The sequence below is a fragment of the Pirellulales bacterium genome (genome assembly GCA_019694435.1).
Lineage (GTDB): Bacteria > Planctomycetota > Planctomycetia > Pirellulales > JAEUIK01 > JAIBBZ01.
The window spans coordinates 1-47,159 of the sequence record JAIBBZ010000038.1; the positions used below are offsets into that span (position 1 = coordinate 1).

A 47,159-nucleotide genomic window follows, 5' to 3' on the forward strand; every position below is an offset into this window, starting at 1 on the left:
CGCGCACCGCATCGAGGCGCCGCGCAGGTTCCAAATCGCGATTCATCGCCAGGTCGCCGGCGATCGACCAACCGCGAAGTTGCAGTTGGCCGCCATGCTCGCCGAGCAGCACCCGCGCAATCAGCTCGGCCAGCGCCGCTTGGGGCTGCTGATCATTGCGCAGCACGTCGAAGAGCGCCTGGTGCAATTGATCGGGATGACGACGGAGATAACCGTATGCCGCGCGGCGAACGCCATCGGCCGGCGAGAGCAGCGCATCGGGCCTGGACATCGCGTCGGCAATCGACGTGTCGGCAAGCGTCTCCCACGCCACGGCCTGGACGAGCGCGTGCTGATCGCGCGTCGCGTCACGCAAGGCATTCGCAACGGCCCCGTCCTCGGCCGCATCGTGTGTCGACAGGTAGGCCCCCAACGACCAGGCCACCCGGGCACGGACCACGGGCGGCGCCTGGGACAATTGCCTAAGTTCATCGGTGCGCAATCCACCGAACAGCTCGGTGACGATCTCGATGGCGCGCACGCGCTGCGGTTCGTCGCGCTGGGAGTCGAATGCGGCGGCGACAAACGCCTCGCGCCCGAGCCGGCGCGCGGCAGGCAGCCATTGGGCCCGCGACCAGGCCGTCAACGGCTGAGGCGAACTCAGCACGCGGTCGAGATCGAGCTGTGCGGGCTGCCCGGCAGGCGCGATGCCGGCCTCGTGACGAACTCGGTACACTCCACCCTGCGTCTGCCGGCCGCCGATCGCCGCGAGCAGGTCGCCCGCCGGCGAAACGGCCAGATCGACCGGGGCAAAGCCGTCGTTGCCGGTGGGAGCAAGAAACTCTTCGACACGGCCCGAAAGTGCGACACCATCGGCGCCGGTCGACAGCTCAACGAAATACACGCGCCCAAATGTCCAGCATGCCGAGAACACGCCGCCGCGATAGCGCGGGGGAAATTGCGTGTGGCGGTAGACCTCGAGGCCCGTGGGCGAACCGCGGCCGAATTCGGCGACCCGCGGCACGCTGTCGAACCAAGAGGCCGGCCGGTTCCAGCTCGACTGGTAGCCGGCCAGCAGCCAGCCGTGGCCGTGCTTGGGGTGCACTTCGAGCAAGCGCGTCGGCGCGTACCAGGGCAAATAGTGCGACCGCTCGTTGTCCGAATCAACCGTCAACAGCCGGCCTTCCCGCGTAAATGCCAGGTCGTAGGGATTGCGAAAGCCCCAGGCAAAGTTGTCGATCCGCCCCGATCGCGGATCAATGCGCAGCACCCGCCCCGCGACCGGCGGCTCGGCCAGCGCCGATTCTCGCATGACTCCCTTGCCCGGGTCCGCGTCGTTGCCACAGACCAGGTACAGGCATCCATCGGGCCCCGGCACGATGGCGTGCGGTCCGTGCTCGCCGCTCGACCGGAATTGCAGGTTGATCGCGGGCTGCGCATCGCCTTGCTGCGATTCACGTAGCGTCCCCAAGCGCCCCGGCCCGACGTGGTAGAGAACTCCGTCGAAGTAACAGAGTCCCTGCGGGCCACCTTTGTCGAACGTGGCCAGCTGGGTTGCAAGATCGGAGACGCCGTCACCATCGGCGTCCTCGAGTCGGCGGATATAGCCGGGACCGCCGACGACGATTCGGCCCCGCTCGTCGAGCGTCAGGCACCAGATGTCGTGGGCCAGATCGTCGCCGGCCACGCGCGTCACCGTGAATCCGTCGGGAACGTGGAGCGGTAGTTCATCGGCGCAGGCCGGCCCGCCGCGCAGCAGGTGGCCGTTGCCTGCACTCAAGCAGCATGCGAGCAGTAGCGCAATGGACAAGACGCGAGGTTGCACGCGGTCATGCTACTCGGCCGCGCACCGTGCAACAAATCTGCCCCGCTGTGCCTAGAAGCGATCGCTCGAGATCGACACACCCCAGCCCACGCGGGGACCGAAGTGCGGATGGTAACAGTGATAGGGCGGGCCCCACCAACCCGGCGGTGGAGGCGGAGCATAGTAGTTTTCGTACACCACCGGAGGCGGCGGTACCTGGCCGACCATGACCGGCGCCGGTCCACCAACCGGGGTGTTTTGCATGGCCTGAATCACGGCGCTGCTTACGCCCTGCTGCTGCAGGTAAATCACGTCGGCGGCACGCAACGGCGCTGCAACGCCGTTGGCGCGAATGTGATTGACGATCAAGTCGTCAGACACACGAGCCTGGCTCATCGCAATGACATCGGCCGTGGTCGCGGCACCCTGCGCCACGGGACGGCCCAGCGTCTGGGCGATCATCGCGCGGTTTCGGGCCTCGACCTCGTCGAGCCCATTCCCGACGGCGGCGCCGGTCAGCGCACCGACGCCCGCGCCAATGGCCGCGCCACCCAGCGTGCTTCCCAATTGATTCCCCACGATCGCGCCGACTCCAGCGCCGGTGAGGCCGCCGAACATCGCGCCCTGATCGGAGTAGTAAGGCGATCGGCAGCCGGCGCAGAGCGCGACGAGCGCCAATCCCCATTGCAACGCGCGACATCCGCGGTGCCGGCGATCCATGCCAGGGCTCCTGAGTTTTATGGTAGGTCCGAGCGATCGGGGCGCAGACTTCGCAGGGATGAGCCCCGGCGCGGCGGGGATTATTCCGTCGCCGTTCGAGCCGGGTCAAGGCGAGTGCCAAAGGCACGATCGGCCAACGGGTGGGTCAGCCACCACGCCCGGCGCCAGCATTGACATCATCCGTTTGGGCGGCCTGAATCTCGGCCGCGTGCTCGCGTGACCAATCGGCCCACTTCTGCTGCGCTCGCGCGCGAGCCTCTTCGTCGGGAAAACCGACCGAAGCGGTTTCGAAGCCCAACTGGGGGTGCTCGACCACTTTGGCCAGGCCGTACTCGGCATATTTCTGCCCCGACAACTTCACCAGCACGGCCAGGGCAATGTCGCGGACCTCGGTCGTGCCCTGGGTAGATTGCACGCGGTAGTTTACGCCATTGACGTCCTGTAATAAGGGTTCGACCGCCGGCACTTGGGCCAGGGTGCCGAACCGTGCCACCAGCAGCAGTGCCTGCACGCGCAGCATCGGTACCCCTTGCTGCTGCGCAATCACTTTCAGCGCGGTCGGCAGTGCCTCGGGAATTTGATGCCGGAACGCGAGCTTCATGGTCTCCAGCGGCGGGAGCTCGTCGCGGCGGAGCCAGGCCGCCAACAAGCGATGCGTCGGTTCCGCCTTCGGGCCGGCCATGATGGCCTGCTGAAACGCCGGGGAATAAACATGCTCCTTCACTTGGTTCAGCACCGGCTCGGGCAGCAGTACCTTCTCATCCGCCAAGACGAACAGAAAGGTAGCGATGCTTCCCAGGCCGACGTCGCGCGATTGCGCGCTGCCGGCCATGCTCGAGCGGCGAGCTTGCACCTGCCGCAATCGCATCGTCAACAGCTCTGGCAAACGCTCGGCGTCGCTGGCGAGCGTCTCGAGCAACTCGGGTTCGGCGCCGAGCATCTCGACATACAGGTCGCGCGCCGATTTGCCATCGCCAACGATCTGATGAAAGCTCTTCCAGCCGGGCACATCGCCGTCGCTGACTTCGTCCGTCGCCTCGGCAAAGCGACGCACGCGCTGGCGGAAGTCGAGTTCCAAAACGTCGGCCAGGATCCGTTGGCAGCGGCGCCGCACCTCGGCATCCGGAGAATCCAGTCCTTGGATCAGCGCGGCTTTGGCCTCAAGGCCAAGCCGGGCCAGACGCAGCGTGGCCGCCTCGCGGCGCTGAAAGCTCTCGTCGCCCAGTTGTCTCACCAGACCGGCCGGGTCGTCGGCCGGACCGCCCCTGATCGGATCCTCTGCCGCAAGCCGCGGCAGGGCCGGCCCGCCGCCGATCACGGCCGCGGCCAGTCCCCAGACAAACCACCGAATTCGACGCGGCCCGGACATGCAGCGGGTGGGCCCGTGGGCGGAGACAGGGTGATTAAACAGGCCGAGCTGAAGGCTCGACGCCCGGCTCGATTCTATCGCCACCCGCGAAAAGGCGTCCAGCAAATCCCCTGGCTTGCCGGATGCCCTGGAGTGGATTAAGATGCCGTCACTGGGATTTGCGGCCGCTTGCAGCCTCACTGCTAAAGTGCCATTGCTTGGGACCCACCTGGAACGGTTTGCCGCCTGAAGGCGGGGCAGTTCCGTAGCTCTGGTGGGTTGTACCGCGCAATCGAACTTTGATCAGACCAAGCCGCGACCGCACTTCGCTGCGCCGCGGTTTTTTTGTTGCCCGCGGCGAGTGCCCTGCCCTGCCAGCCGACGGGAATGTCGCATGAAAGTAGCCACCGAAACCGCCGCGGCCCGCGAGCCCGGCTTGTCGACCGTCGCCGTGCATGCCGGCGAAGCACGGCAAAAGCCCGGCGACGCGATGACGGACCCGATCTTCGTCACGGCGACGTACACCTTCGCCGATACGAAATCGATCGTCGATTTCATCGAGCAGAAGCAGCCGCGCGAAGAATACGGCCGCTACGGCAACCCCAGCGAAAAAGTCGTCGAACGCAAGCTCGCCGCGATCGAAGGCGGCGAGCTCGCACTGCTCTATTCGAGTGGCATGGCGGCCCTGGTCGGCCTGTTGATGGCCAAGTTGAACGCCGGCGACGAAATCATCTTTTTTGACGAATGTTATCACCGCAGCCGCGAGTTCTGCCTCAAGCACCTGGCGCGCTTCGGCGTGAAGACCCTTCAGGTGCGCACGGGCGATTACGACGCGATGGCGGCCGCGATCACGCCGCAGACCCGGCTGCTCGTCAGCGAATCGCCCACGAATCCGCACCTGAGCGTCGTCGACGTCGAGCGGTTTGCCGAACTGGGCCGGCGCCACGGCGTCGAGACACTGATCGACGCCACACTGGCGACGCCGTACAACCTGCGCCCGCTGGCGGCCGGCGTGGACTACGTCCTGCACTCGGCCACGAAGTACCTCGGCGGACACAACGACCTGCTGGCCGGGGCCATCATCGGCAGCGCCGAAAAGCTCGAAGACGTGCGGAAGTTGCGCGGCATCATGGGCGCCGTCAATTCGCCGCACAACATCTACCTGCTCGAACGTGGGTTGAAGACGTTCGAGCTGCGGATGCTGCGCCACAACGAAAACGGCCTGGCCGTGGCTCGCTTCTTGGCCGAACATCCGCGTGTCGAGCGCGTCTACTACCCAGGGCTGCCGTCGCATCCCGATCATGAAGTGGCGGTCCGCACCATGCGCGGCTTCGGCGGGCTTGTGACCTTCGAGGTCCGCGACGCCGATTGGCGCGCGACGGCCGCGGTGGTCGACGCCGTGCGAATTCCGCGGATTGGCCCCAGCCTGGGCGGCGTCGAATCGCTGATCGAACAGCCGCTCGTGATGAGCTATTTCGAGTGCACGCCCGAACAGCGCCGCCAGTACGGCATCTCCGACAACATGATCCGCCTGGCTTTGGGCATCGAGAACGCCGAGGATCTCGTGGCCGACCTGGCACAGGCTCTCGATCGCAGCTAGACCCGCATGCAATTCCGTACCCGCGCGATCCACGTCGGCCAGTCTCGCGATCCCGCGACAGGCGCGGTCGTGCCGCCGGTCTATCTGGCGACGACGTACGTGCAGCACGCGGCCGGAGAGTGGCGCGAATTCGACTATGCCCGTAGCGGTAATCCCACGCGCAAGGCCTTCGAAACGACGCTCGCCGATCTCGAAGGCGGCGTCGGAGGGCTGGCGATGGCCTCCGGCATGGCCGCGACGCACGCCGTGACGATGTTGCTGGAGCGCGGCGATCACATCGTGGCCGCCAGCGACATCTACGGCGGTACCTATCGGCTGCTGCACAAGATCGTCAACCGTGCCGGGATCGACGTCACGCTCGCCCCGGCCACCGATCTTGACGCGCTGCGCCGGGCATTTACGCCGCGGACCAAGTTGTTATGGGTGGAAACGCCCGGCAACCCACTTCTGTCGATCTGCGATCTCGCGGCCTGTGCCGACATCGCGCACCGCGCGGGGGCGATCTTGGCCGCCGACAACACGTTCGCGTCACCGGCCCTGACGCGCCCGCTCGAATCGGGTGCCGACATCGTGATGCACTCGGCCACGAAATATATCGGTGGTCATAGCGACGTGCTGGGCGGCGCTTTGGTCGTGCGCGATCCACAACTCTACGACCGCCTGTACTTCATCCAGAACGCGACCGGGGCGGTACTGTCGCCGCTCGACAGCTACCTGATGTCGCGCGGTTTGAAGACGCTCGAGCTGCGGATGCGTGAGCATTGCCGCTCGGCCGGGCGAATCGCCGAACACCTGGCGGCTCACCCGCTCGTTCGCCGCGTTTACTACCCGGGCCTAGCCAGCCATCCAGGACACGAGCTGGCTGCTCGGCAGATGCATGGCGGATTCGGCGCCATGCTTTCGTTCGAAGTGGCCGGCGATTTTGCCGCCGCCAAGCGCGTCTGTGAATCAACCCGACTGTTCCAGCTAGCGGTGAGCCTGGGAGCGGTCGAATCGCTGATCGAACAGCCGGCGGCGATGTCGCATGCCAGCTATGACCCCGCCGACCGCCTGGCCCACGGCATTCGCGACGAGCTGGTGCGGCTAAGCATCGGCCTCGAAGCCCCTGAAGATCTGATCGCCGATCTCGACCAGGCGCTCGCCCAGATTCGCTAGCGCCGATACTGCATCCGTCATCGGCATCGCCATCAGATGCTTCGCCAGCGGTGCCAGCGTGCAAGCGCGAATCTCGGTAGACTTTTCGGGTCGTTCAAAGTTTGACGAAAGTAACGCGCACGCAGACGTCGATACCTGGGCCGACCACTCATTCGCGATTCCGAGTTTCTCGGAATGGTCGACTTCCACGAGGTGTCCGTCATGCACCGTGCCTTACCGATTCGCCCCCTGTTGATCGCCGCGACGCTGGCGGTCGTGGGCCTTGCGAGCTTCGAACAAGCCCTGGCCCAGCATCCCCTGCCGGGCATGCCCGCCCCGCGGGTGCGAGGCCGCTATGTGCCTCGACCGCAGCGGTCCGATCCGCCGCCGCAGTACGGTGCACGGCAGCCGATGCCCCGTTCGCAAGCGACCTCGGCACCGAGCGGGCCGCCCAACCGGCCGACCCCGGCTGCGGCTGCCACGGGACCAACCGGCGGCGTCGAGCGGGCTTCGTATCAAACGATCAATCGCGGAACGGTAAATCGCGCAGAAAACCGCGTCGCCGCGAACGAGCGCGAGATATTCTACGACGATCCACAAGCGCCCCACGAGCAATTGCCTGCGCCGACAGCTCCCCAAGGCCAAGGGCCGCCGCAGGGTCCCATGCCGCAGGGCAACATGCAGTACGACATGCCTTACGATGGCGGCCCGTACCAGGGCGACTACATGCCTGAGGGTCCGGGCTGCGGTCCCAACGGCTGCGGCGGCGGTTACGACGACGGCTACGGGCCGGGCCCCGGCTGCGGCCCCGGTGGTTGCGGGGTCAACGTGCACGGCGGCTTTCAGTTCGGTCCGTGGTGGCAGCATGGCCCGGTGTTTGAGAATCTCACGCTCTATGCCGGCACCGAGGCCTTCAAGGCTCCGCCGGACAATGGCGCCAACGGCAACTTCGGCTTCCAGGAAGGGATCAACTACGGCGGCTGCGTGAGCAGCTTCATGGATTGGGGTTACCAGATCGGTGCCCAAGCCGTGCAGACCGACCTGTCGGGATACAACACCTTCGGCGTCAACACGTCGAGCGCCCGCAGCCAGGTGTTTGTCACGGCCGGCCTGTTTCGCCGCTTCCGCGGACCGGTCGGGTTCCAATGGGGTGTCGTCTACGACTACCTAAGCGACGATTACTACGTGCACGCCAACCTCGGCCAGATTCGCGGCGAGATCAGCTTCCGCGGCGGCTGGGGCAACGAGATCGGCTTCTGGTTCACAACCGGCGTGACCGACGACGACCAGCCTTTCTCGCAGGGAGCCTCGACGACCAGTGTGCTCGAGCACTGGGAAACCACTGACCTGTACGCCATTTTCTGGCGCCGCCAGTTCTGCTCCGGTGCAACTGCCCGAATCTGGGGTGGTGCGACGGGCAATTCCGACGGCTTGATCGGCGGCGAATTTGAAGTGCCCTTGTCGTGCAAGTGGTCGGTGTCGGCGATTGCCAACTACAAGATTCCCGGCAGCGACGAGAGCGCCAACGACGGGACCTTCGATTACCAGCACGAGGCGTGGGGCGTCGGCATGAACCTGATCTGGTACATCGGCGGCTCGGCGCAGTGCTCGCAGTGCAACCCGTTCAAGCCGCTGTTCAACGTGGCCAACAACGCCACGATGATGGTCGACCGCGAACGGTTCGACAACAACGATTAGTCGCGTGGGTGCGGTGGAAGCACACAGGCCCCATGAGTTCATGCGACTCATGAGGCCTGTGGTGTTTTACGAACCAGAGCCGGGCCACGCAGGTGGCCGGCGGCGATTTAGACGTCGAGCGTCCAGCCCGAGCGATAGACCGGCTTGATCAGCGGCTCAAGCTCGGGGCAGTTCGGCGACTTCATGTTCTGGGCGTCCCATTCGACCTTCTTGCCGGCCCACAGGGCCAGATTGCCGAGCAGGATCGTCTCGGTCAGACCGCCCGAGTACTCGGGGAAGTTCGACATGGCCGCCGGGCCGCCCTTGATCGCTTCGACCCACTCGGTGAAGTGGCCGGGCGACTGGGTGAACTCGACTTCGGGCTTGTTCACATCGCCGAGCAAGTCCCAGCCGGCGCCGTAATCGCCGGGCGAATACAGCTTGCCCTTGGTGCCGACGATCAGCGAGCCCGCCTGATCAAGCTTGGCGTCGCCGAACAGTTCCTTCGGCGGGCGCTTACCGCCGTCGTACCAATACATCGTCAGCGCTTTGCGCTTGTCGGTGGCCGGGAACTCGAACTTGATGATCGACCACTTCGGGTAGCTCTCCTGGTTGTGGCCCGAGTGTTCGGCCTCGACCGAGACCGGCCCGTGCAGATCGAGCGCCGCATAGGGCAGGTTGACCGTGTGGCAGGCCATGTCGCCCAAAGCGCCGGTGCCGAAGTCCCACCAGCCGCGCCACGCGAACGGGTGATAGCCCTTGGCATAGGGCCGCGATGCCGCGGGGCCGAGCCACAGATCCCATTTTACATGGGCGGGGCATTCGCTCGGTTCGGGGCGCGGGCCACCTTGCGGCCAGATCGGCCGGTTGGTCCAAACGTGCACTTCCGACACGTCGCCTAGGACGCCGGTCTTCACCGTGGCCGCCGCCTTGCGCAGGCCCGATTCGGACGTGCCTTGATTGCCCATTTGCGTGGCGACGCCCTTTTCGCGCGCCACCTGCGCCATGAGGCGGGCCTCGTAGATCGAGTGCGTCATCGGCTTCTGGCAGTACACCGCCTTGCCGAGCCGCATGGCCATCAGGGCCGCGGGCGCGTGCGTGTGATCGGGCGTACTGACGGTCACCGCATCGATGCTGTCGCGCATCTCTTCGAGCATCTGGCGGAAGTCGACGAATTTCTTGGCGTCTTTGAACGAGGCCGCGGCCTTGTCCAGACGCTGCTCGTCGATATCGCAAATCGCAACGACGTCGCCGTGCTTACCGGCATCGGCCGAATCGCTGTCGCCTTTGCCGCCGACGCCGATGCAAGCGAAGCGCACCTTTTCATTCGGCGAGTCGCTATCAGCGGCGCGGAGACTGTTGGCAACAAAGAAACCACCGGCCGCGACGGCCGACGTCTGCAGGAAGGTACGACGGGAGCTACGTGACATGCGAAATTGACTCCGACGGGGTGGGGGCGTGATGCGCTTGTGGCGGGATGCAGCAGGCCATCCGATGACCGACCGATAGGATAACTTGCCACCCCCCTGCTCGCAAACTTCCCGCGCGCATCGCAGTCGGGCACCCAAGCGGCTACACTGTCAGGCTTTCGGACCATTGGCCCTCGACCCCCTTTGTGCAGGGAACTTAAGAGCGATGCGGTACCTGGCGGTGATCTTAATCCTGGTCGTCTTGGCACTGGTTGCCGTTCCTGTCCTCCGTTCGGCCCGCCAGCAGCACGCCCCCCCGGCGCCCGCGCCCGCGACCGCGGATGCCGCCCCCGCATCGCCGACGCAGCCGGTCGATCCGGCCGAGCAGCAGGCGGCCGAGCAGTTCGCCGCGCTGGGCGCCAAGGTCGAGCGCGACGCGGCCGGGCTCGTCACGTCGATCGACGCCTCGGGACAAGAAGTCACCGACGAGCAATTGGCCGCCCTGCCCGCGTGCAAGCATCTCGTGCAGCTCTCGCTCGAAGGTCCCAGCATCACCGATGCAGGCATCGCGAATCTGGCAACCCTGACGGGGCTCACGAATCTGGCCCTGGAGAATACAGGACTGACCGACGCCGGCATGGCGCACCTGGCCGGCCTGACCAACCTGCGCATCTTGCGGCTCCAGCGAGTCGACATCACCGACGCCGGGCTCGAACAGCTCAAAGGGCTCGTGAACCTCGAGCAACTGCTGCTGCCCTACAACAACGTCACCGACACGGGGCTGGCCGTGACGCACACGATGCCCAAGCTCAAGGTCGTCGATCTGCGCGGCTGCTTTCAGGTTACCGACGCCGTGATCGAGCAGTTCGTCGGCTCGAAGTCGATCGTCAATCTCAAGTTTCGCAGCCCGCAAGTCTACGACGCCGGCCTGAAACACCTGGAAAGCCTCCCCCAGATGCGTGGCCTGACGCTCGAAGATACGAGCATCACCAATGACGGCCTCGAGCCGATCGGCAAGCTCACCAACCTCGAAGAGCTCAACCTGATGCGGGCCGCCGTCACGGATCCGGGCATGCAGTTCCTGCCCGGGCTCACCAAGCTGCGGCGCCTGGCCCTGCGTGGCACCGGAGTGACCGACGCCGGCTTCGCCAACTTCAAGAACATGTCGCGGCTCGTCCTGTTGGACATCAGCGAAACACCGATCGGCGACGCCGGCCTGGAATTGGTGCGCGGCATGCCCGAGCTGACCTCGCTCGACCTCTGGCACACGAGCATTACCGACGCGGGGCTGGCCGCGCTGGCGGGCCTGAAGAAGCTGCAGGAATTGTCGCTCGAAGACACCGCGATCGGCGATGCCGGGCTGGCCCAACTCGCCCCGTTGACGACGCTCACGACGCTCAATCTCAAGCAGACCAAGATTACCGACGCGAGCGTCGAAACGATCGCCAAGTTCGCACAGCTCAAGTTGCTCGACTTGCGGCAGACGGCGCTTTCCAAGGACGCGATCGCGAAGATTCGCGGGGCCCTTCCGGCCGCCAAGCTGCTCGCCGATTGACCGCTGCTCGACGGCGAAAGCCCGACGCTATTGCGGGTCGGCGATCTTCACGATCTGCTTGCCGAGGTTCTTCCCCTCGAACAGCCGCAGCAATGCCGCGGGGGCGTTCTCGAACCCCTCGACGATGTCCTCTTCGTAGCGCAACTTGCCCTCGGCGATCCAGCCGGCCATCTCGGCCAGGGCTTGCGGGAACTGGTCGGCGTAGTCGAAGACGACGAAGCCCTCCATCCGCGCCCTCGATACGAGCAGGTTCATATAGTTGCGCGGACCGATCGGCCCCGCTTCGGCGTTGTAGCGCGAGATGGCGCCGCAAATCACCACCCGGGCCTTCAGCGCCAGGCGGTCCATGGCCGCCTCGAGAATCTCGCCGCCGACGTTGTCGAAGTAGACGTTGATCCGGTCGGGGCAAAGCTCCTTGAGCCGCGCGCGGACGTTTTCGTGCTTGTAGTCGATGCAGGCGTCGAACTGGCCTTGTTCGACGCACCAGCGGCACTTTTCCGGCCCGCCGGCGATGCCGATGACGCGGCAGCCCTTCAGCTTTGCGATCTGCCCGGCGATCGAACCCACGGCCCCCGCCGCGCCAGAGACGACGACCGTCTGGCCGGCCTGCGGCTCGCCCAAGTCGAGCAACCCGAAGTAGGCGGTCAATCCGGTGATGCCCAGCACGCCGAGCGTCGCCGCCAGCGGCACGCCCGGCGGAATCTTGACCATCGGCAGCGGCCCGCCTCCCGAGCTGGCGGCATATTCCTGCCAGCCGAACACGCCGACGACGAAATCGCCCGGCGCGTAGCCCGGCTTCTTCGATTCGATGACCTGGGCCACGGCCGACCCGCGCATGACTTCGCCCACCTGCAGCGGCGCGATATAGGTCTCGCGCTCCCACATCCAGGCCCGCATCGCCGGGTCCATCGACAGGTACAGACTGCGCACCAGCACCTGACCGTCTTTCACCTCGGGCAGCGGCGCCTCGTGCAGCTTGAAATTGGCGGTCGACACCATGCCCACGGGCCGCGACGCGAATAACCACTGTCGATTAATGCCCGGACTCATCCAGAACTCCTCGCAAGAAGATAAGCGGTGCGTCACTAAGCGTCGCGGAGCACGACGGCCGGGTCTTGCAGTACGGCCACCAGCGTCGGCAAATAGCTCGCGACAGCGCACAACAGCGGCGCCCCAACGATGGCCCAAGGCAGCAGTTCGACGGGCACCGCAAATTCGCTGGCCGCGACACTGAGCGCGGAAACCAACAGCCAACGCGCCAGCCCCGCCCCCGCGGCGAAGCCCAGCACAGCGCCCAAGGCCCCCAACAGCACAGCCTTGCCCATGAATAGCGAAGCGATGCGCAGCGAGCCCTGTCCAAGGGCGCGTAGCAAACCGATCTCGACTTGCCGCTGCCGCACGTTGGCCAGTGCGAGCAGTCCAACCCAGATGCCGCAGCCGAGCACGCCGACGGGCGCCAAGACCCCGGCAAAGTTTTCCATTTGCCGCTGCCGCTCGTCGCGATGCGTGGCCAGCTCTTCGACGACCGTCTTGCGTTCGGCCGCCACCAGGTCACGCTGTTCGGCCCGGGCCACGGCGATCGAATTAAACTCGGTGATCTTGGTTTCCGGCAAGACTTCGGCCAGTTGCGCCCGGATCTTCGGCAGCCGCTCGCCGGCACACTGGCAGCCGATGGCGAGCATTTGATTGATCCGCCCTGGCCGGTTCGTGAGCGCCTGTGCATCGCTCAGGTGCAAGGCCAACGTGATGTCCTCTTTGCTGCCTTTTTCGGGCAGAATCGCTGCGATGCGAAAGCTGCGGCCCTGAATCTCGAGCGAGTCGCCCGGCTTCAGCCCGACGCCCAACTCGTGGCCGACATAGACCGTGCCGGGCTCAATGTTCAGGCCCATCGGCTTCTTCGTCTCGTGCGGTCGCGGCGTCTCGGGCAGATAGCCGACCAGCAGCACCTTGCGCTGGTTCCATTCGATCCGCTGTTGCAACGTGGCCACGAGATGGGTCACGAGCGTGAGGCTCTCGGATTGCGCCAGGCGGTCGACATACTCTTGCGGCATGTCGACCGTGCTGAAATCGGCCGACCAGAAATCGTTCATATCAGTTTCGCGGTGGACGATCAGCAGGTTGAAGCCCATTTTGAGCATCAACTTGCGCGTTTCGTCCTCCATCTTTGCCAGTTCCGCGTCGGTCGATTCTTCCAGCGCGACGATCTGCTGGCAGGTCTCACGGTGATAGCCGTCGATCAACGCCGTGGCGCTGGTGATCAGGCCGACGGCGATCGTCACGGCGAGCACACTCAGGCCGAAATTCAGCTTGCGATAGCGAATCTCGTCCCACATCAACTTCCAGGTCGACATACTCAGGCCCTGCGTCTGGCGCTCCACTCTTATTTCTGCGCGGCGACTTCCGCGCGGGCGCGCGGCGAAAAGCCGATCGAAACTTCCATCCACGAGCCGCAGCTACAGCCGCCGCCCGCCTCGGGCGAAAGCAGTAAACCACAGGCCGGCACCGAACTGAGCCAGCAGTCGGGCCTCAACCGTGACCAGCCCGTCTGCTCGCCGGTCTCGTTGTTCCACACCGTCACCGTGCCCGAGCGGAACACCAGCGCGCCCTTCGTGCAGGCATAGGTGCCGCAGCCGCCGCCGGGCATTTCCAAGGCCAGCTTCTCGCCGGTCATCAGATCAAACACCCGCGGCCGCACATACACGTGGCCGCCCACGATGGCCGGACGGGCCATGTGTCCACCGTGGTTGTCCCGCTGCCAGTCGAAGTGCTGTTCCCAGACGATCTTGCCCGTGTTGCGATCGATTCCGTAGACGTGATACTGCTTGGCGCCCGACGCGACGAGGACCAGCCGCTCGTCGCTGGCGGCGAGATAAAACGTCACCTCGCCGTCCACCGTGTCGAGCGGCATTTCGAAGGTCTTGGCCCCGGTATTCAGATCGAGCGCCACCAGGTACTGCTGTTGCCAGATCTGTTCCTCGTAGAATCGGGCCGTCGCGTGCGACACCACGTCCGGGTGCCTGCATTCGACGAAGTAGGCCTTCCCGCCGGCGAGCGAGATCGTCGAATTGATGATGGCCCCGCCACGATAAGTCCAACGGCGCGCTTCGCTGTCGAGTTCGCGGGCGAACAGCGATTCGCTGCAGACCTTGGCCGTCGCCGGGCCCGACGTCGCGTCGTACCAGCCTTCGTCGGCGCCGCCCCAGAAGCTGGTGAAGATCGATTCGGGCTTGACGGCGCTGCCAATCAGCAATCGCTCGGTACGAGCCACGTAACCCCAATCGGCAACGGCCGATTCGCCGGCGGCGACGGTGCTGTCTTCGGGCAGCTCGTGAACGCGGACCAATTGTCCCGTGGCCGCGTCGATCTGCCAGCAATGTTCGCGGTGCGCCAGGTAGACGAAGTCGTCGTCGCAGCACCAATTGCTGCAGTCGCGCGGCAAGTTGAAACGCGCCAGCCCCGGGATTTCGAGTGCCCAGAGGATCGTTCCGTTGTGCGCGCACAAAGCCGCGATGCGCTCTTGCCCTTGCATGAACAATCGGCCGTTGGCCGCGAGCGGCGCGGGCTTGCGTCCGTTGCGATCGGGCTGGAAGCGCGGCCCCGGACGGCCGAGCCATTGAATCTCCATTTGCCCGGCTGCGCCGATGCCGGCTAGTTCCTCACCGCCGTAGGCCGCGTTGTCCGGCAGTCCGTACTGATGCGACCACACCCCCGCGCCCGGCTTCGGGCCGCGACGGGTGACCTTCCAGCCCTGCGGCGCGCCTGCGCCGCGAGCCACGATGGCGCCGCCGTCGGGCCGCACGAGTCGCGCGGCCTCGGCCGCCGACTTTGGATCCAGCACGATCACCAGATCGATCGAATCGCCCACCAGCGGCACGGCGTCGAGACTTTCGACCTGGCGAACCGCAACTTGCGCTCCATAGACGCCGGCGGCGTGCAGCAGTTTGCGCAATTCCGCGACGCGCTCGCTCGACGTGTCGACCAACAGCCACCGGAAGGCACCGGTCGCGGCCAGGGTCTCGACCAGCGCCGGTTCCGCTGCGCCGAGCACCAGCGCCAATCCCCGGTCGAGCCCTGTCGCCGCGATTTGCTTCGCGAGCGCGTTTGCTTCAGGCGAGGCGCTGCCGCCGGTCGTGGCCGAGCCGCGCGGGGTCGTGAAGTTGAAGGCCGTGTCGCATTCGATGCCGTCCAGTGCTGCAACGCCATCGTCGTTGCGGGCCAAGATGGTCAGGTCATAGACGGCCTCTGGCTCCAGGTCGTCGATGGTGAGGCGATGGACCAGCCGGGGGTTTTCGTCGTGCAGGAATTCCGCGCGATGCCCCGACGAAAGCCGCAACAGCGTCATCCCCGGTTGCGTGGTTCGCCAATGCACGTCGGCCGTCGTGGGCGAAGTGAATTGAATATAGGGGCCCACCGCCAGCTTGAGCGGCGGCAGGTCGCGCGGCAGATCTTCGCGCAGGGCGTCGTGCTCGGCCTTGATCTCTGCGCCGTTCAGGGCCCGCGTAAAGAGCTTGATTTCGTGCAGGCCGCAGGCGAGCCGACGATACTCGTCGCGGTCGTGCAAGGCGCCGATTTCAAAGAACGCCGCAGGGGGATACTGGATCGCGCCCTGCTGAGCCGGGCTCTCGGCAACCTGCTGGCCGTCGACGAACAGGCGCATCGTGCTGCCGTCGAAGGTGCCCACGAGGTGGGTCCAATGTCCCACTTCGATTTCGCCGCCGACCAGGCGCGTCAGCTTGCGTTCGCCCTGGGTCCCCTTGAGCGTCCAGACGAATTGCGAGGCATTGGCCCCCAAGGACCAACCCCGGCCGCCCGCATTGCTGTCTTGCACCACGCCGATCACCACGCCGCGATCGTGTGGGCGATCGATGCGCACCCAGGCCGAAGCCGTGATCTCGCGCTGCGGCAGCCGATCGACCGTGGCTTGTGGTTCGACGAGCACGCTATTCGTGCGGCCATCGAGCTGCAAATAGTCGAATGTCGAATCGGCGAACATCGTCTCCTGTCGCCAGGCCACGGGCCCGAGGATCAGCCCCGGCCGCTTGCCTGCTCGATCGTCCACGCGGCTTTGCGCCGCCGTGGAGACACGCTCCGTCGCGTCGGGCGCCGCGAAACTCCAATGATGTAGTAGCCCTTCGGCCGCCTCCGCGGTTTCTGCGGCAACCTCAGCGGTCGGCTCCGATTCTCTCGGGCTTCCGGCCCCCGGCCGGAAGCAGTGCACGGCGCCAAGGTCGGTCGACGCGATCAAGCTGCCGCCAGCGACTGCCAGGCCGTAGGCGCGGCCAGCGACGTCGCCGCGCCACACTTCCGTGCCATCGTCGGCGCGCAAGGCCGCAATTTCATCCTTGCCGCCGACGTACAGCATGTCACCCGCGAGAATCATGGCATACGGACAATTGCAGGGCACCTGCCATTGCTGTTTCTTGTCGGAGCGGCGCAGCGCGGTCAATGAGTAGTCGGTCAGCAAGTACGACATTCCGCCCGCGACGACGATGGCATTGCCGTCGTTGAACGTCGTCACCCGTGCGCGCGACGAGGCATCGCTGTCGACGATCCAGCCCGTCAGGTTGCCGGGACCGTGCAGCAGGTGATCGTCCTCGGTCAACAAGGCAAAACAGCCGCCGCCGCCTTTGAGCGCGCCCAGGCTCGCACCGGTCCTGCGTTCGAAAACCAGCGGCACTTCGCGGCCCTGCGGACAAAACAATTGCGCCGCCGAGGCGAGCAAGTTGCCTTCGAGCGTGACATCCTTCAGCTCCTGGACATACCGGCCCTCGCCCTCGGCGCGTCCGGTCGCGGCATCCAGGGCGCACAGATAGCTGGGCTGCCAGGGAACGAGGCTGCAAGCGAAATAGGCCGTCCCGTCGGCAACGGTCACGCCCGTGCGGCACGGCCACTGCGAAATCCAGCGGCCGTCGTTGACGATTGCCTGGCCGCCCGGCTTGGGGCTGAACTTCCAAACGAGTTCTCCCGTCGTCGCGTCGATGCAATAGGCGTAGCCGTCGTCGGAGCCGAAATACAGCCGCCCCTCGTGGGCAAAGGGAGCAATGCGTACCGGGGCATCGGTCGTGAAGTTCCACAGGGGACTTCCGTCGCCCAGGGCGACACAATGCACGGCGTCGTCGCTCGTCGATGCAAAGTAGACCCGTTCACCCACGATCACGGGGTGATAAACCGGGTCGTAATTCCGCATCGAGCGGAGGTTGTAGATGTTCTTGTAGGCATCCCACTTGGCGGGCCCCGGCCATGCCGGCTGGGGTAGATTGGCGCTTTCCCAACTCCAGGCCAGGCCGAGCTGCGACGCGTCGAGCTGCTCGGCGGTCACGGCACTGCGCCGCAGGTCATGTTGATAGGTCGGCCAGTCGGCCGCCCAACCAGCGTTCGCGGCGCCGCACAACCAGCAAGCCGCGAGCAACAGGCTCCCGTAGTTCCGCATCCGTTCGCACCCTCGACGATTGGGCCAAGACAGGGTCGCGCCGCACGCGACCATGCCACATGATAGAACGAGCTCTCTGCGACCAACAATACGCCGGCCCCAAGCGGCAAAAACTCCCCGTAAACGGGGTCGCCTAGCGCCCGGTTCACGCGGCGCAAACCGGCAGCAAACCTGCCGTCCCGGCGCTATTTCGGCAGTACGACGCGATTGATTCGGTCGCCGGTGAGTGTGCCCAGGTAGATGGCCCCGTCGCGTTCGTTGACCGAGGTGACCTGCCACACCTGTTCGCCGGTTGGATCTTGCAAGGTGCGCACAAGTTGGCCCTGCTCGTCCAGGGCCACGACCAGCCCATAGCGCTCGGGCTGCGGCCAGAGCGCCGACGGCAGCTTGACCAGCGCGTTCTTCAATCCCGCCTGGCGATGGAGCCAGTCGGCCATGTCGTTGCGCACGGTGAACATCGCCACCCAGAACGTGCCTTGGCCGTTCGACCAGACGCCATCGGGAAAGCCAGGCAGGTTCTCGGCAAACACGTCGTCGGTGCCAACCTGAGGGCCCTTGAGCCAGTAGCGTCGAATCGCGTAGCGATACGTCTCATTGACCAGGACAAAGTCTTCCTGCTGCGAGAGGGCCACGCCGTTGGCGAAATACAGCGAGTCGAGCAGAACCGTCGTCAGCTTCGTGGCTGGGTCGTACTTCAACAGCCGCCCCCAGGGCCGCGCCTCGAGCATATCGAACAAGTATTCCTGCGACCCATATTTCGAGCTCGCGTCGGAAAAATAAATGGCCCCGTCGCGGGCGACCGCCACGTCATCGGCAAAGCCCAACGGGACCCCGGCGGCCTCGGTCGCGAGCACGGTCAACTTGCCTTGGGGGTCGATCGACAACAGTCCCTTGATCGCGTCGCAGACAATCAGATTGCCGGCGGCGTCCATGTCGATTCCGAGCGGCCGTCCGCCCGTTTCGGCGAGCGTTTCGACGGGCCCCCGGCCGAAGTCGGCCATGCGCACGACCCGCCCGTCGATCGTCCCGGCATAGAGGTTGCCCTGACTGTCGATATGCAGATCTTCGGGCCCCTGAAGCTCGCCAGGGTGGATGGCCACCGCCGCCTGGAGCAGGTCGTTGGGGGCGAGCACCCCGGTCATCGCGGGCTTGGGCGGAGGGTCGTATGCCACTGCATCAATCGGCGACGGCGCAAAGACGAGATAGGCGACGAGCGTCAGCACCAAGGCCAGCAGGGCTCCTAAAACTCGCCAACCCCAGCGCGGCTTGCGGCCTTCCGTTGTGGGCGCAGCAGTCGCATCGGGCTCGGTGGCGTCACTCATGACTTCGCTCTCGCTGCGGCGTCGGCGGCAGCCCTGGCCGCATGGCGCAAGGCCTTTTCATCGAGCACGGCCGTATAGTTTTGCCAGGCTTCTTGCCCTGCCGCGTCGGTCTTCCAGAGCGTGAAGTGGCAGCAATCGGCCCCGGCCGGAATGGTCGAGTCGAAGCGCACCTGAAAGCCGTGCCCTACGCCGAACTCCTCGAGCGCCTCGAGCATACCCTGAACGAAGTAGCGCTGCACCCGGCAGTCGAACGCCTGGTAATGGTCCTGGTGGGGACACCAGAGGATGTCGAAGCTCACCTGCTGGTCGCTGTCGATCTGGGGCGCCTCGAGCGACGCGTAGACGATCCGGTTGATCACGGTCGCGTAGTAACTGACAAACTCCGCTTCGCTCATGTCGTCGGGCTTGGTCTTGCCCGCCAGGATCTGCCGCCCGATATCGAGTCCCACGCGGCGCAGTGCATCAGCGACGACTTGCTGCCCATCGCGTCCGAAGGCGGCCTCGCAGGCCTTGAGTACCTCGATGATGGCCATCGCTTGCATCGTGCCCCACTGCCAGAGGGTCGCCGGATCGAAATCGGTCTTGGCGAGCACCTCGTCGCGCAGCCGCGCGAGACCCTTGGCATAGGGCTGGTTGAACTCGAACTGCGACCAGGAACCTTCGGGGCGATGTTGCCAATGAGCCATGAGCGGACGATCTCCGGCGGCGAACGGCTAATGCAGTCACGGCCCCAATATACGCGGGGCAGGCGGCCAAGTGATCCTATTTGACCTCCAGCGGGGTGGTCGTACCACTGCGTGTTCGTGCCGAACAGCCCAAGTGTTCGACCGGTCGAGTCGCGAGAGCGTTCGTCGCCAGATCGCGTGGGATTCCGCGTCCGGCGCCAAATGCCGCGGAAGCGCGCGGGGTTCGTCCGCGCCGGCACCGCGCCTTTGGCGCCGGGAACTTGTCGCGGATGTGAATCTTCAGCAACCGGATGCGTAGTTCGTGGCCGAGGCCTCCGAACCTACGGTTCTGCCCAAGGCAGCTTCACGCATCATCGCAACGACGCCGAAATTGCGCCGTGATGCCGAGCGGTCAGCTCGCCGCGCCGGCCTGGCCCGATCGCGGCGCGGCCACGGTGCTCGCCGCCGAAACCCGGTCACGCTGCGGAAACATCGGCGAGTGAATCAGGCCCCATTTCGAAAAGCGGTAGCCCAGCCCGGTGCGCAAGCAGCCGAAGCCGTAGGTCACGCTGCGCCGGAAATTGATCGATGACGCCTCGGCGAAATACTTCGTGGGGCACGAGACCTCGGCAATCTGATAGCCGAACCAGAAGATCTGGGCCAGCATCTGGTTGTCGAAGACAAAGTCGTCGGAGTTTTCCTCGAGCGGCAGTTGCTCGAGGAGCTGTCGCGAGAATGCCCGGTAGCCGGTGTGATATTCCGACAGCTTGGCACCCAGCAGCACATTCTCCGAGAACGTGAGAAAGCGGTTGGCCACGTATTTCCAGGCGGGCATGCCACCGGCCATGGCGTGGCCGCCGAGAATGCGCGAACCGAGCACGCAGTGATACAGGCCGTTGCCGATCAGGCAGGCCATGGCCGGGATCAACAGCGGCGTGTACTGGTAGTCGGGGTGGACCATAATGACGATGTCCGCCCCTTCCTCGAGCGCCAAGCGGTAGCAGCTCTTTTGGTTACCGCCATAGCCGCGGTTCTGCGGATGCTTGTGGACGCGCACATTGGGCAGCGTCTTGGCAATTTCGGTGGTCTCATCGCGGCTGGCGTCGTCGACGACGATCACGCGGTCGACCACGCCCTGCGCCATGACTTCGTCGTAGGTGGTCTTCAGCGTCTTGGCCGCGTTGTACGCCGGCATGACGACTACGACTTTCTTGCCTGCAAACATCGTCGCCTCGAAATCGAATGAATCGCTCGTTGTCCGCGCCACGGCCCTGAGTGCCGTGCAGGTTCCCTCAAGGATGTACTGCGCAGAAGCCGCGCCCGGCCGGAAATCTCGCCCACCCTGCACCTGGAGAAACGGCCCGTGGCCCGCGGATTTCCTCGATCGTACGGGTTGTAGCAATCGTCGCAAGCCTTCGCGTTGCGCCTGCCTGCGCGACCAAGGCGTCGATTGGCCAAGCCCCTTGGCCTGCCGGGACAACGGGATTGACGTAAATTTCCGCGTGCGCAACGCTGGCCCGCGCCGGCATTGCGACTCTGCTTCCCGCGTAGAAGACCGTTGAAGAGCGGACCGAACATGCGACGAGAATGGGCCCTGGTGTTGATCCTGCTGGCGGCCATTGCAGCCATCCGCGCGCTTGAACTGCGCCCGGGCCATGAATGGGGCTGCGATTTCGCGATGTACATCATGCACGCGGAGAATCTCGTCGAGGGGGTCCCCTACGCCGAGACGGGCTACATCTACAACCCCAGCTACGGCTCGTTGGGACCGAAGACCTATCCGCCGGGTACGGCCATGTTCCTGGCCCCGCTCTATGCGGCATTCGGCCTGAATCTTTGGGCGTTCAAACTGGAAATGATGGCCTGCTTGCTGGGCTCGCTGGCGTTGATCTATTTGAACTTCCGCCGGATCGTCGGCCCCTGGCCGGCGGCCGCCATCGTGGCCACGTTTGGCCTGAACCATTACATGTACGATTGGGTCAACTCGGTCGGGTCCGACTTGCCGTTCATTCTGCTGGTCTATGCCTGGTTTCTGGCCGTGGCCTGGGCCTATCGCGTGCCGCGCGGCGCTCCGCCGCACGTGGGGCTGCTCGCGCTGTCGGGCCTGCTCGCGGCCGCGGCCTATTCGACCCGGTCGCTGGGCCTGGTGCTTGTGCCAATGTTGCTGGTCTACGACTTCGGCCGTAACGGCTGGAAGCCCGGTTGGCGCTCGCTGGTGGCGCTGGCCATTTTCTGCTGCCTGGCCCTGCTGCAAACGCTGTTCTTGCACAGCGACAACGCCTACATCTCGTTCTTCCAATTCAAGCCCGACGTCATCGTCTATCACCTGTTCGAGTACACCAAGCGGTTCATCGTCTTTTGGAACAACGGCTATGTTCCCGCTTTGACCATTCTGGTGTTCTTGATCATGCTCCCGGCGGCGCTGGTGGGCTTCTTGGCGCGGCTGGTGCGCGGGCCCACCGTGTATGAACTGGTGCCGATGTGCTACATGCTGCTGGTCATCGTGTTCCCGTTCTACCAGGGAGCACGCTATATCGTGCCGCTCTTGCCGCTGTACCTGCTGTACATCGTCGTGGGCTGGCAAATTCTGCTCGAATCGCTGCCCGAGACGTTTCGGCGCCGCGTCGTGGCGGTGCTGGTGCTATTCGTGGCGGGCAGCTACGCCGCGCGGCTGACGACGCTCGACTTGGGCCCGATGCGCGAAGGTATCGGCAAACCCGAGACCGTGGCACTCTTCGACGAGGTGCGGGGGCATACGCCGGCCGACGCCGTGGTGGTATTTCTCAAACCCCGAGCGATGGCGCTATTCACCGGGCGCAAATCGACGGTTTGGAATTTTGCCGAACACGATCAGCAGCTTTGGGACTACTGGAAGTCGATTCACGCCACGCACGTAGTCGTGGCCGAGCGCGACGAGCCGTTCTTGCTGCTCGAAGACCCCAAGCTGATCGCCCTGACGCGCGAGTTCGTCGCGCGCCAGCCCGAGCGTTTCGAGCGTCAGTTTGGCAATGGCGACTTCACGCTGTACCGGATTCGCTGACGCCTGCCGTGCCCTTCGCCTGGCCCCACTCGGCGGCGATCAGTCGTCGTTGACGTCGCGTGGCTGTGCCCCCCAGTCGAGCAGTGCTTCGATGCCTGGCATCGCCGGCACCTGCTCCGGACGCCGGGCCGTTTGAACGACGTGATCGGCCAAGCGCTGCAACAAATCGGCAATCAGCGGCTGCTGCTCGGCCGCGGCAGCCAGGTCGCGCTGTTCGTCGGGGTCGCTTTCCAGATCAAACAGCCGAATTCTCCTGCCAGGCAACGGACGTTCGGTGTCGTAGCCGTCGGTCCGCCGCCGCACGCCCCGCTCGTAGATCAACTTCATCGCGCCGCGAAGAATCATCAGCTCGTCGTTGGGAGCATATTCGACGATAACATCTTCGCGGCCGGCAAACTCCTCGCCACGCAGCGCCGGAACTAGCGACTGGCCCTGCATCCGCTCACCTCGAGGCAGGCCACACAGCTCGAGCAGCGTCGGAGCCAGGTCGATCAACTCGACCGGTGCTTCGCAGACCGCGCCTGCGCGCTCGTTATGCGGCACACGAATCACGAGCGGCGCCTGGACCGCGGGCTCATACATGCAGTGCTTCTCGAAGCGTCCGTGTTGCCCGAGCATGTAGCCGTGGTCGCTGAGGTAAACAACGATCGTCGATTCGTCCAGCCCTGCCTGCGACAGCGACGCCAGGACCCGGCCGACATTGCGGTCGACGAACTCGACCGACGTGTAATACGCAGCCTGGATGCCTTGCTTTTGCTCGTCACTCAGCTCTCGAAAGATCGCGGGCGCGTCGTTCATTTCGCCGGGATCGCACGGCGGTGCGATGAACAGCTCGGGCCGATAGCTGCCCGCCATCTCGATCGGAAACCGAAACGGCGAATGCGGCTCGTAGAAGCTGACCATCAAAAAGAACGGCTGCCGCGCCTCGGCGCTCGTCAAGAACTCTTCCGCGCAGCGGGCAAAGTAGCTGCCCTGCATTTCGTCGTCGCGCGCGCCGTACGGCAGCGCCGCGGCGTTCAGCCAGACCGCGGCCGGATCGCGAAACGGCTTCCAAGCCGGCTGCACTTCCAGTCCCACGGGCAGCGGACGCAAGGGATGCTCTCGCAAGTGAGCCCGGTAGCTCGGATCGTCGATGCGCTCAGCAAACCCGTGCTTCAGGTCGCTGTTGAAGTGCATCTTGCCGATGGCCGCCGTGCGATAGCCCGCTGCCGAAAACAACTCGGCCAGCGTTGTTTCGCTTTCGGGCAGCGGCGTTTCGAGCCGGGTAACGCCGATGGTGCGCGGGTACCTCCCGGTGAGGAACGATTGACGCGAAGCAGTGCATACCGGCGAGTTGCAATAGGCCCGCGCAAAGCGCAAGCCGCCGGCCGCCAGGCGATCGATCGCCGGCGTGCGGGCCAGGCGATTGCCGTATGCGCCGCACACGTACGCCGCATGATCGTCGGCACAGACGACGACCACGTTCGGCCGCGTGGGCGCGGCAACGTCTTCGGCCAACAACGACGCGCCAGGCGCCAAAGCCCAACCGTATGCGAGCAAGACCGAGTAGCAGCAAGTACGCAGCGACATAGGCCGCATGCTAATCCGGACGCCCGATCAGCACAAAGCTGCCCCAGAAGAAGGGATGAAACCGCGACTGGTTGCGCAGCCCCTCGCGAAAGAAATCGCGCTGGGCGTCGCACAGTGCGTCGAGCTTCGGCTTGCCGTCGCGAAGTCCCTGGTAAAAGCGCGTCATCAGTGCCTGCGTCGAGGCCGACGGCACGCGGAACAGGCTGGTCATCATCGACTCGGCCCCCGCATACAGGAACGCGCTGCGCAACCCGGCCACGCCGCGCCCCACGGCCACGTCGCCCAATCCTGTTTCACAGGCACTCAGCACCACGAGCTCGGTCCCGCGCAAATCGAGCAACGCGACCTCCTGCGCCGTGACCCAACCGTCGTCCACCGACGCGCCGTTCTGTTGCGGGCGGACATTCGCGCCGGCCAGGACGAACCCCGAGCGCAGCAGCGGGTTGTCGGCCGCGCGCAGCTTTCGCTTGATTGCCGCCGCCGTACCGCCGCGAGTTGTCTCGTTCAAGGCCAGGTCTCCCAGGTCGGACGGCTGCTGCCGCTCGATCGGGATGTAGTAGCCGTGCGTGGCCAGGTGCAAGACGCGCGGCGCCGCCAGCTCCTTCAACTGTTCCTCTGTTGCGGCCGCATCCTGATACGTGCGGATCGGGCCATAGTCGCTGCCCGACAGCAGTTTGCTGATCTCGCGACCCTCGACCGCCGTATCTTTCAGTCGGTCCCACGAAAGCCCGCGCAACTCGTCGAGACTGCGCACGGCGTTTGGATCGTCGACGCCGGCCAGGTCCGCCGCTGGCGCGGTTTCTTGGTGCGGTGCCAGGTTGAAATCCGGATCGGCCAGCAGCACCGTGCCCGTGGCCGGCTTGGAGCGTTCGCGGAGCAAGTCGCGTCCGCTGGCGAGGTAAGCGACGCGATGGTCTTCAATCAAATAATTGCCTTGTTGGTCGACCAGCGTGTGGAGCGGCACGCGGCTGAGCGTGCCGTCGCAGGCAAACAGCAGCGTCTTCGCGCCGGAAAGTCGATCTTCAAGGGGATCGAGAATCTTGGCGGCGAGCTGTCGGGCCAGCCCCCGATATTCCTGCACTAATTGGTCTTCACCAGTCAGTGCCAGCGAACGATTGACGCGCTCGACGTGCGAACGCAATTCGTTCACGATCAAGTCGATCTCACTCGCCAGACCCAGGTCGACCAGTACGACTTCTTTCGAGCCCGCCGTGGTGACGAAGGCCACATAACGCGTATCCAGCCAGCTCGAATTGACCTGCGGCGCATGGTCGAAGTCGTAGTCGTCGTAGCGGAAATACTCGACCAGGGCCGTCCCCGGCGCGAGCTGAGCTTGCGTCTGGCTCACCTCGACCTGCCCCGCGACGAGCTGAGTCATGCGGCCCGCCAGGCGGCGGTTGCGTTCCGTCTCGGCCTGCGCGATCCGGCGATTCAGCTCTTTGGATTGGCTGGCCTGGGCTTCGGCCGTCAGCTCCTCGTCGTCCGAGCCGATGGCCAAATCGGCCAATTGCTGGCGCATCTGCAAGATCTCGGCGTTCAGCCGCTTGATCTCGGGGTCGGCCTGCTCCGCCCGGCGCGCCTGCTCCAACCGAGCCAGCGAGTCGACGATCAGCGTCTTGCGATTCAGCACCCACTTGTAGGCTACCGTTGCAGCTTCGCGATCCCCCGCCGCCTGGGCGCGCTCGCACAAGTCGACCAGCATGTTGGCGCCCGAATAGAGTTCCTTCTGGAAGAACTCGATCATCGTCTCTTCGGTCGCCACGGCGAAGAGGTTTTCCAGCGGCTGTTGATCGATCTCCATCGACCGCGACAAGGCGCGAATCGCGTCGCCCGTTCGTCCCAGACGCTGATATACCGTTGCCAGGTGCCAATTGACGGTACCCAGCGCGGGCACACCGTCGGGGTATTGTTCATTTGGGAACAGGCGTTCCAGCATGGCCAGCGCTGCTTCCTCGGTCGTGGCAGCCGCCGCAAATTCGCCCTTCATCGCCTGAATCCAGCCCAGGTTGTCCAACATGGCCGCAATGTCGGGATCACCGTTCGGGAAGTCCTTTTCCGGGCGCAATCCTCGCAAGATGGCGAGCGATTCCTGCGACAGCGCGAGCGCCTCGTCGAACTGACCTAGATAGGTCTTTACCAACGCCAAACGTCGCATGCTGAAGGCGATGTTGACGTGGCCCCGTGGATAGAGGTTGGCCGGGTAGAGCTCGCGATCGAGTTCCAGCGATTCGGCGGCATAAGTGGCGGCAGTCGCGTAGTCGCCCTTGGCCGTCATCAGATTGGAGAGACTGAATACTACATTGGAAATACGCAGTGGATACGTAATTTCGCCGGGCCGGTTTGCCGCCAGTCGGCGCAGCATGGCCAGCGATTCTTGCAGGGCCGTATGGGCCTGCTCGCGATACCCCAAGCCCATTTGCAGTTCGCCGAGCGTCGTCAAACCGCTGGCAAGGGCTTCGTGTCCCTGGGGGTATTCGGACTCTGGGTACAATCTGCGCAGCATGTCCACCATGCTTTCGCAATAGCGCTGCGCATCGCCGAAAAGGTCTGCGGCCAGGGCCGTGCGTGTGAGGCTCCGCAAGCCGTAGACCAGCTTCATGTGCCCGCGCGGGTATTGGTCCGGCGGATACAGCCGCTGCAAGATGGTGTATTCCTCTTCTACCAAGGCACGCGACTCGGCAAATCGTCCCAGGGCGCGATACGCGGATGCCAGATCGTCGATTTGCGTCGTGAGGAAATAGAGATCGCCGGTGAATTCTCGCTTCGCGTAGTACGCCCGGTATGCGCCCACGCATTGCTCCAACAGCGGCATTGCCTCGGCAAAGCGACCAACATCGTCGAGAAACCTGGCGTAATCGCTTTGTGCATCTGCCAGGGTCAGATCTTCGCTCGACTCGGGCATCTGAGCATGCAGGCGCTCGAGCATCACGATTGAGTCGCGGTAACCCTTGTCGGCCTCTTCCAAGCGCCCCACCGCCGCGTACGCATCGGCTACACGCCGAAGATACTTGGCGATGTCAACTTGCCCTCGCTGATCCTGGGGTGCGCGATGCACCGAACGGCACATCGCTAAAGCGTTTTCCAGGTACTGAATCGCGAGGTCAAACTTGCGCTGCGACTTGTAGGCACCGCCGACTCGCCCGAGATCGAAGACGATGTCTGCGTGGCCCTCCGGGTAGGTCGCAAGGTTGTAGCGCAAGCGATGGAGTTCGAGCGCTTGCAAAAAGTATTCAGTCCCTCCCGCCAAACGTTGTTGAGCTTCGCAGATTGATCCGAGCGACAAGGCCGAGTCAGCCGCGGAGTTCAAGAAGTTACCGCGCCCTGATACATCCCCGTAGTCTGCCAGGCTGAGATACTGCGCCAGCGACTGCTCGTGGTGTCTGAATGCCTCGTCATAGTGCTCAAGACGCTCCTCGATCGCCGCCAACCGCGAAAGCGATTGTGCCAGGTGCTCCTCGCCATGGGGAAATCGCTCCGGCGCATACAGCCGCCGGCACATCGCGACTTGTTCCCGGGCAGTCTCCAAGGCTCGCGCGGATTCGGCACATTCGCGGGCAATGTGCGACAACACATCCAGCGCTTTGACGATCTCCTCATGCCCCTGGGGCCAGGCCTCGGGCGGATACAGGCGTCGCACCAGCGCCAGACGCTTCTCAGCGACGGCCAACGACGCCCGGTCATCGTCGCTGCGCCAAAGCTGGAAGCCGATGTCGTTGTACGCCAAGACGAGATCGATGGACCCGGCGTGCAACTCTTCGGCCGGGTAGAGCGACTCGAACATGGCAGCACCGCGTTGCAACTTGGCCAGGAACTCCGGCTCATCGAGTCGCTGTTGCAGCAGCCCGCAACGGATCAGGATGTGCGCCGTTGCCGGGTGGCCCACCGGAAAGCTGGCCGGAGGAAAAGCCTCGTCTAGCCGCTCGATTGCAGTCAAGGCATAACGCACGCTTTCCTCTTTGGGAGCGTACGCACCCTCACTGTAGTAAACCGTAGCGGCCCAGCATTCCGCTTCGGCGATCGAGCCCTGTCCCAACAGCTCGCGGTACGAGTCGGCTGCGCGCGCGGCGTATTCGGCCGCGTAGTCATCGTCGTACGTTTGCGAGATTGTGAAGGCCGCCTTGCGCTGGGAGTCGGCGGCCGCAAGTTGCTTTTGTTGCTCGTTCGACAGCAATACACACCGCCGTGCCTCGGCGATCCGAGATTTCAAGTCGACGACGCGCCAATCCTGCTCGTCGACAAGCTTCCGCAACTGGTTCAGCAGCCCCTCATAGGCCTTGATGCGCGCCGCCAACGGCATCATCGCGATGGGCTCGATCAGCCAGTCGCGCAGTTGTTCGGCAGCCGTGAGCTTCGTGACGCCTCGCGACTGCAGGTCGTACTCCGTCAGCGCTGCGGCCCGATCGAGGAAGGCGGGCACGTCTTCGGCGCCTCGGGCCCGGAAAAACTCGACCCACAACTCATCGCGCAGGCGATTGACCCAGGCGTCGTCTGGCTTTTCCTGGGCCGCCGGCGGAACTTCTTGCGCGAAGAGGCCTGATGAACTTGCCCCGATACCAATTACGCAGGCGAACAGCAGCCAACAGCGTCGCATGTCCAGTACCCTGAAAACTATCCGCGTGCTCAGACCGCCTGATTTCAAGATACACCCTGCAATCAGGGGGTTCCATGCAAACCGGCGGTTCTGGCCAAGTCACTCTTTGTCAGCTCTCCGGCTCGAGCAACAAAAAAAAACGCGTGGCCCCCGGCGGCGTCCGCATCATCGCCGGGGAACCACGCGTCTTGTCACACGGCCGACTTCGTCGAATCCTCGCCGCAGCCGGCCGTGCCTTGCCCCCCGACTTGGTCGGGGCGATGGCCTTGGCCTAGCGGGCGTTGGCCGCCTCCTGGCTCGTCTCTTCGAGCAGGCCCTTGATCTCCTTAGCAAGCTTCAGGCCGTCGTAGTGGAGGAAGTACAGGTTGTCGGCAAAGTTCTGCGCGGTGCAGCTGCTCAGCCACAGGAAGTTCGAGTTATAGACGCCGTACTGGTTGATGATGACCGAGCCCACGTACGCCTTGTCGTTCCAGTTGTTGACGTACTTGACCAGGGCCATCGACGGCTCGGTACCCTCGGCCAGGTCGGCCAACCAGCGGTACATATAGATGATCTTCACTTCGACGCCGTCGTTGGTGGTGTAGGCAACACCTTCGTAGCAGACGATGGCAGTAACCTCACCATTGCCTTCGACCATCACGCGGTATTTCCCGCCGTCGAGCTTCTTGTACATGAACCCGCCAGCGTCGAGCAGTTGTTCGAGCGTCTGGGCCTGGGCGGTCGGCTGCTCGTTGGCCGGGGCATCGGGGTTGGACGGCGAATCGGCATAGGCCAGCGTGGCACAAGCGCTGAGCAGACTGGCCAACAAGACACGGCGAATCAGGGAAATCATCGAGCGGAACATGGCAACTCTCCTTGGGAGCTGAGGGCCCGGCGAGACGGACCCGGCGGTGGGACAAACCTTGCGAAGTCACGACGCGTGATCGTTCGCAGATCGCGGCGGCAGCTTGGTGTTTCTTGGTGGTTGTTGCTTGCTCGTCGCGTTCGGAGATTGGAGGCGCCGAGTTGTCGATTCGTTCCGTGCAACGCAACTTTTTTGCGACATTCCCACAAGTCAATTAGTCACAACGACTTCGAACAGCCAGGCCGTCGTATCCTTATCGCGACACTAGGACCTGAGCCGCGATTTTCTCAGCCCAAAGCCGACTTGACAGACGTCATACTGCGCTCAATAATTTTTTTGATTACTCAAAATCTTGAGGCATGCGAGTGACCCAAGCTACTTGGCTGTGTTCGCGCAGCGCTTTGCCCGCGACAATCGACAATCGCCTGGCGTCGAGTGAATTGGGCGGCGCCGGCCACCTTGGACTGTGGCTCGGCGTACTCCTGCTTGCGGCAGTCGCCGCGCCCGGCTGCCGCGACGACGGAACCGCCAGCGATGCGCCGTCGTCCCGTCGCCATCCACTGCGCATCACCACGACTTGTGGCATGGTCACCGATATTGTGCGTATCATCGCCGGGCCGCGAGCCAACGTGACGGGCCTGATGGGCGAAGGCGTCGACCCGCACCTCTACAAGCCGACGCGGAACGACGTCAAGCGGCTCATGGAAGCCGACATCGTGTTCTATTCCGGGCTGCTGCTTGAAGGGCGGATGACCGACACGCTCACCAAGGTTGCGACCGCGGGCCGTCCGGTGATCGCCGTGACCGCCGCGCTCGACGAGCAGTATCTCCGCGAGCCGCCCGAGTTCGCCGGGCACCCGGACCCGCACGTGTGGATGGACGTCGCCGCGTGGAGTCAATGCGTGGCCCATGTCGGTGAGAGCCTGGCCGCCTTCGATCCGGAGTTCGCCGAAGAGTACCGCGTGCGCGCGGCCGAATATCGCCAAGAGTTGGGCGCCCTCGAACAATATGCTCGTGACGTCATCGCGACGGTGCCCGAATCGCAGCGCGCGCTGGTCACGGCACACGACGCCTTCGGCTACTTCTCGCGGGCCTATGCGATTCCCGTGCGCAGCGTGCAAGGATTGAGCACCGAATCGGAGGCCGGCGTCGACGACATCAACCGGCTGGTCGATTTCCTGGTGACCCAGCGCATTCCCGCGATTTTCGTCGAATCGAGCGTCTCGGAAAAGAACATCCGCGCCGTGATCGAAGGCGCAGCCAGCCGGGGTGCGAAAGTCGCCATCGGGGGCCAATTGTATTCCGATGCCATGGGTGCTCCCGGTACTTATGAAGGGACCTATCTCGGCATGATCGACCACAACGCGACGACGATCGCCCGCGCCTTGGGAGGCACCGCACCGGAACGCGGACGGCTGGGCCGCCTCTCCGTGGCGACGCCCACGCCTTCGGCTCTCGGAGCATCGCCATGATTCGCCGTTCGCCCGCCGTGTCGCACGCCCCAACAAGCACCGGCGCTCCTCGCGAAGGCATGCCGCTTTCGGTGCGCGACCTGACCGTCGCCTATCACCGCAAGCCTGTGCTCTGGGAAGTCGACTACGACGCCCCGCGCGGCAGCTTGATCGCAATCGTCGGCCCGAATGGCGCCGGGAAAAGCACGCTGATCAAGGCGATTCTCGAATTGGTGCCACGGGTCTCGGGCGAAGTGCTGATCTATGGGCAGCCCTATCGGCGCCAGCGCCGGCTTGTCGGCTATGTGCCGCAGCGAGAAAGCGTCGATTGGGATTTTCCGGTCAGCGCGCTCGACGTGGTCGCGATGGGCCTGTATCGGCGCATCGGCTGGTTCCGCCCGGTGACCAAGTCCCACAAGCGCCTGGCACTGGCCGCGTTGGAGCGCGTTGGCATGGCCGACTTCGCGCGCCGGCAAATCAGTCAGCTCTCCGGTGGCCAGCAGCAGCGCGTGTTCCTAGCGCGCGCCTTGGCGCAAGACGCCGAGTTGTATTTCATGGACGAGCCGTTCGCTTCGGTCGACGCGGCGACCGAGCGGGCCATCGTCGACGTGCTGCAACAACTTCGCGCCGCCGGCAAGACCACGCTCGTCGTGCATCACGACTTGCAGACGGTCCCAGAGTATTTTGACCAGGTCATCCTGCTCAACATGCGCGTCGTGGTTGCTGGGCCGACGGCCGAGGTGTTCACGCCGGACAACCTGCGCAAGACCTACGGCGGCAAGCTGGCGCTGCTCGACCAGGCCGGGCAACGGCTGGAAATGGGGCACGGCAGGCCATGATTCGCCTCGGTCAGCGGCAAGCGGCCGGCTCCGCCTCGACGCTTGGCATGGCGCTGGTGCTGGTGCTCGCCGGCACCGACACGCGCCGGGTCGAGGCCGCCGACACGGCGTCGCCGTCGCCCGAAGTTACGTCGCTGGCCGACAATCGTTTCACCTGGCCTTCGCGCGAGCGCCTGGTCCGCGTCCTCACGTTGCGCGACTACAACACCCGTATCGTCCTCGTCGGCACGGCGCTGTTGGGCGCCGTGGCGGGCGTCGTCGGAACTTTCATGTTGCTGCGCAAGCGCAGTCTCGTTGGCGACGTCGTCAGTCACGCTTCGCTGCCGGGCATCGCGGCAGCTTTCTTATGGATGGAAGCCCTGTCGCCTGGCGGCGGCCGTTGGCTTCCCGGTTTGCTGCTGGGGGCTCTGCTGGCAGGCTTCGCCGGCATGGCGTGCGTCGTGGCCATCAGCCGGCTCACGCGCATCAAGGAAGACGCCGCACTGGCCATCGTGCTCAGCGTGTTCTTCGGCTTCGGTATTGTGCTCTTTACGGTCGTGCAGGCGATTCCCTCGGGCACCGTCGCCGGCCTGCAAGGCTTTATCTTCGGCAAGGCCGCGGCGCTCGTGGCCGCGGACGTGCAGTTGATCGCCTGGACGAGCCTGGTGGCGCTGACCGTCTGCGCGGCGTTCTTCAAAGAGTTCAGCCTGTTGTGTTTCGACGACGGCTACGCGGCCGCCTCGGGCTGGCCGGTCGTGGCGCTCGACTTGTTGCTGATGGCGCTGGTCTCCACGGTCACGGTCATCGGTTTGCAGAGCGTCGGTCTGTTGATGGTCGTTGCACTGCTCATCGTGCCGGCCGTTTCGGCGCGATTTTGGACCGATCATCTGCCCGCCTTGGTGATCGGCGCGGGGACGCTCGGATGCCTGACCGCGGTGGCCGGCACGTTGTCCAGCGCGCTGTTCTCGCGATTGCCGACCGGCGCGATCATCGTGTTGTGCGGCTGTGCGGCCTTCTTGCTGAGCATGTTCGCCAGTCCCCGGCATGGATTGGTTCGGCGTTGGATCGTGCAGCACAAGTTGCAGGCCTCGATTGATCGACAACACCTGCTGCGTGCCTGCTTTGAATACCTCGAAGATCATGCGGCCGAGTCCGTCGATGGGGCCACGGCGCGCGTCGTCCCGCTGCAGGCCCTGGCCACGGCCCGCGCCTGGCCTCCGCGTACGTTGCGCCGACTGATCAACGCGGCGGAGCGCGACGAGCTGCTCTACCAGACCGACGCAGCCAGTTGTCAGCTCACCGAGGCTGGGTGGCATCGCGCCAAGCAAGTCGCCCGCAACCACCGGCTGTGGGAGCTCTACCTGATCTCGCGGGCCGACGTCGCGCCCCAGCGAGTCGATCGTTATGCCGACATGATTGAGCACGTCCTCGAGCCGGAAATCGTGCTCCAGCTCGAAGCCCAATTGGCAGCGCAGAGTGCTGATCGTGTGGTTGTGCCCCCGAGCCCGCATGGCCCCCTGGCCCGGGGCGAGGAGGCCTGAACCCATGCTCCGCGAATTCGCACAACTGATCGGCCAATGGGGCACGTTCGACACGTGGATCGTGATCACCGCCGCGCTGGCGGCCATGGCCTGCGCGCTGCCCGGCAACTATCTGCTGCTGCGCCGCCAGAGCTTGATGGGAGACGCCCTGAGCCATGCCGTGTTGCCAGGTATTGCCGGAGCGTTTCTGGCGGTCCACGCCGCGCGGCAGGCCGGCTGGCTGACCGCGGCCGATTATGGTACCTGGTGGCACGCCGCCATGTTCACCGGCGCGATTGCCATCGGCATGCTGACGGCACTGCTCGCCGAGACCGTGCAGAAACTTGGCGGCGTCGAGAGTTCGGCCGCCCTCGGCGTCGTGTTTACGGGCATGTTTGCCGTGGGCCTGATCCTGATTCGGGTGGCGGCCGACCGCATTCACCTGGATGCCGATTGTGTGTTGTACGGCACGATCGAAACGGTCGTGATGGACACCGTGGCTCAGACGGGCATCCCGCGCGCCGCGGTCGTCAACGGCGCCATGCTCGGCGTCAATCTGCTGCTCGCCGGCCTGTTCTGGAAGGAGTTGCGCATCGCGGCCTTCGACCCGGCACTGGCCACCACGCAGGGCATTTCGGCGGGCGCGATGCACTACGGGCTCATGGCGATTACGGCGGCCACGCTCGTGGCGGCGTTCGAAAGCGTCGGCAGCATCCTAGTCGTCGCTATGCTGATCGTTCCGGCGGCCACGGCGCATCTCCTGACCGATAGCCTCAGCCGGATGGTCGGCCTGAGCTTGTTGATTGCCGCCGCCAGCGCGGCTCTGGGGCACCTGGCCGCCATCACCGTGCCGGGAATCGTGTTTCCACGCCTGGGTTTCACGACGGTCACCGACGCCAGCACGGCAGGCATGATGGCCGTCGCCGCGGGCGGTTTGTTCATCGGGGCCGTGTTATTTGGCCACGAATATGGACTGGTCAGCCGTTTGCTGCGGCGCACAGCCCTGCGGCTGCGCGTGGCGGCCGAGGACATCTTGGGAGCGATGTTCCGCCACGAAGAAGACGGAGGTGGCGCTCGGCCGCTATCGCTGGGCGAACTCCCGCCGCGCCGCGGCTGGTCACGCTGGCTGCAGCGGCTGGCCCTCTCCCGGCTGGCCCGAAAACAAATGGTTGCTTTCGAGGGCGGTGGCTACCGCTTGACCGACGCCGGACGCATTGCGGCCCAAGACCTCGTTCGGTCGCATCGACTGTGGGAGTCCTACCTGGAAAAGCATCTCGGGCTTTCCGCCGCGCGGTTGCACAAATCGGCACACCGCATGGAGCACTTTATCGGGCCCGAGCTGCGCGAAGAACTGGCCAGCGAGCTTGATCGTCCGGCGATCGATCCGCACGGTCGCACGATCCCGCCGCCGGCGAATTAGCATTCATCGTCCCAACGTACGCCGGAAACCGGCGCGGTTGCCCAACAGCGAGGCTGCGTTCGACGGCGAACTGGCTGCCATCTTGCCTGCCTGGAAAAAGACAACTCGGCCCGAACGCGCCACTCGCGTTGAGCGGCGTGTCCGGACCGAGTTGTTGGTCATTGAATCCCTCAAATCCCGCGATTCTTGCCGCTGGATCTTCCCGCGGCGTGGCCGACTTCTAACCCGCCTTGCGCCGCATGCGTCGCGTCAAGGGCACCAGCCCCATCAAACCCAGGCCAGCCAAGAGCGCGCTCGAAGGCTCGGGCACCAGGATGGTCTGAATGTGCTTGTCTTTGCTGATGATGAACGTTCCGCCGACGGGCAGGGTAATGTCCCACTGGAAGGCCCAAGTCACGTCGCCGTCGAGCGCCGCCGCATTGTTATTCAGATTGGTGGCGACACCGTCGTTGAGCGCGGTGAGAGTGTTCGAGAACAGGTTCACTTCGCGCCGCGCCGGTACGGGGGTTACGACCGTTTCGGCCACGACCACAACGCCATTAGATTGCGTGACTGAGTTGGCGTTGAACGACGCGCCGGTATCGCCGGCAGGGACGCTGCTCAAGTCGAAGTCGCAATATTGGAAGAACGTCAGGTTCAAGGTCGTTTCGCCGGTATTCCGGATGCGGATCTGCTCGGCGAGGTCGGCCGTGCCCGATCCGTTATCGCCGCCCAGCAGCGTGTACAGCAGGTCCAGCCGGAAGCCGTTGACGCCGGGCTGCTGATATCGAGCGAAGAAACCGTTGTCGCTGCCGTCGAACTCCGGGTCAAAAACGTTGGACGTGACCAGCGGGAGCGTATCGATCGATTTTTCAGCGACGTTGCCTTGCCGGTACCAGAACCACTGCTGGTACATGTGGTCGATGCCGTCGACGGTCCAGGTCGAAAGACCGCTTTGCGACGTCGGATCGACTTCGACGAGGGCGTTGTGATCGATCAAGGTCATGATCGCGGCATGTGCCGGGGTCGCGAGAAACGCCAGGCTGAGTAATACGCCGCAAGAAAGCAGGTACTTGAGTTTAGATTGCATGAGCTCGTCCTTAAGGTGCAGCCGATTTCGGGATGAATGACCAAGCAGGAAAAGGGGCCGCCGAGCATGGCGCACACGCTGCCATGAATCGGTGCGGCGTCCGATAAAACCAAGGGAAGAAGAACCTGCAGCCCGGGTGTCACAGCGCACGCCGAGGCGCGGCTGAAATCACCGACGGTTACGCGGGGATGCGTGGTGCAGATCCGGTGAGAGCGAAGCAGTGCGTCCAGGAATGGACACAGCGAATACGCGACCCGGTGGAACGGCTACGCAGCATCCCCTGGGGATGGGCTGCTTACTTTCCGAGAGCCGCCTGTTGCTAGAGAGTGACCGCCATGACGCCGTTGAGGGGTTGTCAGGGCTGGAGTCCGTTTTCTTGCAACGGGCTCTCAGTTCCGGGTCACTAGCGTTCCTAGAAGGAAGAAAGAACTTGTCGAACCGACAGGCATTGGCATCCAGATAGATTTTTCACGGCATTTCGGCAATTCGGCCGAAACGACTTCCCAAAGTTTGCCTAAACGTTGCAGACCTGTCAAGGTTTTTCGCGTGAGAGTGCGAGAAAAAATCCGCCCCCGGCTCGCCACAAGGGTCCGATCCCCGGGCGAGGATCCTGGTGATTTCTGAACAATCACAATGGGCCGACGCTAGGTGCATTGCGGGAAACTGGGCCATAATAGGGGCCTCGCCTGACTCTGCCCGCTGCGGGGCCAGCCAGCCGCGCCGGCCGCCTGCCATAAGTCGTTTGCCTAGGACTGGTTCGTAAGGGTCTTTCGATGGAATGCCGCCCATACGCCGCCCTGATCGCAGCCTGTTGCCTGGCGCTTGCCAGCACCTCGATTTCGGCGGCGGCCGACGATCCCGAAAAGCTCGCCTTTTTCGAAAACCAGGTGCGCCCCCTGCTGGTCAAGCACTGTTACTCGTGCCATTCGCATGAGGCCGAGACCCTTCGCGGCAACCTGTATCTCGACAATCGCGAGGGCTGGGAGAAGGGGGGCGATTCAGGACCGGCAGTCATTCCAGGAAAACCGGATGAGAGCCCCGTCGTGACCGCCGTTCGATACGGCGACGACGGATTTCAAATGCCCCCCGCGGGCAAGCTCGCGGCCGACGAGATCGCGACGCTCGAGCGTTGGGTGGCCGACGGCGCGATCGATCCGCGAACCGCGCCGGTCAATGTGGCCCGCGCCGCACGCACAATCGACGTCGAGGCCGGTCGGCGCTGGTGGGCGTTTCAACCACTGCGTCAGGTCTCTCCGCCCCACCCTGCAGGCGACGACTGGTCGATCACGCCGGTCGATGGCTTCATCGTCACGGCTTTGCACGCGCAGGGCCTGACTCCGCGTGCGCCCGTCGACCGACGCCGCCTTTGTCGCCGGGTATATTTCGACCTGATCGGGCTGCCGCCGTCACCCGAAGAGGTCGAGGCCTTTGTCGCCGACACCGCGCCCGACGCCTATGAACGGCTCGTCGACCGGCTGTTATCCAGCCCGCACTACGGCGAGCGCTGGGCGCGGCATTGGCTCGATCTGGTGCGCTTCGCCGAAAGTCACGGATTCGAGCACGATTACGACCGCGAGTATGCCTACCACTATCGCGATTTCGTGATCCGCGCGCTGAACGAAGACCTGCCCTACGATCGGTTCGTTCAATGGCAGCTCGCGGGCGACGAATTGGCGCCCGACGATCCCCTGGCGTTGGCGGCGACGGGCTTCCTGGCCGCGGGCGTACACGCCACGCAGATCACGGCCAACCAGGTCGAAAAGGAACGCTACGACGAACTCGACGACATGCTCAACACGACGGGCACCGCGCTGCTCGGCCTGACTTTGGGCTGTGCCCGTTGTCACGATCATAAGTTCGATCCGATTCCCTCGTCCGACTACTACCGCATGCTCTCGGTCTTTACGACGACCGTACGGGCCAACCTCGACGTGAATCTCGATCCGTCCGGTTTCGCCGCTCAACGCGCGCGTTTCGACGCGGAGCATGCACCCTTCGAGGCCGCGGTCGCGCGCTATGCAGCGGAGCAACTGCCGGCGGCGCTCGAGCAGTGGCTCGCCGAACCGTCCGCAGCGACGCAGCCGGTCTGGACCGTGCTTGTGCCCGAACGATCGGCCTCGGCTGGCGGCGCAACGCTTGTGCCGCAGCCCGACGGCTCCGTCCTGCTCTCGGGCAACAACCCCGACAAAGACACCCTGACGTTTGTGCTGCGCACGGATCAAGTCGGACTGACATCGCTCAAGGTCGAGGCCCTGGCCGATCCGTCGTTTCCCGCCGGCGGACCCGGCCGCGCTCCCAACGGCAACATTCAACTAACCGATGTCCGCGTCGAAGCGGCCCCCGCCAGCGGCGAAGGCGCGCCCGTCTTGCTCGTCTGGACGGCCGCCGCCGCGACGTTCGAGCAGAACGATCAGCTCGCCGTACGCCTGGCGATCGATGGCGACAAGTCGACCGGGTGGGCCGTCGATGGGCAGCTCGGCCGCGACCATGCCGCGGTGTTTACCGCGCAAGACGATTTTGGTTTTTCCGGCGGCACGGTGCTCACCGTCACACTCGACTTCCAGGGCAACACGCAACACATCATCGGCCGTCCCCGGTTCTCGATCAGCTGCGCGGCGCGTCCCGCCCCCCTCGACGGCCTCGTCGCGCCGGCCGCGATTCAGTCGATTCTCGCGTCGCGTGCTGCAAGCGCCTCTGCCGAGCTCAGCGACGCCGATCGCCAGACCCTGCTCGCCTGGTACAAGCCCCTCGACGCGGGTTGGCGAGAATTGCGCCGCCAGGCCGACGAACATTTGCGCCAAGCCCCGCAGCCGCAGACCGCCAAGATGCTCGTCTCGAGCGAAGGCGTGCCGGCCATTCGCCTGCACACCCAGGGCGGCGACTTTCTCGACGCGACGCACTTTCTCAAGCGCGGCGATCCGAATCAGAAACTCGACGTCGCCACGCCGGCCTATTTGCAAGTCCTGACCAGCGCGCCCAACGGCGAAAACCACTGGCATCGAGATCCCCCCGCCGGTTGGCGAACTTCCTACCGCCGGGCCGCGCTGGCCAACTGGCTCACCGATCCGCAATTCGGCGCCGGCAGCCTGCTGGCGCGCGTGATCGTCAACCGGTTGTGGCAGCACCATCTCGGACGAGGCATCGTGGCCACACCCAGCGACTTCGGCGCGCAAGGGGCGCCGCCGTCGCACCCCGAGCTGCTCGATTGGCTCGCCGAACAGCTCATCGCCGGAGGCTGGCAGCTCAAACCCCTGCACCGGCTGATTCTGACCAGCGCCGTCTACCGCCAGGATTCGGCCTACGACGAGCACGCCGCCACGATCGACCCGGACAACCAGTGGTACTGGCGGTTTCGACCGCGCCGCATCGAAGGTGAGGCCGTCCGCGACACGCTGCTCGCCCTGTCCGGTACCTGGGATCGCCGGATGTATGGTCCGGGCACACTCGACCTGACCCAGCGCCGGCGAAGCATCTATTTCACCGTCAAGCGCAGCCAGATGGTCCCTTGGATGCTCGTCTTCGATGCACCGGACGGCGTCACGGGGCTTGCGCAGCGTCCGGTGACGACCGTGGCGCCGCAAGCGCTGCTGCTGCTCAATAATCCGGTGGCCTACGATCTGGCCGGCCAACTGGCGGCCCGCGTCAGCACGGCTGCCGAACAGCCTGTGACGGACGAGCAGGCCGTGCGCAATGGTTTTCTCCTGGCCCTGCAGCGGCAGCCCACAGCCGACGAATTGCAGGGCTCGCTCGCTTTCCTCGCTGCGCAAGCGAAATCCTACCGACAAGCCAACCATGCCGATCCTGCGCGCGCCGCGCTGACCGATTTTTGCCACACGTTGTTCGGGCTCAACGAATTGATCTATGTCGATTAGCCCCGTCCCCGGGAGCCGTCCGCAGATGCACGACACACCTGCCCCTAGCACGCCCATTTGTTCACCTCTCGGGCGGCGCGAGTTCTTGCGCCGGGCCGGCAGCGGTTGCGGCATGTTGGCCCTGGCCGACATGTTGGCGCGCGACGGCCGACTCGCACCCATGGCCTCGGCGGCCTCGCCGGCGGCGATCAATCCGCTCGCCCCGCACGCCGGCCATCATCCGGCGAAGGCCAAGAGCATGATCTGGCTGTTCATGAACGGCGGTCAAAGCCAGGTCGACACCTGGGACTACAAGCCCGAGTTGGCCAAGCGCGACGGTCAGCCGCTGCCCGGCTTCGACCCCAAGACGGGCTTCTTCGCCGATCAGGTGGGTCCGTTGATGAAGTCGCCGTTTCAATTCCAGCAGCGCGGCGCGACGGGTACGTGGACATCGGAGATTTTTCCGCTGCTGGGCGAGCACGTCGACGATTTGGCGTTCATGTATTCCTGCTTTACAGAGACCAACAACCATTCGCCGGCCCTGTTCCAGGTGAACACGGGCTTCAGCCGGATGGGCTTTCCGTGCGTCGGATCGTGGATCACCTATGGCCTCGGCTCGGAAAGCAACAGCCTGCCCGGGTTCGTGGTGATGTACGACACGCTCGGCCGCGGCCTGCCCAAGGGCAACGCCAGCAATTGGAGCGCCGGCTTCTTGCCGAGCGTCTTTCAAGGTACGGCGCTAAATGCCCAGGGCGATCCGATCGACAATCTCACGCGCAACGTCCACCAGAACGATGCGCAGCAGCGCGCCCAGCTCGACTTTCTGCATCGGCTGAACGACGCCTATCAAGCGCAACACCCAGCCGATGCCGAACTGGCCGCACGCATCGAAAGCTTCGAGTTGGCCTATCGCATGCAGACGGTCGCGCCCGACGCGCTCGACGTCGCCAGCGAGTCGGCGGCGATCCAAGACCTGTACGGCCTGCATGACAAGCAGTGCGCGCACTTTGCCAAGCAATGCCTGATTGCCCGCCGGCTCGTCGAGCGCGGCGTTCGCTTCGTGCAGATCTACAGCGGTGGCATGGAAAACCAGCGCAGCTGGGACGGGCACGTCGACATTGCCGGCAACCACCGCCAATTCGCCGGCGAGACCGATCGCCCGATCGCGGCGCTACTCAGCGACCTGAAGCGTTTAGGGCTTTGGGACTCGACCCTGGTCGTCTGCAATGGCGAATTTGGCCGGCTGCCCATCGCGCAGAAGAGCCCCACGCCCGGTCGCGACCACAACCCGCACGCCTTTACCGCCTGGCTGGCAGGCGGAGGCGTCAAGGCCGGCGCGCGCCATGGAGCGACCGACGACGTCGGCTTCAAGGCCGTGGCCGACCGCGTTTCGATTCACGACCTGCACGCCACGATCTTGCACTTGATGGGTCTCGACCACAAGCGGCTCACGTTCCGCTTCAATGGCCGCGACTTCCGCCTGACCGACGTCTCGGGCGAAGTCGTCCAAACGGTCCTGGCATAAGGTCACCCCGGCAGACCGCACGCCCGGTGTCGACGCCTCGCGACGCACCGCTGACTCAAGAAAGCTCAGCCTTTGCGCCGCGCGGCACCGCCGGCAGCGGCCAGAACCAGTGCCACTGGTAGCCATCGGGCAGATCCGGCACGCCGGCGAACTCGAGATGAATCGTGCGACGACGCAGGCGCGTCTCGGCACTCGAATGGCCGCTCGTATGCGCCAAGAGCGGTCGCATGGCGAGCACGTCGCCGGCTTTGCCGAGCACGGGCTTCGACTGCGCAAAGTCGTCTGGCAGCGGTTTACCCATCCGGTGCGACCCGGGAAGCACCACGAGCGGTCCATTCTCCAAAGTGACGTCGTCGAGAAACAACCGTAGCGTCAGCATCTGCCGTAACAACTCTTCAGGGGCTTCGACGTGCGCGACGCCTGCTTTGTGCGTCGGCTTGCTGAATACGCGACGAGGCAAGTCGCTACTTCGCACAGCAATCGTCATGTCGCGGTGCCACGGTAAGGCCCAGCTCTTTTCCGGCGTCTTGTCGAAGTACAGCGCGCGCACGAGGCCACATCTCGGGCCCAAAATGTTGTTCAACAACGCCAACAGCTCGGGCACTTGCCAACAATCGCGCGCCGCAGGGCACCAATCGAGCACGTTGCGCGCGGCGACCGCCACTCCTTCGCGCTGCAGCAAGCTCGCCTTGGCCTCGTGCGAGGATAGATCGCGCTCGATTCGAGCCGCCAACTCACCAACCCCTTGCGGCGAAAACACGCAGGAGCAAACCACATAGCCCTGCGTGTCGATCTGATCGGCACATTCGTCGACGGGCTGCACGATCGAGCCTGATCTGCCAAGGTCGTTTGCCTACAAGCTGCCCGTCATTCTACCGCCGCGACTGCTGGGCTCACGACCCAGGCGAGCGAATCCTCCAGGAGCTTGCGCACGAGCCCCAGCCGTTCCGTGGGAATCGCCATGCCCTTGTTGTGGTAATAGGTCGCACGGTGCTGCCGGGCAAACTCCTCGGCGATTTGCCAGTTGTTGGCGTTCCACCCTTGAAACACGCCCGCCGGCTCGAGCGCGACCGGCGCCCGAGTTGCATGATTTTCCAATCCGCACTCGCGGATCGCGGCCGGGTAATACACCGCGTGATGCCAGGGGTCGCCCCAACCGTCGGTTCGCCACCCCCAGCGGCGTTCGTTGCAGGCATATGCGCACGTCTCGCCTGCGGCCCGATGAAACGACGGCGCCTTGAGCGTCATCAGCCGCGGCACCTCGGGAAACCTCGCGTCCACCAGGTCGATCGTCCAGCGGTAATCGGCCGCCGACGGCACGCGCACGCCGACCGGCGTCGAACCGTCGAAGTTGTTGAAGTGCCACTCACCCCACAGCCCCAGGCCAAGCATATCGACGTATTCCAGGCCGCCGCCGTAACGCGACTGGAGCTGCGTAAACAATCGGGCCAGTGCCCCCAGCAGCCATTCGATCTCTTCACGCACGCGCGGATGCGCAAGGTCGAAATGCCACAGCCGGCGCGGCGCGGCTCCGGCCGCCTCGAGCCAATCGAAGCTGAACCCGGGCCATCCGCCGTCGCGCATCCAGGCGATGCCGAGATGATCGGTATCTCCGCCCGAGCCCGGCGAGAGCGGGTTGAGCCGCCAGGCGAGTTTGAGCCCCGCGCGGGCCGCCGTGGCATACCAGTGCTCGATCACGTCGGTCCGCAGGGCCCGGGGGCCGGTGTGAACGTCGTCCCAGAAGAATCGCGCATAGAACGACCCGTTCCAGGTCGGCAGCTGCTCGCGCGAAGCGTCGATCTCGCCTCCAAACAGCTGCCAAGGGCGATGTGCCGTCGGCGGTGGATTCGGCGGCGGCCCGTCGCTGACTCGCTTTTCGACGGCCGCCACCCGCGCGGCCATCGCTGCCTGCTGTTGGGCCAGATCATCCACGCGTTTGCCGAGCGCCTCGATCTGCCCCCGGCTCGCCACACCCAAAATCTGCGCCCAATCCGGCATCTCGTGCCCCTCCCATGTCTCGCAACAGCCCCGAGAAGTTGTCGGCATTCCTGTCAGTGCCAAGCATCAATGCGGAGCTGGCCTGATTTCCAGGCGAATTTCCGTCAGGCACTGCAAACGAAACGCAGCCTCGTCGTTGGCCAGTTCGGTCTGCATGGGTCCTCACATCAGCGAAGATCTCACGACAACTTGGGAACGAATCATCGAGTGCCACGAGGGAATTGACTTCGATACATCGCTGATTGTGAATCCCCTCAGCTGAGAGACCATGACGCACGCTTGCTCCGAATGCACTCGCGGTGTGGGCTGAGACATCAACCCGCAGCCCGCCAAGCGGCGGCTTCTTCGCCGTCGAGGCGGAGCGTCAAGCATTTTGCGCTGCCGCCGGCTTTGACGAATTCGGCCAGCGGTGTTTCGACCGGCTCGAACTCGCGACGGCGCAGTTCCGCGTGCATTTTCGGGCAGCCGGTGTTGGTGATCACCGTGCGACCGATCACGACCGCGTTGCAGGCGAACGAGCGCGCCTCTTCCTCGGCGACGGAGATCAGGTCGGGCACCAGTTCACCGATCACCCGTCGGCCATACTCGTCGAACGCCGCTGGATACCACAGCGCCGCGCCCGGCGCCAGCGGGCAAAAGCACGTGTCGAGGTGGTAGTAATACGGATCGACCAGTTCCAGGGGGATCACCCGCACGCCCAACATCTGGCCAATCTCCTGCATGCCGCGCGCGTCACTGCGCAACCGGTAACCGGCAAACAGCGTGTCGCCGCAGAACAGCGCGTCGCCGGCCCCTTCAAAATACGTCGCCGGCGGCGGCTCCACGACCTCGAAGCCGGCCGCGGAGAACCAGGCGCGATCGTGAGGCTCTTCACCTTGCCGTTCCGGGTGGCGGAAATGCGCCAGCACGACACGCCGCCCGAAAATCAGTCCCGCGTTGGCCGTGAACACCAGATCGGGCAGGCCCGCCACGGGCGACAGCTGTTCGATTTCGGCCCCCGCGGCGCGAATTAGACCCGTCAGGCGCTCCCACTGTTCCAGCGCCGCGTGCCGGTCGCTGGGGCGCTCGCGGCTCATCCACGGATTGATCTCGTAATGAATGCCGTAATGTTCCGGTGGGCACATCAGGATCCGGCGCATCGGCGGCCTCGCTGCATCGCCCCCGGGCACACGCGGCGCGTCAGTCGAGCGCCGTGACATGGCCATGCTCCAAACGCGAAATCTCTTCAACCAACGAGCGCATGAACGGCTCGACGTCGGTCACCAGCCCTAGCGTCTGGAACGAACCCCGGTCGCCGAGTTTGATCACCGTCGAGGGATTGATGTCGACGCATACCACCTTGACCCAATCGGGCAGCAGGTTGCCGACGGCAATCGAATGCAGCGTCGTGGCCACCATCAGACAAAAGGTCACACCGTCCAACTGCTGGCGCATCCGCCGCTGCGCCTCGAGGGCGTCGGTAATGACTTCGGGAAGTGGCCCGTCGTCGCGGATGCTGCCGGCCAGCACGAATTCGACGTGTTGTCGGACGCATTCGTGCATGATCCCGCCGGTCAGCTCGCCGCTCTCGACGGCCCTGGCGATTCCGCCCAGCCGGCGGACGCGATTGATCGCCCGCAGATGATGTTCGTGTCCCGCATCGACCGGCTCGGCGCGTTCGAGCTGCACGCCGAGACTCGTGCCGAACCACGCCTGTTCGATATCGTGTGTCGCCAGGGCATTGCCGGCGAACAGGACGTTGATGTACCCGCCCCGGATCAGCCGGCAAACGTGCTCGCCGCTGCCGGTGTGCACGATCGCCGGCCCGCCGACCAGCAGCGTCCGTCCTCCGGCGGCGCGGTTCTCGAACATCGCTGCGGCGATTTGACGGATCATCACTCCCTTGGGCTTTTCGGTCGACACCGGGCTGCTCATGAATTCGAAACCGTGCGTCTCGCGTGCTCGGCCGTGCGGAAAGCTGCGCACGCCCGCATGACCGATGACGAGCGAATCACCGCAGCGCACCTCGACCATCGGCACACACCGCGCCGAGCGACGGGCCGGATCGACGACGATTCCGCAATCCATTTCCTGGTTGGCCACGGGCACCCAGGCACCGTTCAACCGCACTTCGGTGCGTTGGTTCGTCGTGCTGTAAAAGCCCTCGGGAAAGGCGCCATCCAAGTCGGCCGGTTCAAGCCGGCAATCGCGCTTGGCCGTCGGCACCGCGCCATGGTCGATGATCTGTGCCAGGATGTCGTGCAGCCGCTCTTCGCTCGGCGCCTGGACCTCGACCAGGGCAAAGCTCGGATCGGACCGCGCCTGACCGATCGTGATCCGTAAGATGCGAAACGCGCCGCCATGGGCGGTAATCAGGTCCAGCACCTTCGGCAGGATCAGGCTATCGATAATGTGACCGGTGATCTCGACCTGTTCGACGTAGGGCTGAGCCGGATAGGTGAGCGTCGAGCTGTCCGTCGGCATGGCTTCGATTCCTTTCTCGGGACAGGTTCGCAACCGGCCAGCCCAAGTAGACACGCGGGCCGGCGGGGATCGTCAAGAGAATTCTAGGCGCGCTGCCAAGCCGGCGCGGGCCTATCTTGCACGGGGAACGAGCCGAAATGCCGGCTGGCGCGATCGAGCATCACGGACGCCGGTGCAATCCCTAACCTCAAGCTACATCGAGACTTCACAAAGCGGCCTTGCCCCCCTATATTCAGCAGCAGGGTGGAAGAAAAACACATCGGCCGGGCAGCCTGCCGAGCCGTTTCCTTGCATTCTCGCCCTGCAGTGCCGGTCCGCGTCACTCCCGTGTGAGAGCCAAGACGCGAGCGCCGACCGAAACCGATCAGTAAAGGTCCGTATGTCTGAAAGTCACGAACCGTCCCATTGGGATGAACTCGCCTCGGAGCTGGGAGCGGAAGTTCGCCCCGAGGCCGCTCAACAGCCTGCAGCGCCCTCTCCCCCGCCGGCGCCGTCTCGAGCCAAGTCGGCAGCCGCGCCGAAGCCGCGTCCCAAGGCGGACTGGCGGTCCTTGTCCTTGGAGTTGGGCTTGAACGCGCCGCCCGAAGAAGAACCTGCCGCGCCGGCGGCGGCAGCGGCGAGTGAGGCCGCTCAGGCTCCGAAAGTGCCCGCCGAACCGGCGGACGAATACCTCGGCGGCGAAGCGGCGCAGGAGACTCCGTCGCGACGACCCGAGCGCGAACCGCGCTCGCGCCGTGACGAACGTCCGAGCCGAGAGGGCCGCGAAGAGCGCTCGAGTCACGAGGGGCGCGGCGGTCACGAAGGCCGCTCCGGCCGCGAGCAGCAAGGCCGAGAGGGGCGCTCGCGTGGCGAGCGCGGTGGCCGAGAGGAACGCGGCCACCGTTCCGGCGAGGCCCGCCGCGACGAAGGCCGCCGGCGCGAATCGAGTGGCGAGCGTCCACCGCGTCGCGAAGGCGAAGGCCAGCGCGAACGCGCCCCGCGCGGCGACGCCGAACGAGGCGGCCGCGACGAACGACGCGGCAAGCGACGCGACGAGCCGCAGCGCGAACGTCCCAAGCCCATCCCGCGCGACGACGCCCGATACGCCGAAGACGACATCGATCTGTTCGACGACATGGATGATTTGAGCGACGATCTGCCGCCCGCCGACCGCGGATCGGCGGCAGAAGTCGATACGGCCGAGCGCGGCGAGCGCGAGGGCGACGGCGACGTGCCCCGTCGCCGGCGTCGGCGGCGCCGCCGACGCGGCCGCGGCGATCGTGCCGGTGGAGAAGCTCGCGCCGAACGCGCCCCGACGGACGATCGTCAGGACGACGACGAAGACCTCTCGATCGCCGACGAATTCGGCCGCGCCGAC

The 47,159-nt window shown here is 64.9% G+C and carries 30 protein-coding genes; 11 read left to right on the forward strand and 19 right to left on the reverse strand.

All coding sequences use genetic code 11. The features are described from left to right. The 3 genes from K1X74_20260 to K1X74_20270 all read right to left on the reverse strand — a co-directional run. A partial coding sequence (locus K1X74_20260) for a hypothetical protein (protein MBX7168681.1) occupies positions 1-1,789 on the reverse strand: 1,789 nt, incomplete at its 3' end. Positions 1,790-1,855: 66 nt separating this feature from the next. After that, entirely contained in the window at positions 1,856-2,503 is a 648-nt protein-coding gene (locus K1X74_20265; protein MBX7168682.1) for a hypothetical protein, read from the reverse strand. 145 nt (positions 2,504-2,648) lie between these two features. Then, on the reverse strand, positions 2,649-3,872 hold the full coding sequence (locus tag K1X74_20270) for a hypothetical protein (protein MBX7168683.1): 1,224 nt from the start codon (positions 3,870-3,872) through the stop codon (positions 2,649-2,651). Positions 3,873-4,245: 373 nt separating this feature from the next. Between K1X74_20270 and K1X74_20275 the strand changes: the two genes are divergently transcribed. The 3 genes from K1X74_20275 to K1X74_20285 all read left to right on the forward strand — a co-directional run bounded on the left by K1X74_20275 (position 4,246) and on the right by K1X74_20285 (position 8,283). After that, positions 4,246-5,451, forward strand: coding sequence for a PLP-dependent aspartate aminotransferase family protein (locus K1X74_20275; GenBank protein ID MBX7168684.1), 1,206 nt, complete (start codon positions 4,246-4,248; stop codon positions 5,449-5,451). Positions 5,452-5,457: 6 nt separating this feature from the next. Further along, on the forward strand, positions 5,458-6,606 hold the full coding sequence (locus K1X74_20280) for a PLP-dependent aspartate aminotransferase family protein (GenBank protein ID MBX7168685.1): 1,149 nt from the start codon (positions 5,458-5,460) through the stop codon (positions 6,604-6,606). Positions 6,607-6,807: 201 nt separating this feature from the next. Beyond that, positions 6,808-8,283: a hypothetical protein gene (locus K1X74_20285; GenBank protein MBX7168686.1), complete on the forward strand. Its 1,476-nt coding sequence runs from the start codon at positions 6,808-6,810 to the stop codon at positions 8,281-8,283. 107 nt (positions 8,284-8,390) lie between these two features. Here the strand turns inward: K1X74_20285 and K1X74_20290 are convergent, their stop codons facing one another. Next, positions 8,391-9,692: a Gfo/Idh/MocA family oxidoreductase gene (locus K1X74_20290; protein ID MBX7168687.1), complete on the reverse strand. Its 1,302-nt coding sequence runs from the start codon at positions 9,690-9,692 to the stop codon at positions 8,391-8,393. A 205-nt stretch (positions 9,693-9,897) separates the two neighbouring features. Between K1X74_20290 and K1X74_20295 the strand changes: the two genes are divergently transcribed. Beyond that, complete coding sequence (locus K1X74_20295; GenBank protein MBX7168688.1) at positions 9,898-11,226, forward strand: hypothetical protein; 1,329 nt, start codon at positions 9,898-9,900, stop codon at positions 11,224-11,226. Positions 11,227-11,253: 27 nt separating this feature from the next. Here the strand turns inward: K1X74_20295 and K1X74_20300 are convergent, their stop codons facing one another. From K1X74_20300 to K1X74_20325, 6 genes are all read right to left on the reverse strand, one after another. After that, positions 11,254-12,276: an NADP-dependent oxidoreductase gene (locus K1X74_20300; GenBank protein ID MBX7168689.1), complete on the reverse strand. Its 1,023-nt coding sequence runs from the start codon at positions 12,274-12,276 to the stop codon at positions 11,254-11,256. A gap of 35 nt (positions 12,277-12,311) precedes the next feature. Next, positions 12,312-13,577 carry a hypothetical protein gene (locus K1X74_20305; protein ID MBX7168690.1) on the reverse strand — a complete coding sequence of 422 codons (1,266 nt, stop codon included), beginning with the start codon at positions 13,575-13,577 and terminating at the stop codon, positions 12,312-12,314. Between the two features lie 29 nt (positions 13,578-13,606). After that, positions 13,607-17,656 carry a PQQ-binding-like beta-propeller repeat protein gene (locus K1X74_20310; protein MBX7168691.1) on the reverse strand — a complete coding sequence of 1,350 codons (4,050 nt, stop codon included), beginning with the start codon at positions 17,654-17,656 and terminating at the stop codon, positions 13,607-13,609. Positions 17,657-17,841: 185 nt separating this feature from the next. Then, complete coding sequence (locus tag K1X74_20315) at positions 17,842-18,978, reverse strand: SMP-30/gluconolactonase/LRE family protein (protein ID MBX7168692.1); 1,137 nt, start codon at positions 18,976-18,978, stop codon at positions 17,842-17,844. After that, positions 18,975-19,664 (reverse strand): L-2-amino-thiazoline-4-carboxylic acid hydrolase, encoded by a 690-nt coding sequence (locus K1X74_20320; protein MBX7168693.1) that lies wholly within the window; start codon positions 19,662-19,664, stop codon positions 18,975-18,977. Before K1X74_20320 ends, K1X74_20315 begins: the two co-directional genes overlap by 4 nt. Before the next feature lie 391 nt (positions 19,665-20,055). Further along, on the reverse strand, positions 20,056-20,910 hold the full coding sequence (locus K1X74_20325) for a glycosyltransferase family 2 protein (protein ID MBX7168694.1): 855 nt from the start codon (positions 20,908-20,910) through the stop codon (positions 20,056-20,058). Between the two features lie 309 nt (positions 20,911-21,219). Here K1X74_20325 and K1X74_20330 point away from each other — a divergent pair, with 309 nt between their 5' ends. Continuing rightward, positions 21,220-22,683: a hypothetical protein gene (locus tag K1X74_20330; protein ID MBX7168695.1), complete on the forward strand. Its 1,464-nt coding sequence runs from the start codon at positions 21,220-21,222 to the stop codon at positions 22,681-22,683. Between the two features lie 39 nt (positions 22,684-22,722). Here K1X74_20330 and K1X74_20335 read toward each other — a convergent pair whose 3' ends face one another. The 3 genes from K1X74_20335 to K1X74_20345 all read right to left on the reverse strand — a co-directional run bounded on the left by K1X74_20335 (position 22,723) and on the right by K1X74_20345 (position 29,687). Beyond that, positions 22,723-24,252, reverse strand: coding sequence for a sulfatase-like hydrolase/transferase (locus tag K1X74_20335; protein ID MBX7168696.1), 1,530 nt, complete (start codon positions 24,250-24,252; stop codon positions 22,723-22,725). A 10-nt stretch (positions 24,253-24,262) separates the two neighbouring features. After that, a complete protein-coding gene (locus K1X74_20340) occupies positions 24,263-28,843 on the reverse strand; it encodes a CHAT domain-containing protein (GenBank protein ID MBX7168697.1) in 4,581 nt (1,526 codons plus the stop codon). 271 nt (positions 28,844-29,114) lie between these two features. After that, positions 29,115-29,687: a hypothetical protein gene (locus K1X74_20345; protein ID MBX7168698.1), complete on the reverse strand. Its 573-nt coding sequence runs from the start codon at positions 29,685-29,687 to the stop codon at positions 29,115-29,117. Between the two features lie 359 nt (positions 29,688-30,046). Between K1X74_20345 and K1X74_20350 the strand changes: the two genes are divergently transcribed. The 4 genes from K1X74_20350 to K1X74_20365 are packed head-to-tail and all read left to right on the forward strand — an operon-like array spanning position 30,047 to position 34,896. Continuing rightward, complete coding sequence (locus K1X74_20350) at positions 30,047-31,159, forward strand: zinc ABC transporter substrate-binding protein (GenBank protein ID MBX7168699.1); 1,113 nt, start codon at positions 30,047-30,049, stop codon at positions 31,157-31,159. Positions 31,160-31,218: 59 nt separating this feature from the next. Then, positions 31,219-31,977: a metal ABC transporter ATP-binding protein gene (locus K1X74_20355; GenBank protein ID MBX7168700.1), complete on the forward strand. Its 759-nt coding sequence runs from the start codon at positions 31,219-31,221 to the stop codon at positions 31,975-31,977. Continuing rightward, positions 31,974-33,497, forward strand: a complete 1,524-nt coding sequence (locus K1X74_20360; protein MBX7168701.1) for a metal ABC transporter permease — start codon at positions 31,974-31,976, stop codon at positions 33,495-33,497. The genes K1X74_20355 and K1X74_20360 overlap by 4 nt, the downstream gene beginning before the upstream one ends. A 4-nt stretch (positions 33,498-33,501) precedes the next feature. Next, entirely contained in the window at positions 33,502-34,896 is a 1,395-nt protein-coding gene (locus K1X74_20365) for a metal ABC transporter permease (GenBank protein MBX7168702.1), read from the forward strand. Positions 34,897-35,116: 220 nt separating this feature from the next. On the opposite strand, the gene K1X74_20370 is transcribed toward K1X74_20365, so the two are convergent. Continuing rightward, a complete protein-coding gene (locus K1X74_20370; protein MBX7168703.1) occupies positions 35,117-36,115 on the reverse strand; it encodes a hypothetical protein in 999 nt (332 codons plus the stop codon). A 623-nt stretch (positions 36,116-36,738) separates the two neighbouring features. On the opposite strand from K1X74_20370, the gene K1X74_20375 reads away from it, so the two are divergent. Next, positions 36,739-39,837, forward strand: coding sequence for a PSD1 and planctomycete cytochrome C domain-containing protein (locus K1X74_20375; protein ID MBX7168704.1), 3,099 nt, complete (start codon positions 36,739-36,741; stop codon positions 39,835-39,837). 25 nt (positions 39,838-39,862) lie between these two features. Further along, complete coding sequence (locus K1X74_20380; GenBank protein MBX7168705.1) at positions 39,863-41,341, forward strand: DUF1501 domain-containing protein; 1,479 nt, start codon at positions 39,863-39,865, stop codon at positions 41,339-41,341. Positions 41,342-41,396: 55 nt separating this feature from the next. Here the strand turns inward: K1X74_20380 and K1X74_20385 are convergent, their stop codons facing one another. The 5 genes from K1X74_20385 to K1X74_20405 form a co-directional block, all read right to left on the reverse strand. Next, positions 41,397-42,164, reverse strand: a complete 768-nt coding sequence (locus K1X74_20385; GenBank protein MBX7168706.1) for a phytanoyl-CoA dioxygenase family protein — start codon at positions 42,162-42,164, stop codon at positions 41,397-41,399. Between the two features lie 44 nt (positions 42,165-42,208). Next, positions 42,209-43,339 (reverse strand): hypothetical protein, encoded by a 1,131-nt coding sequence (locus K1X74_20390; protein ID MBX7168707.1) that lies wholly within the window; start codon positions 43,337-43,339, stop codon positions 42,209-42,211. Positions 43,340-43,653: 314 nt separating this feature from the next. Continuing rightward, a complete protein-coding gene (locus K1X74_20395) occupies positions 43,654-44,478 on the reverse strand; it encodes an amidinotransferase (protein MBX7168708.1) in 825 nt (274 codons plus the stop codon). A 40-nt stretch (positions 44,479-44,518) separates the two neighbouring features. Further along, the gene (locus tag K1X74_20400; protein MBX7168709.1) at positions 44,519-45,802 is read right to left on the reverse strand and encodes a TIGR00300 family protein; all 1,284 of its coding nucleotides are present in this window, start codon (positions 45,800-45,802) and stop codon (positions 44,519-44,521) included. A 364-nt stretch (positions 45,803-46,166) separates the two neighbouring features. Further along, on the reverse strand, positions 46,167-47,159 hold a 993-nt coding region (locus K1X74_20405), incomplete at its 5' end, for a hypothetical protein (protein ID MBX7168710.1).

Coding starts and splice junctions, on each gene's coding strand:
- K1X74_20265 (MBX7168682.1), bottom strand. CDS start 2,503: ATGGATCGCCGGCACCGCGGATGTCGCGCGTTGCAATGGGGATTGGCG.
- K1X74_20270 (MBX7168683.1), bottom strand. CDS start 3,872: ATGTCCGGGCCGCGTCGAATTCGGTGGTTTGTCTGGGGACTGGCCGCG.
- K1X74_20275 (MBX7168684.1), top strand. CDS start 4,246: ATGAAAGTAGCCACCGAAACCGCCGCGGCCCGCGAGCCCGGCTTGTCG.
- K1X74_20280 (MBX7168685.1), top strand. CDS start 5,458: ATGCAATTCCGTACCCGCGCGATCCACGTCGGCCAGTCTCGCGATCCC.
- K1X74_20285 (MBX7168686.1), top strand. CDS start 6,808: ATGCACCGTGCCTTACCGATTCGCCCCCTGTTGATCGCCGCGACGCTG.
- K1X74_20290 (MBX7168687.1), bottom strand. CDS start 9,692: ATGTCACGTAGCTCCCGTCGTACCTTCCTGCAGACGTCGGCCGTCGCG.
- K1X74_20295 (MBX7168688.1), top strand. CDS start 9,898: ATGCGGTACCTGGCGGTGATCTTAATCCTGGTCGTCTTGGCACTGGTT.
- K1X74_20300 (MBX7168689.1), bottom strand. CDS start 12,276: ATGAGTCCGGGCATTAATCGACAGTGGTTATTCGCGTCGCGGCCCGTG.
- K1X74_20305 (MBX7168690.1), bottom strand. CDS start 13,577: ATGTCGACCTGGAAGTTGATGTGGGACGAGATTCGCTATCGCAAGCTG.
- K1X74_20310 (MBX7168691.1), bottom strand. CDS start 17,656: ATGCGGAACTACGGGAGCCTGTTGCTCGCGGCTTGCTGGTTGTGCGGC.
- K1X74_20315 (MBX7168692.1), bottom strand. CDS start 18,978: ATGAGTGACGCCACCGAGCCCGATGCGACTGCTGCGCCCACAACGGAA.
- K1X74_20320 (MBX7168693.1), bottom strand. CDS start 19,664: ATGGCTCATTGGCAACATCGCCCCGAAGGTTCCTGGTCGCAGTTCGAG.
- K1X74_20330 (MBX7168695.1), top strand. CDS start 21,220: ATGCGACGAGAATGGGCCCTGGTGTTGATCCTGCTGGCGGCCATTGCA.
- K1X74_20335 (MBX7168696.1), bottom strand. CDS start 24,252: ATGTCGCTGCGTACTTGCTGCTACTCGGTCTTGCTCGCATACGGTTGG.
- K1X74_20340 (MBX7168697.1), bottom strand. CDS start 28,843: ATGCGACGCTGTTGGCTGCTGTTCGCCTGCGTAATTGGTATCGGGGCA.
- K1X74_20345 (MBX7168698.1), bottom strand. CDS start 29,687: ATGTTCCGCTCGATGATTTCCCTGATTCGCCGTGTCTTGTTGGCCAGT.
- K1X74_20350 (MBX7168699.1), top strand. CDS start 30,047: ATGCGAGTGACCCAAGCTACTTGGCTGTGTTCGCGCAGCGCTTTGCCC.
- K1X74_20355 (MBX7168700.1), top strand. CDS start 31,219: ATGCCGCTTTCGGTGCGCGACCTGACCGTCGCCTATCACCGCAAGCCT.
- K1X74_20360 (MBX7168701.1), top strand. CDS start 31,974: ATGATTCGCCTCGGTCAGCGGCAAGCGGCCGGCTCCGCCTCGACGCTT.
- K1X74_20365 (MBX7168702.1), top strand. CDS start 33,502: ATGCTCCGCGAATTCGCACAACTGATCGGCCAATGGGGCACGTTCGAC.
- K1X74_20375 (MBX7168704.1), top strand. CDS start 36,739: ATGGAATGCCGCCCATACGCCGCCCTGATCGCAGCCTGTTGCCTGGCG.
- K1X74_20380 (MBX7168705.1), top strand. CDS start 39,863: ATGCACGACACACCTGCCCCTAGCACGCCCATTTGTTCACCTCTCGGG.
- K1X74_20390 (MBX7168707.1), bottom strand. CDS start 43,339: ATGCCGGATTGGGCGCAGATTTTGGGTGTGGCGAGCCGGGGGCAGATC.
- K1X74_20395 (MBX7168708.1), bottom strand. CDS start 44,478: ATGCGCCGGATCCTGATGTGCCCACCGGAACATTACGGCATTCATTAC.
- K1X74_20400 (MBX7168709.1), bottom strand. CDS start 45,802: ATGCCGACGGACAGCTCGACGCTCACCTATCCGGCTCAGCCCTACGTC.